This is a genomic window from Bacillus sp. NEAU-Y102, assembly GCF_054788175.1.
This window is the reverse complement of the sequence record NZ_JBTWFK010000021.1, coordinates 1-44,218: the sequence shown is the minus strand read 5'-3', so window position 1 is coordinate 44,218 and position 44,218 is coordinate 1. Positions and strand designations below refer to the sequence as shown.

The 44,218-nt window shown below is 35.0% G+C and carries 48 protein-coding genes and 2 pseudogenes; 38 read left to right on the top strand and 12 right to left on the bottom strand.

Annotated features, from left to right (window positions below; translation table 11 throughout):
• Together ACYFX0_RS30285 and ACYFX0_RS30280 are read right to left on the bottom strand one after the other, a co-directional pair.
• Positions 1-278, bottom strand: a 278-nt coding sequence (locus ACYFX0_RS30285) for a phosphatase PAP2 family protein (RefSeq protein ID WP_460272061.1), incomplete at its 3' end; no start/stop codon positions are given.
• Between the two features lie 1,062 nt (positions 279-1,340).
• A complete protein-coding gene (locus ACYFX0_RS30280) occupies positions 1,341-2,675 on the bottom strand; it encodes a BclA C-terminal domain-containing protein (RefSeq protein WP_460272060.1) in 1,335 nt (444 codons plus the stop codon).
• Positions 2,676-4,121: 1,446 nt separating this feature from the next.
• Here ACYFX0_RS30280 and ACYFX0_RS30275 point away from each other — a divergent pair.
• The 3 genes from ACYFX0_RS30275 to ACYFX0_RS30265 all read left to right on the top strand — a co-directional run bounded on the left by ACYFX0_RS30275 (position 4,122) and on the right by ACYFX0_RS30265 (position 6,143).
• On the top strand, positions 4,122-4,778 hold the full coding sequence (locus ACYFX0_RS30275) for a DUF6944 family repetitive protein (RefSeq protein ID WP_088020373.1): 657 nt from the start codon (positions 4,122-4,124) through the stop codon (positions 4,776-4,778).
• A 340-nt stretch (positions 4,779-5,118) separates the two neighbouring features.
• On the top strand, positions 5,119-5,601 hold the full coding sequence (locus ACYFX0_RS30270) for an ArpU family phage packaging/lysis transcriptional regulator (RefSeq protein ID WP_088020371.1): 483 nt from the start codon (positions 5,119-5,121) through the stop codon (positions 5,599-5,601).
• Positions 5,601-6,143, top strand: a complete 543-nt coding sequence (locus ACYFX0_RS30265) for a site-specific integrase (RefSeq protein ID WP_088020341.1) — start codon at positions 5,601-5,603, stop codon at positions 6,141-6,143. The genes ACYFX0_RS30270 and ACYFX0_RS30265 overlap by 1 nt, the downstream gene beginning before the upstream one ends.
• Before the next feature lie 409 nt (positions 6,144-6,552).
• Here ACYFX0_RS30265 and ACYFX0_RS30260 read toward each other — a convergent pair whose 3' ends face one another.
• The 3 genes from ACYFX0_RS30260 to ACYFX0_RS30250 form a co-directional block, all read right to left on the bottom strand.
• The gene (locus ACYFX0_RS30260; RefSeq protein WP_063263902.1) at positions 6,553-6,711 is read right to left on the bottom strand and encodes a gamma-type small acid-soluble spore protein; all 159 of its coding nucleotides are present in this window, start codon (positions 6,709-6,711) and stop codon (positions 6,553-6,555) included.
• Positions 6,712-7,031: 320 nt separating this feature from the next.
• On the bottom strand, positions 7,032-7,232 hold the full coding sequence (locus ACYFX0_RS30255) for a cold-shock protein (RefSeq protein ID WP_000434816.1): 201 nt from the start codon (positions 7,230-7,232) through the stop codon (positions 7,032-7,034).
• Between the two features lie 761 nt (positions 7,233-7,993).
• Complete coding sequence (locus ACYFX0_RS30250) at positions 7,994-8,299, bottom strand: WGxxGxxG family protein (RefSeq protein WP_142399123.1); 306 nt, start codon at positions 8,297-8,299, stop codon at positions 7,994-7,996.
• Positions 8,300-8,644: 345 nt separating this feature from the next.
• On the opposite strand from ACYFX0_RS30250, the gene ACYFX0_RS30245 reads away from it, so the two are divergent.
• From ACYFX0_RS30245 to ACYFX0_RS30135, 23 genes and pseudogenes are all read left to right on the top strand, one after another.
• Entirely contained in the window at positions 8,645-9,160 is a 516-nt protein-coding gene (locus tag ACYFX0_RS30245; protein WP_000512145.1) for a DUF3231 family protein, read from the top strand.
• A gap of 564 nt (positions 9,161-9,724) precedes the next feature.
• The gene (locus tag ACYFX0_RS30240; protein ID WP_086410196.1) at positions 9,725-9,895 is read left to right on the top strand and encodes a hypothetical protein; all 171 of its coding nucleotides are present in this window, start codon (positions 9,725-9,727) and stop codon (positions 9,893-9,895) included.
• 56 nt (positions 9,896-9,951) lie between these two features.
• Complete coding sequence (locus tag ACYFX0_RS30235) at positions 9,952-10,215, top strand: hypothetical protein (protein WP_046946469.1); 264 nt, start codon at positions 9,952-9,954, stop codon at positions 10,213-10,215.
• The gene (locus ACYFX0_RS30230; RefSeq protein ID WP_046946470.1) at positions 10,202-10,537 is read left to right on the top strand and encodes an HNH endonuclease; all 336 of its coding nucleotides are present in this window, start codon (positions 10,202-10,204) and stop codon (positions 10,535-10,537) included. Before ACYFX0_RS30235 ends, ACYFX0_RS30230 begins: the two co-directional genes overlap by 14 nt.
• Positions 10,538-10,659: 122 nt before the next feature.
• Positions 10,660-10,971, top strand: coding sequence for a P27 family phage terminase small subunit (locus ACYFX0_RS30225; protein WP_460272059.1), 312 nt, complete (start codon positions 10,660-10,662; stop codon positions 10,969-10,971).
• Complete coding sequence (locus tag ACYFX0_RS30220; protein ID WP_460272058.1) at positions 10,968-12,635, top strand: terminase TerL endonuclease subunit; 1,668 nt, start codon at positions 10,968-10,970, stop codon at positions 12,633-12,635. The genes ACYFX0_RS30225 and ACYFX0_RS30220 overlap by 4 nt, the downstream gene beginning before the upstream one ends.
• 8 nt (positions 12,636-12,643) lie before the next feature.
• Positions 12,644-13,807: a phage portal protein gene (locus tag ACYFX0_RS30215; RefSeq protein WP_460272057.1), complete on the top strand. Its 1,164-nt coding sequence runs from the start codon at positions 12,644-12,646 to the stop codon at positions 13,805-13,807.
• Entirely contained in the window at positions 13,791-14,573 is a 783-nt protein-coding gene (locus ACYFX0_RS30210) for a head maturation protease, ClpP-related (RefSeq protein WP_460272062.1), read from the top strand. The genes ACYFX0_RS30215 and ACYFX0_RS30210 overlap by 17 nt, the downstream gene beginning before the upstream one ends.
• 3 nt (positions 14,574-14,576) lie before the next feature.
• Positions 14,577-15,728: a phage major capsid protein gene (locus tag ACYFX0_RS30205; RefSeq protein WP_460272056.1), complete on the top strand. Its 1,152-nt coding sequence runs from the start codon at positions 14,577-14,579 to the stop codon at positions 15,726-15,728.
• A 5-nt stretch (positions 15,729-15,733) separates the two neighbouring features.
• Entirely contained in the window at positions 15,734-16,027 is a 294-nt protein-coding gene (locus tag ACYFX0_RS30200; protein WP_326264318.1) for a hypothetical protein, read from the top strand.
• A gap of 1 nt (position 16,028) precedes the next feature.
• Positions 16,029-16,382, top strand: coding sequence for a phage head closure protein (locus ACYFX0_RS30195; protein ID WP_460272055.1), 354 nt, complete (start codon positions 16,029-16,031; stop codon positions 16,380-16,382).
• Position 16,383: 1 nt separating this feature from the next.
• On the top strand, positions 16,384-16,728 hold the full coding sequence (locus ACYFX0_RS30190; RefSeq protein WP_460272054.1) for an HK97 gp10 family phage protein: 345 nt from the start codon (positions 16,384-16,386) through the stop codon (positions 16,726-16,728).
• Positions 16,725-17,060 carry a hypothetical protein gene (locus ACYFX0_RS30185; RefSeq protein WP_000176452.1) on the top strand — a complete coding sequence of 112 codons (336 nt, stop codon included), beginning with the start codon at positions 16,725-16,727 and terminating at the stop codon, positions 17,058-17,060. The genes ACYFX0_RS30190 and ACYFX0_RS30185 overlap by 4 nt, the downstream gene beginning before the upstream one ends.
• Complete coding sequence (locus tag ACYFX0_RS30180; RefSeq protein ID WP_001004907.1) at positions 17,061-17,648, top strand: major tail protein; 588 nt, start codon at positions 17,061-17,063, stop codon at positions 17,646-17,648.
• 4 nt (positions 17,649-17,652) lie between these two features.
• Positions 17,653-18,015 carry a hypothetical protein gene (locus ACYFX0_RS30175; protein ID WP_000415912.1) on the top strand — a complete coding sequence of 121 codons (363 nt, stop codon included), beginning with the start codon at positions 17,653-17,655 and terminating at the stop codon, positions 18,013-18,015.
• A gap of 232 nt (positions 18,016-18,247) precedes the next feature.
• Positions 18,248-19,477: pseudogene (locus ACYFX0_RS30170) on the top strand (replication protein); the annotation flags it as partial.
• 249 nt (positions 19,478-19,726) lie between these two features.
• Complete coding sequence (locus tag ACYFX0_RS30165) at positions 19,727-20,581, top strand: NUMOD3 domain-containing DNA-binding protein (RefSeq protein WP_000375893.1); 855 nt, start codon at positions 19,727-19,729, stop codon at positions 20,579-20,581.
• A gap of 120 nt (positions 20,582-20,701) precedes the next feature.
• Positions 20,702-23,104: pseudogene (locus ACYFX0_RS30160) on the top strand (phage tail tape measure protein); the annotation flags it as partial.
• A gap of 41 nt (positions 23,105-23,145) precedes the next feature.
• Entirely contained in the window at positions 23,146-24,603 is a 1,458-nt protein-coding gene (locus tag ACYFX0_RS30155; protein WP_460272053.1) for a distal tail protein Dit, read from the top strand.
• A complete protein-coding gene (locus ACYFX0_RS30150; RefSeq protein WP_460272052.1) occupies positions 24,600-29,675 on the top strand; it encodes a phage tail spike protein in 5,076 nt (1,691 codons plus the stop codon). Before ACYFX0_RS30155 ends, ACYFX0_RS30150 begins: the two co-directional genes overlap by 4 nt.
• Positions 29,676-29,690: 15 nt before the next feature.
• Positions 29,691-30,062 carry a hypothetical protein gene (locus ACYFX0_RS30145; protein WP_001045978.1) on the top strand — a complete coding sequence of 124 codons (372 nt, stop codon included), beginning with the start codon at positions 29,691-29,693 and terminating at the stop codon, positions 30,060-30,062.
• 39 nt (positions 30,063-30,101) lie between these two features.
• Positions 30,102-30,527, top strand: a complete 426-nt coding sequence (locus ACYFX0_RS30140) for a phage holin family protein (protein WP_460272051.1) — start codon at positions 30,102-30,104, stop codon at positions 30,525-30,527.
• Positions 30,527-31,336, top strand: coding sequence for a GH25 family lysozyme (locus tag ACYFX0_RS30135; protein ID WP_460272050.1), 810 nt, complete (start codon positions 30,527-30,529; stop codon positions 31,334-31,336). Before ACYFX0_RS30140 ends, ACYFX0_RS30135 begins: the two co-directional genes overlap by 1 nt.
• A gap of 463 nt (positions 31,337-31,799) precedes the next feature.
• Here ACYFX0_RS30135 and ACYFX0_RS30130 read toward each other — a convergent pair whose 3' ends face one another.
• Positions 31,800-32,549: an excalibur calcium-binding domain-containing protein gene (locus ACYFX0_RS30130; protein ID WP_460272049.1), complete on the bottom strand. Its 750-nt coding sequence runs from the start codon at positions 32,547-32,549 to the stop codon at positions 31,800-31,802.
• A 239-nt stretch (positions 32,550-32,788) separates the two neighbouring features.
• A complete protein-coding gene (locus ACYFX0_RS30125; protein ID WP_460272048.1) occupies positions 32,789-34,336 on the bottom strand; it encodes a recombinase family protein in 1,548 nt (515 codons plus the stop codon).
• A gap of 173 nt (positions 34,337-34,509) precedes the next feature.
• Here ACYFX0_RS30125 and ACYFX0_RS30120 point away from each other — a divergent pair, with 173 nt between their 5' ends.
• Positions 34,510-34,674 carry a hypothetical protein gene (locus ACYFX0_RS30120; RefSeq protein WP_170956783.1) on the top strand — a complete coding sequence of 55 codons (165 nt, stop codon included), beginning with the start codon at positions 34,510-34,512 and terminating at the stop codon, positions 34,672-34,674.
• Here ACYFX0_RS30120 and ACYFX0_RS30115 read toward each other — a convergent pair.
• From ACYFX0_RS30115 to ACYFX0_RS30100, 4 genes are all read right to left on the bottom strand, one after another.
• Positions 34,658-35,653, bottom strand: coding sequence for a DUF6414 family protein (locus ACYFX0_RS30115; protein WP_000661246.1), 996 nt, complete (start codon positions 35,651-35,653; stop codon positions 34,658-34,660). The genes ACYFX0_RS30120 and ACYFX0_RS30115 overlap by 17 nt on opposite strands.
• 57 nt (positions 35,654-35,710) lie before the next feature.
• Entirely contained in the window at positions 35,711-36,523 is an 813-nt protein-coding gene (locus ACYFX0_RS30110; protein WP_000202384.1) for a hypothetical protein, read from the bottom strand.
• Positions 36,524-36,606: 83 nt separating this feature from the next.
• Positions 36,607-37,035: an ImmA/IrrE family metallo-endopeptidase gene (locus ACYFX0_RS30105; RefSeq protein ID WP_000403118.1), complete on the bottom strand. Its 429-nt coding sequence runs from the start codon at positions 37,033-37,035 to the stop codon at positions 36,607-36,609.
• A gap of 12 nt (positions 37,036-37,047) precedes the next feature.
• On the bottom strand, positions 37,048-37,485 hold the full coding sequence (locus tag ACYFX0_RS30100; protein WP_000900759.1) for a helix-turn-helix domain-containing protein: 438 nt from the start codon (positions 37,483-37,485) through the stop codon (positions 37,048-37,050).
• Positions 37,486-37,656: 171 nt separating this feature from the next.
• Here ACYFX0_RS30100 and ACYFX0_RS30095 point away from each other — a divergent pair, with 171 nt between their 5' ends.
• The 11 genes from ACYFX0_RS30095 (at position 37,657) to ACYFX0_RS30045 (ending at position 43,354) form a co-directional block, all read left to right on the top strand.
• Positions 37,657-37,848 carry a helix-turn-helix transcriptional regulator gene (locus tag ACYFX0_RS30095; RefSeq protein ID WP_001036233.1) on the top strand — a complete coding sequence of 64 codons (192 nt, stop codon included), beginning with the start codon at positions 37,657-37,659 and terminating at the stop codon, positions 37,846-37,848.
• Between the two features lie 32 nt (positions 37,849-37,880).
• The gene (locus ACYFX0_RS30090; protein ID WP_001141264.1) at positions 37,881-38,129 is read left to right on the top strand and encodes a hypothetical protein; all 249 of its coding nucleotides are present in this window, start codon (positions 37,881-37,883) and stop codon (positions 38,127-38,129) included.
• 90 nt (positions 38,130-38,219) lie between these two features.
• Entirely contained in the window at positions 38,220-38,807 is a 588-nt protein-coding gene (locus ACYFX0_RS30085) for a hypothetical protein (protein WP_000537278.1), read from the top strand.
• Positions 38,808-38,820: 13 nt separating this feature from the next.
• The gene (locus ACYFX0_RS30080) at positions 38,821-39,042 is read left to right on the top strand and encodes an RNA polymerase subunit sigma (protein ID WP_088020397.1); all 222 of its coding nucleotides are present in this window, start codon (positions 38,821-38,823) and stop codon (positions 39,040-39,042) included.
• A gap of 180 nt (positions 39,043-39,222) precedes the next feature.
• A complete protein-coding gene (locus ACYFX0_RS30075) occupies positions 39,223-39,507 on the top strand; it encodes a hypothetical protein (protein WP_098279940.1) in 285 nt (94 codons plus the stop codon).
• 279 nt (positions 39,508-39,786) lie between these two features.
• Positions 39,787-40,731 carry a DnaD domain-containing protein gene (locus ACYFX0_RS30070; protein WP_460272047.1) on the top strand — a complete coding sequence of 315 codons (945 nt, stop codon included), beginning with the start codon at positions 39,787-39,789 and terminating at the stop codon, positions 40,729-40,731.
• On the top strand, positions 40,728-42,050 hold the full coding sequence (dnaB, locus tag ACYFX0_RS30065) for a replicative DNA helicase (RefSeq protein WP_460272046.1): 1,323 nt from the start codon (positions 40,728-40,730) through the stop codon (positions 42,048-42,050). The genes ACYFX0_RS30070 and dnaB overlap by 4 nt, the downstream gene beginning before the upstream one ends.
• Before the next feature lie 2 nt (positions 42,051-42,052).
• Positions 42,053-42,241, top strand: a complete 189-nt coding sequence (locus ACYFX0_RS30060; protein WP_088020385.1) for a hypothetical protein — start codon at positions 42,053-42,055, stop codon at positions 42,239-42,241.
• A complete protein-coding gene (locus ACYFX0_RS30055) occupies positions 42,216-42,578 on the top strand; it encodes a cell division protein SepF (protein WP_460272045.1) in 363 nt (120 codons plus the stop codon). The genes ACYFX0_RS30060 and ACYFX0_RS30055 overlap by 26 nt, the downstream gene beginning before the upstream one ends.
• Positions 42,579-42,650: 72 nt before the next feature.
• Complete coding sequence (locus ACYFX0_RS30050) at positions 42,651-42,842, top strand: DUF3954 domain-containing protein (protein ID WP_088020382.1); 192 nt, start codon at positions 42,651-42,653, stop codon at positions 42,840-42,842.
• A 29-nt stretch (positions 42,843-42,871) separates the two neighbouring features.
• The gene (locus tag ACYFX0_RS30045; RefSeq protein WP_235435090.1) at positions 42,872-43,354 is read left to right on the top strand and encodes a hypothetical protein; all 483 of its coding nucleotides are present in this window, start codon (positions 42,872-42,874) and stop codon (positions 43,352-43,354) included.
• Between the two features lie 118 nt (positions 43,355-43,472).
• On the opposite strand, the gene ACYFX0_RS30040 is transcribed toward ACYFX0_RS30045, so the two are convergent.
• Complete coding sequence (locus ACYFX0_RS30040) at positions 43,473-44,072, bottom strand: undecaprenyl-diphosphatase (RefSeq protein WP_088020378.1); 600 nt, start codon at positions 44,070-44,072, stop codon at positions 43,473-43,475.
• Positions 44,073-44,218 lie beyond the last annotated feature (146 nt).

Genomic DNA, 44,218 nt, shown 5'->3' with positions numbered 1-44,218 from the left:
TTATTAACATTAGGTAATACTGCAAATGGTTGATAATTCAAATGCAAATTCCCTGCTAATTTTCCAATTATTTCAGCAGTTACGAAAGCAACCATCGCTTGAATAATCATCATTTTGTTTTTTCTACATTGAGTAAACCAATAAGCCATAATAATTAAACCTAAAAAATACACCATATATTCCGCCACAAATACCATAGTTGAGTTTAGGGATGAATATGACTTCCCTAAATCATTGATTGCTCGAAAAGCATCAATATTTAATTGAGAAAAAGACATTTTTAAGTCGCTCCTTACTGTGTGTTTATAACTTTATAAGGAAAATTATAGTAAAGAGTTTATAGTGAAAAAATTGATTTCAGTGACATTAGTATTACAAAATTGTAAGGATTAGCTCATTAAAGATTTTTAATAAAATAGTTATTGTATGACGAAAAAATAAAAGAACCTGTTATAACTAACAGGTTCTGTGTACAAGGAGTTCAAGAAATACAAGGAAACTGGTCCAGAGAAACCTGTGTATTTCTTAGCTTAATAGTAATGTATTCAAAATAAGCAAAAAAATGAATGAAAGTTAAACAAAAACTTTTTATGACCAAAAATAAAATAACCCGCTATTTAAAACGGGTTATTTCGATGAGGTGTACAAGGAATTCAAGGAAACTGGACCAGAGAAACCTATGAAATTCCTTGTGATAATAATGTATGCAAAGGAATCAATAAGGTTGATGAAATTTAAACAGAATTCTTATTTAATAAAAAAACTGTGTACAAAAATGTACACGATTATATAAAAATTATGTCTTGCGTGCTCATTGCATTCTATGTTTATTGTATGTAAAACGTGATACATTGCAATACATTAAAAGAGCACTCTTAAAAGTGCTCTCTGACCAAAACTAATATTGAAAAAGGATACCCAAGATATTATATGTATGTTTTTTAGATATGTGTAACTTTAAAACAAAATCTTTCTTTTACACAACAAAGCAGCTAGTTAACAAAACTAACTGCTTGTTGTACAAAAGAAACGCTGCGCTTACAGAAATAGTTTGTAACTTTAAGTTACAAAAATAGTATGAACAGGGTTAAAAATGTTATTCAGAAATGAAAGAAAACAAAATAAAAAAGAGCACCATGCATAAGTGCTCTTTAAGATAGGAGGTAACACTTTGAGCTGAATGTTTAGGTTAAAATTATATGGCGCAGAAAAGAAATAAGACCTAAAATTTATTTTCAACTCAATACAAAAGAGTAGCTAGCAAAAGCTAACTGCTCATTGAAAAAAGGAATCTACACCAGGTTATTTACTGTCAGAGTTTCAAGAAACAAATGATTAAATTAATCTAACTTTTCAATTACAATTGAAGCATTTACATTTGTTTGTGTTCCACCTGCCAAAGTTTGCAAAGTGACCGCAGCAGCTGAAGTATGATTGTGAAGGGTAAGAACATCACCTGCGGCTAAAGAGAGGATTGTTTGCCCAGTGTTTTGCTGAGTTCCTGCACCTGATCCATAAACTGCGTTGGTAACTGGAGCACCATTTAAAAAGAGCGTAAATTGATTAGGTTCAACTCCTGATACAGAAAAAGAAATCTTATAATCTCCTGCATTAATAACCATAATCTGAGAAGTTCCAGGAGTATGAGTAATACCAGGTGTCATTAAACCATTCGAACTAAAAAGAATAGGTGCTTCTAAGGCAACAACTTGAGCTGCTGTATTGAAAATATAAGCGTATTGAGATAATCCAGATACTGTAAGACCGGTAGGCCCAGTAGGTCCGGTAGCTCCAGCGGTTCCTGGTAATCCAGTAGGCCCAGGAATGCCTTGGATGCCTTGGATACCTTGAAGCCCAGTTGGGCCAGTCGGGCCGATAGGTCCAATAGGTCCTGGATTACCTTGAATCCCTTGGATACCCTGAATTCCAGTCGCCCCAGTTATTCCAGTGGGTCCAATAGGACCTATCGGCCCCGGATTACCTTGAATCCCCTGAATCCCTTGACTTCCTTGAGGTCCAGTGGGGCCGGGAATCCCTTGGATACCTTGGATACCTTGAAGTCCGGTTGGTCCTGGTGACCCAGTTGGTCCAGTGGGGCCAGTCACTCCGGTTGGTCCTGGTGGTCCCCCGGAAGGTCCAGTCGGGCCCGTTGGTCCTGGTGGTCCCCCGGAAGGGCCGGTCGGTCCAACAGCTCCAGAAGGTCCAGTTGGACCTACAGAACCAGGAATGCCAGGAATCCCTTGAGGGCCGGTCGGGCCAGGAATCCCTTGAATGCCTTGAATTCCCTGAATCCCTTGAATGCCTTGAATCCCTTGAATTCCAGTGCCCCCCGTTATTCCAGTCGGTCCAATAGGACCTTGAATGCCAGGAATGCCTTGGATGCCTTGGATACCTTGAATTCCAGTAGGTCCAGTTGGACCAATAGATCCAGAAATCCCAGGAATCCCTTGAGGTCCAGAAATACCTTGAGGACCAGTAGGTCCCAGGTTACCTTGAATACCTTGGACACCTTGAATTCCAGTAGGTCCGGTAGGTCCCGGAGGTCCACCTGAAGGTCCGGTAGCTCCAGTAGGTCCCGAAGGCCCAGTAGCACCGGTTAATCCAGTAGACCCGATTTGAGGCAACGGAAAGGCACATGGAAATGGGATGTGACATTTCTTTTTAAATTTACTCATTTTTACACCTCCATTATAAACTAACTAGCCGATTTATATTTATACTTTAACAACTTATGAGCAAGCAGACATAAGGGTGTAAGGAAAAAAACTATAAAAATCACATGAAAGGTTTTAAGAGCAAGCCTCTATTTCACATTCTATACAAAAAAGAGCACCATATATAAGTGCTCTTCTGACCAAGACTCTTAATGTAAAAGAGTACATGATATCATATTTGATTTTTTTCATAGGGTGAAGTATTTGAACAAAAACGCTATTTTAGTAGAAAACATTAAAAAGGACCCGATTAGGGGTGCGGGTCCTTTTAATGGAACAATAGAACTTTATGGGATTACCAATACATTACCATAAAAGGTAATTCATTTCCGGGAGATGAGTGTTGAGAAAACTTTTTATAAAAATTTCATTTTATAGAAATAAGGAAACCGAAAAAGAGCACCATGCATAAGTGCTCTTTAAGATAGGAGGTAACACTTTGAGCTGGATGGTTAGGTTAAAAGTATATGATGTAGAAAAGGAATAAGACCTAAATTTTATTATTAAATCAATATAAAAGAGCAGCTAGCAAAAGCTAACTGCTCAGCCCTCAGAGAAAGGGAAAAAGAAAATTACAGAGGTCACTGTGAATTCAAGCTGTATCAGCTCATGTATAGTATTGGACAAAATTTAGAGTTTTATTCGGACAAACTAAAAAAGAGCAGTTATCATAGCTAACTGCTCTGTGAATAAGAAGAACGCAATGGTCATTCGTATTCAACCTTGGTGTACCTATATTGTTAACATGTTTTAGAAATTTATTCAATATAAGAGCAGTTAACAAAAGTTAACTGCTCAAGTAGATACAACTTGGGTAAGAAGCAAGTTGTATTGCTATTAATATTGTTAGAATATCGAATTTTATTCGTTTTAATAAAAAAGCAGCTAGCAAAAGCTAGCTACTGAGCCCCAGGGAAGGGAGAGGAGCGATATATTAGGTCTAAGTTTGGAATAAGGGTTTTAAATTTTAAGACCTAACCTAAATATAGTATGGATTTTGTTTGAGTTATTATGCATATAACTTGTTCCTCTTAAAAGAATATTAACAAACAAAGCAGCTAGCAAAAGCTAACTGCTCAGTCTTAAGTAAGATCTAACTGGTTACAGCACATTAAAGATGGGTTATCTATAGTATGGATGGAATATTGAGTTTTATTCAGTGGGTAGATGCATTTAATGAAAGAATGTAGACCACCATATTCCGAATAATGCAATCCAATCAATGCTAAGTAATATGTATAAAATCAATATAGAAGTACGTTTAACAAATGCGTATACTTCCTAAAAAATATTTTTATAAGACATTATTATAAAGAAGGATGGCAAAGAGACATTTAAAATTATTAACAGTGAGATGAGTAATTGAATAGGATTATATTAATTACTTAATGCTGGGATATGTTTTAAATGGAGAACCAATTTAAAGAGATATTTGGTGCATGGGTTGCAGCAATAGGAACAATTACTTCCGCTATTGGAAGTACGCCTTTTGATTTTATAAGCAGTAATGTAAGAAAGGATTTAAATGTTTATGGAAACGTATTACAGGCTGTTGGAAATGCTTTAGAGGCTGATGGTCAAGGAGAAGTGTCTCTTGAAAAAATCGGTAATGAAATCCAATCAATTGGTAATGTCACTGTAATATCTGGATTGATTATTGATTTTAAAGAAGAAACACAAATTAAATTAGTGATTGCCGGGAATTGGACACAGGCTTTGGGTGGACTTACAGCATTAGCAGATGAATTTGAGGATGCATCCGATAAAGATGAATCCTTAAATATTATAGGAAACTTATTACAATCAATTGGGAATTCATTACAGGCAATAGGAGGTATTGACGAATTAAAAAGTATCAGAAATGAGGACCAGTCTAATAAAAAAGGTAATGTAAATAATGTGGAGAAAGATACAGACACTCAGGTAAACAACGAAACTAATGAAAATGAAGAAGGAAAGCTAATAGATATTATAGGAAGTTGGGTTCAAGCAGTTGGTTCTGTAATTTCATTAATTGGACAAATACGTGAAGAGAGTGAGGAATTGGAAGGGAACGATGAATAGAGTAATTTAATAGAACAGTTAAAACAATAATTCTTTTAAAGTGAAAGCAAACAGAATATAGTCCGGCTAGAAAACTAGAGGACACCAATTCATTAAAGCAGCAATGAAAGCTGTTTTAGGGATAGGTGTCCTTTTTATTTTGAGAAGGGGGATGGGAAAACGAAGATACTAAGAGATCAATTGCGCGAATGGAAAAAGCAATCAAAACAAGAAAAAACGAAAAGAAAAACTAAGCACTCGTGACATTGAAGATTTAATGGGAATTCGTGGTCCACGTTATGAACGTAGACGTGGAGCTTTAAGACAAAAGTAATTTGAAAATAAAAAGGAGTGGTCTTACATGACTAAACAATTATCTTTCTTACCAAAAATTGATAGAACAGCAACACAAGAGGAATTAGAAGGTGTGTTGGAAAGCGTACGTATATATAGACAGTTTGGGATGATGCGTAAAGAAATGAAAGTCACTCCTTCTTATGAAATACGTGAGCATGGTTCTACACATGCAGTCGGAAAGCCGTTAGAAGATGTTGCTATAGCGAATATTCAACAAAGTAAACGAGAAGAGTGGCTTGAGAGAATGTCATTACGTATTGATCAGTTTCTAACTCGATTAGGAAACGGTCGTGCTGGAAGTATTCAAAGGGATATTATTTATAAACGTTATTTAGAAGAAGAGGACGTATGTGATTACATGGTTTATAACGAAATAGGAATGTCAGAGCGTACTTACCGACGTTGGAAGTCTAAAGCGTTTTATAAACTTGCTTTTGCGCTTGGATTAGAAGTTTACGAGGCAGAAGAAACAGGAGGTAATGAATAATGAATTTTGTTCAACCGATACGTGATCCAGAGCAAATACAACAGCTAAAAGAGTACTTTAAGGAAAAAAGCTTACGTAATTACATTCTCTTCATTATGGGTATTAATACAGGTCTTAGAATCTCAGATATTTTGAAACTGAAGGTAGAAGATGTCAAAGGTAGTCATATATCCATGAGGGAAAAGAAAACAGGGAAGCAGAAAAGAATACAAATTACTGCAGTGCTGAAAAGAGAACTTAAATGGTTTATTGAAGAAAGAGAAGACAATGAGTATCTATTGCAAAGTAGACAAGGAAAGAATCGTCCTATTGGTCGTAGCATGGCATATAAGATACTCAGTGGAGCAGCAGCAGAGTTTGGATTAGATGAGATAGGAACACATACGTTAAGAAAGACGTACGGGTATCATATGTACATGCAAACGAAAAACATAGCATTACTCATGGAGATATTCAATCATTCGTCAGAGAAGGTCACATTACGTTATATAGGTGTTAACCAAGATGCAATGGATAAAGCAATGAGTAGGTTTAAAATCTAATCACCGCTTATTTCTTTTTAAATCTAGGGGGATTGTAGCATTTTGGAAAAAAACACGCTAAGAGTATGCAAGATTTTATACAGTTCCAGTAACAAACAAGAACCCTAAAACCGCGCTAGGATAGGGATGTATAAAAAAATGCATAGATCCATAGAACAAAAAAAGAAGGTTCCTTGGTGAGCGTACGGTTTCCTCTTTTCATTGCTACCGATAATGAGACGTTATGTTAACTGAAATTGTATACAATATACATTTTGAAAACAGAAAAAGGCTACCTTTTCCCAGTTAGAAGAAGTAGTCTTTTTCTATTACGTAATTGGGTTCCACGAATGATGCCTTATCGCATCTTGGATAGTTTACTCAAAGTGTATTTTCCACGATTATCGAAAATATCCTTTGTATATTAACTTTATTGTTGGCTAGATTGTTGGTTCTTTTTAGCTTCTGCTTGAGCGTTTTGTTGTTTTACTGCTTGTACATCCGTTTCACTAGCAAATTCCGTTCCAAATTTGTTAGATGCAGCGTTTGTTCCTGCAGAAGTTTTGTTTGGTTGTTTGTTATTATTCATTACAATCACCTCCATAAAAATTAATGTTCCCAATAGGATCGTAATTATCCAAAAAAGCTTTTAACAAAAATAGATGCACAATCAAAAGTCCACCAACAAATAAGATTGGAAATCCTACGACTATATATAATCCATTTTTTGGTATTATTAATGTAATTGCAAGATAACTAAAAAAAGCCCATAATTCTAAAACTATGATTTCTAACATCTTCTTTTTTATTAAAAGTTAAGCACCCCAAATCCCCTTGAAAAAGTTGTATTCGGAATATTGTAACAAAATAAAAAAAAGACCCTACAAGAGGGTCTTTCATCAGCTAATATTAAGCTTTTTGAACATTAGTAGCTTGTAGGCCACGTTGTCCTTTTTCTACTTCAAACGTTACACTTTGTCCTTCGTCTAAAGATTTGAAACCGTCGATTTGGATAGCTGAGAAATGTACGAATACGTCTTCTCCACCTTCACGCTCGATGAATCCAAAACCTTTGTCTGCATTAAACCATTTTACTTTACCTTGTTCCATAATTGTTGCCTCCTAGTGTGGATACCCACACATATGTTACTACCCTTGCTCAAATACCTTAGACGAAAAACAAAATTTATTCTTAATCTCAAGCCAAACAAAAATAGGTCTTTCTTAAATTAACACACTTTCTAAAAAATAGCAAATTTCAAAAATAAGTCCTTATGGTAATTAGCTACTAATAGTTGTTGCTGGAGAAAAAGTCACTATGATAGTCATCACAGCAAGAAATTGCCAAAGGATCTCAACAATATCATTGGTTTGATTTTTTTTCAGACATTCCACAACTGATAAAATTAGCTATTTTCGAGTTAAATTTTACTTCTGGTAACGATAATTATGTAAATAAGCTGTCCATATGGGCAGCTTATTTTATTTTTCCGCATAGCGTAGGTTATTTTGCAAAATGCTGGTGGTATCCCTATACAGTTACTCATAATTTTCGTACTGTGTAACTCAAAAGAGAAAATTAAATGAAATCAATGATACCAAGGGATTCAGCGAAGGGGTCAGTTACACACAATATAAGATATGGGTAAGTGAAGAAATGGCATAATACAAAAGCATGGTTTATCAAATGGACGTAACGCTTCATTATCATCAAGTTAAGAAATTCATTGTTTCCGATTAATAGTATCCGTTTTTATGTAATTGTTATTGATTTTGAAAAAATAAAAAATCGCCTCATTAAAGGCGATTCATAGTTTATTCATTTTGCATTCTTTTGATAAGTAAGTATCTTTTAAATACAATGTTCTATATTAACGTCTTTCTGGTTCTTTTTCTTTTCTTCTAAGACCAAATAAACCTGCTAGTCCTAATAAGCCAAGCCACGCCCAATTATTATTATTATCATCACGATCATTGTTCAAATCATTTGTTGTATTCACATTTCGAGTTCTAGTATCATTATTAACTCTATTCATGTTATTGTCATTAACTCGAGTTGTAATATTATTATTAACTCTATCCATATTATTTCCATCGTATTCAGCATGAACATTGGTACCAAAAACCATAATAGTTAGTAATAGAGCACTTAAAATAGATGAGAATTTTTTCTTCATAGTTTTCCCTCCTTTCATATTCAGTAATGTCTCCAGTTTTTTTAGACAATATTCGTTTGAAAATATATAAAACCATTTGAATTGAAATTATGATAAACATCTTTAATTTTTATTATTAAAAGTACTTATAATAATGGATTAAGTTAATTGAAATGTATTTATTATTTATAAGAATAAATTTTTAGTAACGGTACATTCTATGAGGGAAAATTACTATATTTGGGTAAGGTGTTCCGTATGAGTTATAAGAACTTATTTTCTTTAATCCAGAACATGGTTAGGAAAATTTTTTCTATAGTAAGTATTGTTGCTAAAAGTTTAATTTCTTTAAGGAGGAATATTTTTATGGGTATTTTAAGTGGAAATCCACAAAATGAACCAATGCACTACGGGGAAGTCTTTGGGATTTGGAGTTATCTTGCAGGAGCACAAGGCACAATTGCTGGATATCAAGTTCTTATTAACCACACAGGAGATGAGGACTTAAAGAAATTTTTAGAAAACCTTGTAGAGAATGATATCCAATCAGAGGTTGAAGAATTAAAAAACTTATTAAAATTAAATGGAGTTGCATTACCACCAGCACCTCCAGAAAGACCAGTTGCATCTATTGAAACGATTCCTCCTGGTGCTCGTATTAATGATGCGGAAATTGCAGCTAAAGTTTCTATGGATCTTGCTGCTGGGCTAGTAGCATGTAGTCAAGCTATGGGACAATCTCTTCGAGAAGATGTTGGAATGATGTTTGGTCAATTTCATATGAAAAAAGCACAAGCTGGAGCTATATTGCTTCGTCTGAATAAGAAAAAAGGTTGGATTATTCCACCTCCATTACATGTTCTACAATCAGATCAAGCATAATAACAAAAATAAAATTTAATCTATTCTTTATGGCTGTTGCAGTGAGGTAGTCTAAGGAAATAAAGGTTATTAGCGAATTAAAATAAGTGGCAGAGTCATGACCGCTTTTTGGCAGTAAATGTGCCGATTGTTTTGGAATTAGCATGTTATATTTGTATTGTGAGTAGTGGCGGAAAATAACGCTCACAAGATGCCTGATAATTGAAAATGGATCGTCATGACCGGTGGCGGTGGTTGTAGATTGGATGAACAATTGTTTCTTGTTTTTACATTCAATTGCAATTCACATTGTGTAGATGGAGAAGGGCTTTTGCTCTTCTTCCAGTTACTTAATATTGTGGGAGTGAATGAATGTAACGGTATTAAGTGATTGAAACAAGAATAAATACCGTATTTATATAGTAATAACAAAAGATTTTGACGAAAGAGCAACTGGTGCACGGTTGCTCTTTCATTATGCAAAAATTGCATGAGTAATGTGAGGATTAAAAGAATAGTATATTATCTTTCTCGATGTACATATTAAGTAAAGTATTTAATATCATACATAAAAGGCGGGGGAATATGAGTGAAAATAAGAAAAGTAAAGAATTGAATAAGGTGAAGAAGTATTATTTTAATGAGGATAATCAGCCAGTAGCTGGCATAGAGTTAACTTTGCCGCCTGATATAGAAAGTATGTTAGACCCGAAATCAGAAGATGATGATGAAAGTAGAGAAAGTAATAATGAATAAGTTTAATCTAAGCATCCATTCGGGTGCTTTTTATTTTGGTTAAGGAGTGAGGGGAATTGGATAGCTTTTTAAATGGTAGAATCGCTGCACTTGGTCTTATACCCATCGATAAGAAAGCATACATCAAATACCTTAAGCCTAATGAGAAGGCGTATAAGAAGGTTGGGATTGATGTTAATCGATTTAAGTATTATAAGCTGTATGAACAGAAGCCGATGTTTTACTCTGTAGAATATCTCACGCAAACACCAATAAAAGATTTATTGGAAAGAGATAGAGGAAATCAAACACGCTGGGTAAAGACAGATGAAAGAATATAAAACCAAACAAGAGAAGCGTAAGTTCTATGACAGTGGTGAGTGGAAGAGTATACGCGAGCAAGTAAAGAAGCGTGACAACTATGAATGTCAGGAATGTAAACGGAATGGTCGTGTTCAAACAGACAATAATGAATACAGTGAGAGTGCCAAGCGTAAAAAGATACAACTCGTTGTCCATCATATAAAAGAACTAGAACATCATCCAGAACTTGCGTTAGAAATAAACAATTTAGAAACAGTATGTGTGGATTGCCACAATAAAGAACACGGTAGAACATTCAAAAAGAAACAGAATAAATGGGAACACGATGAAAAGTGGTAAAAATGATTCGAAAACAGTCCCCCCCTTAAAATATTTCATCAAAAAATGCTCTAAGGGGCACCGGAGGAGGGGGTTAACTGTCAGGTTTTTTCGATTTTACGCACGTAAGGGGGGGTGGGTAGATGGCTGTTAGTATCGTAAAGCTAAAAGAACAGCTTATGAATAGTATTGATATTGCAGATTTAGTTGAAGTTGAAAAGGTAGAAAGATACATCGATCTTGTAAAAGCATTTAGAAAAATAAATAAAACTATTAACAAAGAAGGCGAGTCTGTAACAATAAAAAATGGTTCTCAAATTTTTGTTAAAGCCCACCCTCTTATCAGTGAGAGAAATAAAATTAACAGTTCTATAATTGCGTTAGGAAGAGATATAAAGTTTGTTGTTAAAGGTAATGGTACTAAAGCAGGTTATAGTGAAAGTGATTTAACATGATAAGACAAAAGTACGTTGATGAATACATTGAGCTTTATCGAAGTGGAAAAGTAAAGTTCAACAAAGAAAGAAAACTGTTAATTGAATATCTAGAAAAATATATTTTGAATAGAGACGATTTGTATTTTGATGATGAAATGATTGAGAAGTGTATTCGCTTTGGTGAGAAATGGTACTTCCCGTTACAATCATTTCAGAAATTCTTAATAGCATTCGTCTTTTTATTTTATAAGAAAAACAGCCGTGTATTTTATCGTAAATTCTTATGGATGCTTGGCCGTGGTGGCGGTAAAAACGGATTAATATCAGTCATCATTCATTTTTTAATTAGTGAAATGCACGGTATTACGGAGTATAACATTTCCGTTGTTGCAAACAGTGAAGAACAAGCAAAAACAAGCCCTGATGAGGTTCATAAATGCATTAAACGAAATGAAATATTGCAACGAGCATTTAAAACTACATTAACTCAAACTGTTTCTAGAGCTACAGGGAGTGAATTGAAGTTTAGGACTTCAAATGGAGATACAAAAGATGGTTTGCGTGATGGTGCAGTTGTATTTGATGAAATACACCAGTATGAAAGTAATAAAGATGTTCGAGTCCATATCAGTGGCTTAGGGAAAAAGAAAAATCCAAGAGAATTTTACATTGGTACAGATGGATATGTAAGAGATGGATTTTTAGATAAGTTAAAAGAAAAAGCAATGAAGGTTTTAAACGGTGAAGCTCGTCCTAATGCAGTTTTTCCGTTCATCTGTAAACTTGATGATGAAAGTCAAGTAGATGATATTGATAATTGGGAAATGGCAAATCCAATGTTATCCCAGCCATTAAGTGAGTATGCAGAAGGGTTACTTGAAACAATAAAGGAAGAATACGAAGATTTAGAAGATGATCCAAGTAATCGTGAAGAGTTTATGACAAAGCGTATGAACTTACCTGTAACAAACTTAGAAAGATCTGTAGCAAAATGGGAAGAGATTGTTGCTACAAATCGTCCATTTCCTGATCTATACGGCCGAGAGTGTATTGGAGCTTTAGACTTTGCGAGTATTAGAGACTTCGCAGCTTGTGGTCTTTTATTTAGGGTAGACGGTGAATACATTTTCAAAACACATTCTTTTGTGCGCAAAGAGTTTGTTGATATTTATTATGGTTACTCTAAAAAAGCAAATGAGTATAAGAAGGAGAAATTTGCACCAATAAAAGATTGGGAAGACCAAGGGCTTTTAACAGTTGTGGATGAGCCGACCATTAATCCAACTCATATTGTACATTGGTTTATAGAAATGCGCGAAACCTACGGATTAAAAAAGATTATAGGTGATAATTATCGATTAGAAGCTATAAAGCCATTATTAATAGATGAAGGCTTTGAAGTAGAGATTATTAGAAATCCTAAAGCAATACATGGCTTATTAGCACCAAGGATTGAAATGGCATTTGCCAATCGTCAAATTATATTTGATGATAATCCTCTAATGCGTTGGTATACACAAAACGTATTGGTTGTTATTAAGAGCGATGGCAATAAGGTTTATGAAAAGAAAGAGCCGGTTCGTAGAAAAACTGATGGATTCCAGTGTTTTGTACATGCTCTTTATAGAGCGGATGAGATACGAGAATCAACTGAATTTCTAATAGGAGATATTAAATTCTAATAAAGGGGGTGACAATTATTGGATGGTTAGGTTCAGTATTTAAAAGAAATAAAGAGTTAGAATTTATGCTAGATTTGGATTTGATTGCTGATACAGCAAACAGGCTTCATATGAAACGATTAGCACTTGATACATGTGTATCTTTTCTAGGAAGAACGATTAGTCAATCTGAATTCAGGGTAAGAAACGGTAAAACATTTGAGAAAAATGAACTTTATTATCGACTAAACGTTAGGCCGAATAAGAATATGACTGCCAGTACCTTCTGGGAAAAGTTTATACGTAAACTAATTTATGATAATGAGTGTTTAGTTATACAAGCGGATGATGGTGATTTGCTTATTGCTGATGGGTTTCAGCATAACGAATATGCTGTATTTGAAGATACTTTTACAGATGTAATAGTAAAAGATTACAAGTTTAAGAGGAGTTTTAAGCAAAGTGAAGTAATCCATTTAAAGTATCGAAATGACAAATTATCTCCACTTATTGATGGTTTATTTTCAGATTATGGTGATTTATTTGGTAGGATATTAAACTCACAGAAACGTAAAAACCAAGTTCGTGGCACAGTTGATATGGATATGATTGCTGCTAAAACAGAAGAACAAATAGCTAAGTTACAAGAGTTTATAGACAACATGTATAAGTCGATTGGCTCAAAGGATATAGCTATTGTTCCACAACAAAAGGGTATTAATTATAACGAAATATACAATGGTGTTGCGAATGGTCCAAGTGTGGAAGAAATTAATAAAGTAACAAATGGTTTTTTAAATCAAGTGGCTATGGCATTTGGTATTCCAACAGCTTTGATATATGGCGAAATGGCTGATGTAGAGAAGCAAACGAAAAACTACATGCTTTTCACAGTACGGCCATTATTAAAAAAAATATCTGATGAAGCAAATGTGAAATTCTTTGAAATGAATGAGTATCTTCTAGGGAAAAAGATTGAAGTTAAGGCTGTTTCTTATCAAAGTATATTTGATCTTGCGACAAGTATCGATAAACTCATTTCTTCAAGTGCATTTACAGGAAATGAGATTAGATCAGAAGTAGATTATGAAGATTCGGATGATCCGAACTTAAATATTCATCATATTACGAAAAATTATACAAAATTAGATGAATCTGGGGGAGGTGAGAATGAAAATGACGGTGAAAATTGACATTAAAGGGCCAATTATTTCTAATGATGAAGCTTGGATTTATGATTGGTTTGAAATGGATGCTACAAGCCCGGGAACGATTACGAATGAACTTCTCAATGCGAATGGTGACGATTTAATTGTTTCAATTAATAGTCCTGGTGGTTATGTACATGAAGGGTCAGAAATTTATACAGCATTAAAAAATTATCCTGGTCATGTGGAAGTTCAAGTTGTTGGTTTAGCAGCGAGTGCAGCATCTGTAATAGCGATGGCAGGTGATAAGGTTCGTATTTCACCAACAGCACAAATCATGATTCACAATGCTTCCATGTGGAATGGTGGAGATCATCGTGATATGTCAAAAGCGGCTGAGATGTTGAAAACGACTGATCGAGCAATTGTAAACGCCTATGTCATTAAAAGTGGTAAATCAGAAGAGGAATTGCTTAATATGATGGCTGAAGAAACTTGGATGGGTCCACAACAAGCATTAGAAAATAATTTTGTTGATGAAATCATGTTTATGGAGAATCCAGTTAAAATGACAGCTTCAAGTGCTATTTCTGCTATGCTTCCACAGAAAGTAATCGATGGTTTTAGAAATGGAACAATGAGCAAAGGCCAAGGGGTTACAAAAGAAGATTTAAATGTTGCATTATCAGAGTTAAAAAACGAAATCCTGAATGATTTACAAACAAATAGAAATCCAAAAGAGCTTATTCAAGAGCCTGTTAATACAAAACAGAATCTGAGTACGCTCTTTTTAACCTTAGGAGGAAAATAAAATATGGTTATCAAGTTTAATAATTTTGAAGAAAAGAAACTAGCATTTGCAAAAGCTACACAGGAAGGTACAGCAGAAGAACAATCAGTAGCATTGAACTCCATGATTGAAGCACTTGCTACAGATGTAAGAGCAGATATTTTAAATCAAGTGAATGAATCAATGGTAGATCGTTCTATTATGCAATCTCGCGGTGCTAATGTATTAACAAGTGAAGAAATGAAGTTCTTTAATGCAGTTGTGGAAGAAGGAGGCTTTAAGTCTACTGAAACTTTACCTAAGACAACTCAAGAACGTATTTTTGATGATTTAGTTGAAGATCATCCTTTCCTACAACATATCGGTCTTGAAAATCTGGGTGCAGTAACAGAATTTATTTACGGGGATCCAGAAGGCGCAGCTGTATGGGGACCATTATTTGATGGTATTAAAGGGCAATTAAATGCTACATTCCGTAAAGATAGCATTTCCCAACTTAAATTAACGGCATTTATTCCATTAGCAAATGACATGTTGAAACTTGGGCCTGTATGGGTAGAACGTTATGTTCGTACAATGATTACAGAAGCGATGAAAGTAGGTTTAGAACGTGGATTTGTAGCTGGTACAGGTAAAAATGAACCTATTGGGTTATTAAAAGATCCAAGTGGAAGTGTTGTGAATGGAGAATATCCAGATAAAAAGCCAGTAGGCACTTTAACATTCGAACCAGGCCGCAAAACAATCAATGAATTAAAAGGTGTTGTTAAACTACTAGCTAAAAAATTAAATGCCGATGGTTCAGACGCAGATCGCCCAAAAAATATTGCTGGTAAAGTAGTTATGGTAACTAATCCGTTTGATACTTTTGATATTCAAGCAAACGCGACAATTCAAAATGCGGCTGGAGTATATGTAACTAGTTTGCCATTTAATCCAATCCTTACGGAGTCAGTGTTTGTACCTCAAGGAAAAGTATTATTCTTTGTTAAAGGTCAATATGTTGCAGCAATGGGTGGAACAGAGCCAATCAAGAAGTATGAAGAAACATTAGCTTTAGAAGATGCAACTGTTTATATTGCTAAACAATATGCTACAGGTAAACCGAAGGATAAATACACTTCACAAGTTTACACATTAAAGCTTGAAGAAGTAACATCACCGACTGAAGGGTGATGTAAATGGAAACAGTAATTTCAGACGAAATAATACAGCAGTTCAAAGATAGGATGCACTTGGGTGATGATGAAGACGATAACCTAAAGCGCATCCTTTTTGCATCCAATGAAGCTTTATTAAAAGTATGTGGATTGTATGACATAAACAAAGATGAGACATTCAAAGAATTAGTTTTTGAACGTTCTCGTTATGCTTATAATGATGCACTTGAGTATTTTACTAAAAACTTTTTAACCGAAATTAATAGTTTTGGTATTACAAAAGCATTAGAAGAAATCAAATTGGACGGTGAGTAATATGCGTCCTTTTCAGTATAAAAAACCACTGAATACAGGTGACTTTAGAAATCGAATTAGCATTGAACAACCTAAAGTAATAAAAGATGAATTGAATCAAGAAATTGAAACAGGTAATTGGCAAGAAGTTAAAAGAGCATGGGCAATGATAAAAACGGTGAAAGGGTCTGAGTATATTGAAGCTTCAGCTTCACAGTCTACACGAATTTATCGGTTTGTAATTCCTTATACAACAGGTATTACAGAATTAATGCGAATTAATATGAAGAATCGTATCTTTGACATTATCGAACCGCCAATGAATGATGATGAAATGTATCAAACATTGACTATTATCGCAAAGGAGCATGTTTAATATGAATAATTTTGCGAGTGATCTTGTTAGAGAATTGCAAAGGTATGCAAATGTTGTGGAAGAAGAATTAACAAATGCACAAGAAGATGTAGCGGATATTGCTGTAAGTAAGTTAAGACAAAATAGTCCTAAAAAAACAGGTGGTTATCGTAAAGGTTGGCGTAAGAAAAAAGTAGGTAAAGCCGTTGTTATCCATAATACAAAAGGGCAATTAACGCATCTTTTAGAAAATGGCCATGCGAAAGCTAGTGGTGGCCGAGTACCGGAGAAAGTGCATATTCGTCCCGTTGAAGAGTATGTAATTGAAGAATTGCCAAAACGTATTGAAAGGGCAATTGAATCATGACATTAACATTAGGAGAATTTATAAAAATTCTTGAAGCTACAGGCTATCCTGTGGCTTATTCGCATTTCATAGCAACACCAGGTAATCCAGTTCCAGCGCCACCGTATATCTGTTTTCTTGTGGATGGGTCAGCAAATTTAATGGCTGATAACAAGGTGTATCACAAGATAAACGATGTAAATATAGAGCTTTATACAACTAAGAAAGATGTAGTTGCGGAAGCCAAGCTAGAACAAGTCCTAGATGATCACGAGATTCCTTATGACTCGTATGGGACTTTTATTGAATCTGAAAATATGTATCAAAAATTTTATGAAACGAGGTTGATATAAATGAATGAAAATAAAGTAGCATTTGGTTTAAAGAATGTCCATTATGCGCTTTTCGATATTAAAGATGGTGTAGTTACATTTAATACACCAATTCCATTACCTGGTGCGGTTGAATTAACGTTTGATCCACGAGGGGATTTAATTGAATTCTACGCTGATGACATGCTTTATTACGCTGCAAGTAATAACCAAGGGTATGATGGAACGCTTTCTATTGCGACTATTCCGGAACAATTTGCAATCGATGCACTAGGAGAGGAATTAGACGAAGAAGATGGTGTGTTAAATGAGTTAGCGGATGCGAAAGGAAAATCATTTGCATTGTTATTTGAATTTGATGGCGATGTACGAGCAACTCGACACGTTATGTTTAACTGTTCTGCAAGTCGTCCAACACTTGCATCTAAAACAAAAACAAATTCAGCGGAGCCAAATACAAATGAACTTAAATTTGTATCCAGCCCTATTGATATTAATGGAAAACGTATGGTTAAAACGAAAACTACTACTAAATCAAAAACAGATATTTATAATAATTGGTACAAAAAAGTGTATACAAAAGTACCTGCATTACCAAAAGGAGCGTAAGTAAATGGAAAAGACAATTACAATAGACGGAAAACAGGTCAAATTAAAAGCTAATGCAGCATCAGCCAAGCGATATAAGGCGCAATTTAGACGGGATTTATTTGCCGATATGTTTAAATTAGGCGCTATAGGTACATTCGCTTCGCAAGATGCAACAGAAGGTACTATTGATTTTTCTAACTTAGATTTCGACAAGGTAGATTTTGAAGTTTGTTACGATTTAGTTTGGTTATACGCTAAAACAGCTGATCCTGAAATTCCAGACCCGATGACTTGGTTAGAAGGATTTGATGAGTTTCCTATTTACGATATAATGCCGGAAATTAATGAGATGGTTCAAAAAACAATGGGAGCAAAAAAAAAGTAAAGAAAATTAATGGAGAGCAAGGGACTTTCAGTGATGAAGAATTAGGCACTGAATTGTTCCTTGCTCTTTGTTATGAAGCAAAGCTCACATATTGGGACTTAGAAGTGATGACGATTGGTGATTGCTTTGATTATATAGCTGAGTATGCTGAAATGAAAAATCCAGGACAAGAAAAAGTTCGAAAAGCAACTCAAGAAGACTTTAATGCTTTCTAAGAAAAAGGGGTGAGATAATGGCAGGAGGAAAAATTAAAGGAATTACGATTGAAATTGGAGGGAATACGCAACCGTTACAAAATGCCTTAAAAGACGTGAATAAGCAAAGTGATTCTTTGACTAAAGAGTTAAAAGATGTTGAACGTTTATTAAAGTTTAATCCTGGTAACGTTGAGGCACTTGCTCAAAAGCAACAGTTGCTTACACAACAAATTGAAAAAACTACACAAAAGCTCGATAAATTAAAAGAAGCGGAGCAACAGGTTCAAGAGCAATTTCAAAATGGGAAAATTTCAGAAGAGCAGTACCGCGCATTTAGGCGTGAAATTGAATTTACACAAGGGTCACTTGATGGTCTGAAAAACAAGCTCGGTAATATGAAAGCCGAACAAGAAAATGTAGCAAGTTCAACACGACAATTAGAAACTTTATTTAGTGCTACAGGAAAAAGTGTTGATGATTTTGCGAGCGCATTAGGTAATCGTCTTGTAAATGCAATTAAAAGTGGATCGGCTACAAGTCGACAGTTAGAACAAGCAATTGGTCTTATTGGTCGTGAAGCTTTAGGAACTGAAGCTGATATTGAAAAATTACAACGTGCCCTCCGATCTGTGGATGCCGGAAATTCTATTCAACAAGTACAAAATGAGTTAAGAGACTTACAACAAGAAGCTGGCAGAACCGAGAAGAAGTTTGAAGGTCTAAAAGTGGGATTAGAGAATGTTATCGGTGGATTAGCAGCTGGTGGTGGAATTGCAACAGCTATTGAAAAAGCACTTGATATATCAAAATTGAAAACCAAAATTGATATATCTTTTGATGTCCCTGAATCCTCGAAAAAATCAGTAGAAGAAGCAATAAGAGGCGTAACAGCTTATGGAGTGGATGCTGAAGAATCACTTGCTGGTGTACGTAGGCAATGGGCTTTAAATAAAGATATTAGTGATGAAGCGAATGCATCTATCGTTAAAGGTGCAGCAACAATCGCGCAATCCTATGACGGTATAGATTTTACAGAGTTGATTCAAGAAACCTATGAAATAGGAAATGAATTAGGAATAACGCAAGATAGTGCTCTTGGTATGGTTGATGCTTTGTTAAAAATGGGATTTCCGCCAGAACAGTTAGACATCATTGCTGAATATGGTAGTCAGTTAACCCGTGCAGGCTTTAAAGCTGAGGAAGTCCAAGCAATTATGGAAGCTGGTGTTGAAACTGGTAGTTGGAATATCGATAATTTATTGGATAAAGTATTGTCCCTATGAATGGTGACATTCATAGAAAACTCCTTTAAAACGGTGGAACTCTCTTTTGTAGAGACAATACCGTGCCAAGCATTTAATAAATCAAAGATGTTATTTACTTTATAAATTCAGATGTATTTTCCTTATGGATGATTTAACTTTTACATTGATAAGCCGTTTTATTGTTAATAATTTTAAAATTATTCAATAATCCTCTCTGTTACTGTAAGATATTGTATTAGGAGTGAGGTTATGGATAGAAGATTTTACATTTATGAATGGATAAGACTTGATACTAACGAACCTTTTTATGTAGGAAAGGGTAGTGGTAATCGAGCATATCAAATTGACAAAAGTAGAAATAGGTATTTTAAAAATATTTTAAACAAAACTGAGGTAGCTGTTGCTATCATATCTAATAATTTAACCGAAAAAGAAGCTTATGATGCTGAAGTTTGGTTCATTTATGAATATAAGCATATTTTAAACTACAAACTTGTTAATTTAGATGATGGAGGACTTGGTGCAGTAGAAGGAAAGTTTAACCACATGTATGGTCGGAAAGGGTCATTACATCCGAATTACGGCGTGGTTGTGTCAGAGGAAACCCGCAGAAAACAAAGTCTAGCTCGTTCGGGGAAAAGAAATGGGATGTACGGAAAACGTGGGGATTTAAGCCCTATATACGGACGTAAGAGAAATGAACAAGAGCGTGTAAATATAAGCCAGGCATTAAAAGGAAAAAAGAAATCAGAAGAACATAAACGAAACTTAAAAATAGCTAGAGAGAAAATGGAGATAAGCGGAAGTAATAACCCGAACTATGGAAACGGTCAAGCTATTGCAGGAGGTAAAAATCCTGCTGCTGTAAAAGTTAAAGTTACTGACAATCTGGGAAATGTTACAATCTATGAAACGAAAGAAATAACAAGTAAACAATTTAAAATAAGTTTATATTTATTAACTAAGTTATTAGGTAAGAAAATTTCTGTAGAAGATGATTTTAATAGGCAAAAAAGTAAATATCGTCATTTAGAGGGATATAAATTTGATTTGTTAGATGAAGGTGTAACGACTAGTCGAAAGACGTACACTATAAGCGAATGATAGTGGAAATGGGGAGCATCTAGGCACTACTCTTTGCTTAGATGATGATATAGTCTGGTCTTACTGGTGACAGTAAGCGGTCCTTAGGGGACGGGTGAAGTATTGCGAATTTTACTGAACATATCGGGTTTAAAAGAGGGACGAATTCAATTAACTGAATTCGCACAAGGAGCTGATAAGGCCTTAAAAGAGGCGCTTGACGGTTCTGGTATTGCAACTGAACAAATAGAAAAATGGGGAGTATCTGTCGCTAAAGGCGGAAGAGATGGCGCAGCAGCGATGGTAGAAGTAGCTAAAGCTATTGACGGAATAGAAGACCCAGTTAAGAAAAATCAGGTTGGGGTTAAAGTTCTAGCCACTATGTTTGAAGATCAAGGTCAAAATTTAACAAACACTTTAATTGAAGCTTCTAAGAAAACAAAAGATCTTCAACAAAACCAAGACAACTTAAATGAATCTGTTAAAAAATTAGATGCAAATCCAGCTGTAAAGTTCCAAAAAGCGATGGGCGATTTACAAATGGCTCTTGAACCTATACTAGGAGTAATTGCTGATGTTGTTGCTAGTATTGCTGATTGGATTTCTAATAATCCAGAATTAGCAGCGACATTAGCGGCAGTTGCAACGGCTATTGGAGTAATTTCAGGGGCACTTATGGCTATTGCGCCAATTGTTGTATCGGTCATGGGGGTATTTGAAATTGGGGCCGCCGCGGCACTAGGTATAGTTGCTATTGTTCCTATTATCATAGCCGCTATAGTTGCTCTTGGAGTGGCTATTTATAAAAACTGGGATGATATTAAAAATTGGACAATAGAAGCATGGGATTCTATTAAAGAGTACTTAGTAGAGCTTTGGGACGGGATATCCCAGTCCTGTAGTGAAGCATGGTCTTCATTTTTAGAAGCAATGCATGAATTTTTTGATCCGATAGGTCAATTTTTTAGTGATTTATGGGAGGGTGTGAAGCAGGCGTGTAGCGATGCATGGAATTCTACTGTTGAATTCTTTTCTGAAGCATGGTCTTCTTTCATAGAAATGATGCATAGTTTCTTTGATCCGATAGGTGAATTCTTTAGTAGTTTATGGTCTGGGATTGTTGAAACTGCTTCCTCTTGGTGGTCCTCTTTAGTTGAAACAGCATCTGAATTGTGGGGAACATTAACGCAAGCATGGCAAGAAACATGGGATACAATTCTTACTGTTTTAGATCCAATTATTTCGGCAGTTTCTACCGTTTTAGAAGCTGGTTGGTTGTTAATACAGGCAGGTGCACAAATTGCATGGGCGGCAATCTGTCAATATATTATTCAACCGATTCAGGAAGCTTACGACTGGGTAAGTACACAAATCGGTGAAATGGTCACTTGGCTTGGTACACAATGGGAAATTGCAAAAGCAATGGCGCAAATTGCTTGGGGACTATTTAAGCAATATATTATTCAACCGGTTCTAGATACATGGAACTTAGTAAAAGAAAAGTTCAGTGATTTAGTTTCTTGGCTAAATTCACAATGGGAGACAGTTAAATCATATACATCAGCAGCATGGGGTTTATTTAAACAATATATTATAAAACCTGTACAAGATACTTGGAATTTAGTAAAAGAAAAGTTTAGTGATTTATCCAATTGGATGTTAGGAATTTGGGCGAAAATAAAAGGGTATACACTTGAAGCATGGAAGATGGTTTACACATACATCGTTGAACCAGTTATTTCAGCTTATAATTCTTCAAAAGAGAAATTCAATGATATGTACAACACAGCACGGGAAAAATTTGATTCTGTTAAGAATGCAGCTCAAGAAAAATTTGAAGCGGCAAAACATTTCATTATAGATCCAATTAAAGATGCAGTTGACAGTATAGAAAAATTCATTGGAAAGATTAAAGGATTCTTTAGTGACTTGAAGTTGAAAATTCCAAAACCAGAAATGCCGCCTCTTCCACACTTCAGCTTACAAACTAGTACGAAAAACATTTTAGGAAAAGATATTACATTTCCGTCCGGCCTCAATATAGATTGGCGTGCAAAAGGTGGTATCTTCACTAAACCGACTATCTTTGGAATGAATGGCGGAAACTTGCAAGGTGCAGGAGAAGCCGGAAAAGAAGCGGTTTTACCATTGAATAAAAAGACACTTGGAGATATTGGTGCAGGAATTGTAGCAGCCATGCCACGACAACAGTTTGTTATGCCGGGAGAAATAAATCAACTAATGGATGAAATGAGCCGTATGATGGCTAGTTCTGTGAGTCAATTATCAGGATTAAAGAGTGTCATGAGTGGTGTATATGGAAGCATGTCAAATAGTAGACAAGCTATGGCAAGCAGTGTATCGAATCAAGTGATTAATTACGGATCTGGTTCATCTTCTAGTGGTGGAGTAATTCCAATGCTTGGTGGAGATTTAGTTGTTGAAGTTCCAGTTATTTTAGAGGGAAGAGATGTGGCACGTGGTACTTATCGATATACAACCGAGTATCAAGATAGAGAAGAAAAAAGAAACTCAGCCTTTTAGGTTTGGGTTTCTTTTATTTTAGAGAGAAGTGGGGTGACGGTATGAGTTCTTTTACATTTAACAATATACGTAAGGATTTTATTCAAATCGAAAAAGGATGGAAAAGACCAGCTTGGGCGCCATTAAAACGAAAATTTCTAAGTGTTCCAGGTTATCCAGGTGCAAGATTATTAACGACAGAAACTGAAATGCGAGTTTTACCTGTTCCGGTCGGAATTATTGTTCCTGATGGATCTGACCTAGAAACATTAAAAGAAGAAATAGCAGAGTGGTTAATTACAGAAAAACCTGTTGAATTAGTCTTTGATGTAACACCTGATAGGACATACCTGGCGGTTATTGATGAAGATTTTGATCCTGAGGATTTTATTACTTTAGGTAAAGGTACTTTGAATTTTGTTTGTCCAATGCCATATAAGTTAGGGCCTACTAAAACATTAGAATTTGAAATGGATGGGCGTAGGTTAATAGCAAATGTGCAAAACAAAGGAAGCGTCGAATCTAACCCAATTATAGAAGTTGAAGTAACGAAGCCTTCCACATTTCTTGATGTATGGAATGGAACGGATTATTTTCGCATTGGATATCCATTGAAAGCAGACCAGGTTCCAGTGGAAAGAAATCAACGTGTGTTATGGGACGAAATGGGGACAACCATAGGATGGATAGATGTTCCTAAAACAGAAGATATGACTGGTGGAGGAAAGTTTAAATCAGATGGATATCGTTTTATGGCTGAATATCTAGGTGAACCTACAGTAAAAGGATGGCATGGTTGCATAGCCAAAAAGAATATTCCACAAGGACCTTTACAGGATTTCATCATGCAAGCCTATGTACGTATTAATAGTCATCATTGGGATCAAATGGGACGTGTGGAAATAGGTCTTCTTGATGAAAATAGCGATTATATAGCTCGTATATCGATGAGCGATGTTCAATGGGAAGCCGAGCAAAACAGCGGATTCGCTTCTGTTGGTAATAGTAAAAAACCAGGTGGACAGGTATTCATTAATGAACATGGAGATCACCCAGACACTTGGACAAATTTTAGAGGTCGTTTATGGCTTGCTAGAACTGGAAACAGATGGGAAGCATATATTTCTAAATTTATTTTAGGTACGGAGATTGATGATGCTGAAAGGTTTGTTGTATGGTTCGATGAAAATAACGTCAATATGAATAAAGTTACTCAAGTACAAATCAGTATTTCTCAATTCTCTAACAACATGTTTTGTTCGGAAATGTCTATTGACGATTTGAAAATTTGGAAGGTTAACATGAATACACAAAATAATCCGCCTTATATCTTTGATGTTGGTGACAAAGTAGTTATTGATACTGAGCGAAGTCTTGTAACGATAAATGGTAAAAGTGCTATTAATCTAAAAGATATATTTAATGACTATCCTGTTATTCATAAGAGTTCTAATAAACTAGAAATCATGCCTTCCACTGTCGGAACAGCCAAAGTAACGTATAGGGAGCGATTTAGATGAGGACACCAAGCGGAATTTTACATGTTGTTGATTTTAAAACGAGTCAAATCGTTTCCAATATACAACCAAAAGATTATTGGGACGATAAGCGACATTGGGAGATAAAAAATAGCATTGATACTTTAGAGTTTAAAGTATTTGATAATACAGATCATGCAGCGACACTCATGCAGCAAAATTTAGTTTTAAAAGAAGTACGTGATGGTCGCATTGTTCCATATATAATTACTGAAGCTGAAAAAGATTCAGATGATAGATCAGTCATTGCTTATGCATCTGGTGAATGGATTCAACTCGCGAAAGCTAGCATTATCAATCCACAGAAGATTGTAGGTAAAACAGTCAATGAGTTTATCGATATAGCTCTTGTGGGTACGAAGTGGAAAAGAGGAAAAACAGAGTACGCTGGCTTCCACACTATGACGATTGATGAATTCATAGATCCACTGAAATTTTTAAAAGACATTGCTTCCTTATTCGATTTAGAAATTCAATATCGCGCGGAAGTTGTAGGGTCTCAAATTGTTGGTCGTTATGTAGATATGGTGAAAAAGCGAGGACGTGATACAGGCAAGGAAGTAACTCTTGGTAAAGATTTGATGGGTATCAAACGAATTGAGAATTCCCAAAACATCTGTACAGCCCTATTAGGGTTCGTAAAAAAAGAAGGTGGAGACTTTATAACCATCTCTAGTATTAATAATGGAGTTCCTTATCTTGTAGACAATGATGCATTTCAGCGATGGAATGAACGAGGACAACATAAATTCGGATTTTATACACCGGAGACAGAGCAAGATATAACACCACAACGTTTAATGACTCTTATGAAAACAGAGATAAAGAAACGCGTTAATACATCTGTTTCTTATGAAGTAAATGCACAAAGTATTGGTCGTGTATTTGGACTAGCTCATGAGCTGATTAATGAGGGGGATACAATCCGAATAAAAGATACAGGATTTACACCGAAACTTTATTTAGAAGCACGTGCAATCGCTGGTGATGAATCATTTACAGACCCTTCACAAGATAAATATATATTTGGTGATTATCGTGAAATTACCGATCCGAATGAAGAAATGCGAAAATTATACAATAGAGTACTTGCTTCTTTAGGTAATAAAGCTAATAAAGAACTATTAGAACAACTAGAAAAGTTAGCAGAAGAAGCGAAGGGTACAGCCGAACAAGCTCAAAGAGAATCTCAAGCAGCCAAGAAACTTGCTGAAAAGGTCCAGGAAAATCTAAAAAATAATACGGTAAATATTATTGAAGCTAAAAATCCACCGACCGATAATCTTATAGTAGGTAAAACATTATGGAGAGATATTAGCAACGGTAAACCTGGTATTTTAAAAGTGTGGAACGGTAAAGATTGGGAGCTCCTTATTCCAGATGTGGAAACAATTAAGAAAGATACGTGGGAACAGGTGACAAAAGAGATTAATGCTAGTGCGGAAAAGCTAGATGCTAGGGTTAAAGAAGCTGAAACGAAAGCGGACAATTTACAAAAAGACTTCAATGCTGTTAAAGGAGAACAAGAAAGAGTCAGCCAGGTAACTAAAACGCTTGAAGAAAGTGACGAGGCAACTAAAGAAACTATCACACGTATACAAGGTACTCAAAAAGATATGATCAAAACGATCGTTGAGACTACAAAAGGCGTTGAAGGGCTACAAAGTACTGTATCCGATATCAAAAAAGATCAAAACGGAATTACAGATCGTGTAGTAAAAACAGAACAAAACATTAACGGTATTTCCAATTCCATAGAACAAATCAACAAAACGTCATCACAAACAGTTCAAAAATTAAACAAAGTTGAAGAAGATGCAAATGGAACAAAGCAAACCATCGAAAGAATCGAAAAGAATGTAAATAACCTTGATGGTGATGTTATCAACCTTGTAAGAGGAACTAAGATGTTAACAACTAACGAAGAGTTATCTTTAAAAGGTGGGCGCCTATCTGTCATCAAGGATACGTACAATGGAAATGCAATCGCGCAAACAGATACAGAATGGCAAGGTATCGCCGTTAAACCCAGTGAATTAATTAAGCGAGGGAAAATAAAAATTGGTGACACAGTAACATTTTCTGTAACAGCTAGAATGATAGGTGGGGAATCTACACAAGTATTCTTTCCTAACGGTGCTGGTAGAACAACAGTTAATGGAGAATGGAAAAGGGTTTCGGTAACAATTCCAGTCGGCTCTGATGCCACTGATCCAAATGTTGTATATAGATTCGAAGCTGAATCAATACCTAAAGGTGCTTTATATCAACAAACTTCACCTATGCTATCTATAAGTAAGAAGGTTTATCCGTGGAGGCCAGCTCCAGAGGATCAAGCCGATTCTGGGGAATTTATAAAAATCACAACTGAAATCATTCAAGAAGCTGGACGAACAAAAGAAACGATGACTCAAGTGAAAAGTCGCGTGGATAATTTGGATGTTGGAGTTAGCAACCTTGTTATTAATTCATCTTGTGATAACGAAAAACCTCGAATGTTTGACCAGCCAGGCGAAAGTCAAGTTGGTGGTGTTGATGATATTCGATACTACGAAAAACATCTTGCTATTAAATGTAACAGACACACAGATGCATTTTACCAAATTGGCGGTTACGAGAAATCATTACACGGTTTAGAACCTGGTAAAGAAGTAACAATCTCTGCTGATATTAATTGTGAGTCAGCCGATTATCACTTTGAAATGTTCTACGCAACGAATGCCGAGGGTAACAACTGGCGAGCATTTGTTGGTGAAATTTACAAAGAATTGAAGACTTGGAAGAGAAGAAGTTTCACATTCAAAATCCCTAATGACACAACTTCTATTATGTTTCGTATTTATTTCGGACGCGTAGTAACGTCAAATGGCACATGGCTTAACTTCAAAAATGTACAGATAGAAAGAGGTAATATCGCGACAGGATACAAACGAGCTTACCAAGATCAAGTTACATCCGATGAATTCACTAAGAAAACAACCGAGATTGAAAAAAGTGTGGATGGTATTAATGAAAGTATTAAAACTGTAGAAAAAACACAAACCTCTTTTAATGAACGTGTTAACACTGTAGAAAAGAATGCAGAAGGAACAACTGCAAGTGTTAAGAAATTACAGGAAACACAAATTGCGCAAGGAAAGACGATTAGTGAGGCTACTACAACAATAGGTCAACATTCTGAAGCATTGAAGTTAACAATGAAAAAGAAAGATGTTGAGGATTATGTAGGCGGTTTAGGTACCGTCAACGAGTTGCGTGATGCTGATTTTAAGTTAGGCCAGAAATATTGGTTTTGGAATAGTGGTAATGGGGCTACTGGTTCTGTGGATACGAATTTAAAATACAAAGGTATGAATACATTTTCAATTACCGTTACTGGCCAGACTCAAGATCGTTGGTGGGGACTTACAAGTCAATTCATTGAGTGTCAGGTTAACGAAGATTTTGTTGCATCAGGTTATTTCAATACTGATGGGAAAACACCTATTGATAGTGGCGGTGCATTTATTGAAATTGAATGGTGGACTGCGGACAAAAAAACTCGTATTAAAACAGCTAGAACGAATATCAAGGTTGTAAATCATACATGGATTCGTGCTGTATGTACAGATAAAGCACCAGCCAATGCAGCGTTTGTGAGATGGCGTTATTACGTTACAAGAAATGGGGGTTTATGGTGTGCTGCACCTATGTTACAACGTGGCACTATAGCTACAGAATTTTGGTTACATCCGAGAGATCAAACGGATGTTGATAAAATGGTGGAAGATATTGCTGATAAAGTAGCTACAGAAAAATACAATCAGAAAGTTACAGAGTTAGAAAGAAGTATTAGTGCTAATGAAAAAGGCGTTTCAATTATCTCTGGAAAACAAGAAACGTTTATAAATGAGACTTATAATGCTTATGTAAAGAAAACGGAATCTAGGTTAGAAGTGTTAGATGAAGGGATCTTAGCACAGATTTTAAAGGACGGCATTGTCACTGCCATCAATATGTCCCCTGGGAAAATTACAATTAATGCTGCAAAGTTGGATATTAATGCTGATACAATGGTCAAATGGCTAACAGCAAAGGGCATTGATACGAATCTTATTAGAATTAATGGTGATAAAATAACCATTGATAAAAACGGTGTAACTGTAAAAATGTTAGATTTCCTCTACGAAGACGAAAGAGGAATGAAAACAACAGTTATGTCTAAACGCAATCTAATTAGCGACCATGATTTTTCAAGTGCTATAAAGAAAGACATCGGGAACTCTGATTATTGGGGTTTTGATGGTGGATATGGTCTTCCGTGGAAAGTGAATGGCAACGTAGTTATAGAAAAAAATACAGCCTTGTTTAATTACGAACAAATGGTGAATGCGGCACGAGTAGATATGTATAACTATCCTGAAACAACCGTTAAAAACGGAATACATCCAGGTAATATTTATACACTATCAGCACATTTTCGATGCGCTATGATTAATGGAAAGAGAGTAACTGCTAAACCACAGCTGCACATTTGCTATGTAACGTATAGAGATAATGTTCATTACGATATATGGTACGAATCAAAACTTTCATTTGATGCACCTAGCACATACTATGGTGACATTCAGCGTAGGTCGTTCACTTTTACAATCCCAGCTAGTTACAAACCGCAGGAACACGCTGTTGTTATAAAAGTAGAGTCTGCGGATGCAAATATTGGACAAGGAACAGCAGTTTGTGTGTCAGGTGTTACTTTAGTGAGTGGCAAATATGCATCTATGTATGACTGGGATCGAGCAGCAGCAGAAAGGGCAGACGGTCTTCAACCATTTAATAAGATCGCAATAGGAGATGCGAATACCAACATAGGTATAGCACCTGATGGATACACGTTGGATATAAGCACGAACAAAGAGGTTAAGTTTTTCACGAACATCCGAGCATTGCAAGGTGTAAGTCTTGGTGGGAATGCATTTCAACAGTGGGGGCATATTCGTTTTGCAGACGGTAATCTCGGCCCAGGCTTTTACGTGAACAGCCCGAATGGTTGGAAATTTAATGCCCTTGGATAAAAAGGAGAGATATAGATGAATAAGTATGACAATCAAATGATGCCACTCCAAGCAGGTGAAAGCTTTCCCTTTATGGGGAGGCTGGTAGATGCAACGAGAACTGATACAGGGATTTCCGTGCAAGTACCTGCCGATATGCTAAAGAATGCTGGCATTCCTGACGGAACTAGTAAAGTTGAAGTATGGAGGGAGATGTCAGACGGTACAATCTGTTTCAGAATCGCAACAAGATGTGAACTATGTGGACGAGGTTCGAGGTTATATGAATTAGATTTGGGATTTGTTAAAAAAGGCCTTTGTGCAGAAGATTATTTTAAGCTTACAGGAAAAAATCCTCCACAAGAACCAGTAACAATTGAAAATACAACGCAAATAGAGCAGCTATAAGCTGGTCTGTTTTTATTATCTAAAAAAGGAGAGGAAAAGATGGATCGTATTGATTTATTATTAAAAACCTTTATTGCCACTTTCGGTGGCTTCTGTGGGTATTTCTTGGGAGGATGGGATGCAACATTGAAAATCGTAGTGACGATGGCAGTTATTGATTATCTAACTGGCATGATTGCAGCAGGGTATAACGGAGAATTAAAAAGTAAAGTTGGTTTCAAAGGCATCGCCAAAAAGGTGGTGCTTTTTCTTTTGGTCGGAGCGGCAGCTCAATTAGATGCAGCGTTAGGAAGTAATAGTGCTATTCGTGAAGCAACAATTTTCTTCTTCATGGGTAATGAATTACTTTCACTTTTAGAAAATGCCGGACGAATGGGTATTCCGCTTCCGCAAGCTTTAACAAATGCAGTTGAGATTTTAGGCGGTAAACAAAAACAAGAAGATAAAAAAGGAGATGTTAAGTAATGGGACAAATTATTGATATTTCAAAATGGAATGGTGACATTAACTGGCCTATAGCAAAGCAATACATTGATTTCATCATCGCTCGTGTACAAGATGGTTCAAATTATGTAGATCCATTGTATAAAGGATATGTACAAGCCATGAAGCAACATGGTATTCCTTTTGGTAACTATGCATTCTGTCGTTTCGTTTCTGAAAATGATGCAAGAATAGAAGCTCGTGACTTCTGGAACCGTGGAGACAAGAGCGCGACAGTATGGGTTGCAGATGTTGAAGTAAAAACAATGAATGATATGAGAGCGGGCACACAAGCATTTATTGATGAACTACGCCGATTAGGTGCTCAGAAAGTTGGTTTATACGTTGGTCATCATATGTATGCTCCGTTTGGTATGGAAAATGTAAAAGCTGACTTTGTTTGGATTCCTCGTTATGGCGGTAATAAGCCAGCTTATCCATGCGATATTTGGCAATACACAGAGACAGGCAATGTACCCGGTATCGGTAAGTGTGATTTGAACAAATTAATTGGTAGTAAATCATTATCTTGGTTTACAGGAGAGAAACAACCAGAACAAGCTATTGCCAATGGCGGCTATCAATATGTTAAATCTGGTGGTTTTGGTATTTCATTGGTTCAGGAAGTCGTAAACGCTATGAATGAGCGTGGAACAAAAGGAAAGGTTGTCTCTGATCCATTAACTGGTTTAGCTTACTTACAAACTGAAGTACTACCTAATGGCGATCTTGATAAGATTACAGCTTGGATGGATGAAAGAAACTGGTGGTACGAGTACATTAAAAAATAAAACAAAAGAATAGTTTCATGAACAAAAATTATTATCTGGTTCTATATGTAGATAATTATATATTGATTTTCATCTTTATAAATGTTAGTGTAAATATACACCGTTTCTTATTTATCTATGAGTACTGTCTGTAGAACGAATAGAATAATTTGAAAAAAATCCCCTTTTGCACCTATATGCAGAAGGGGATTTTAATATTTATGAGATTTAAAATTTACTTTTAGATAATGCTTTTAATATTGGATTTATTATTCTACTCAACAAACGAAATGCGTTAAATATTGAACGAGTGACTTTCATAGAGGTAGAATTTCTTTTTATTTTAAACACCTACTTTTTATGTACTAGTTATATTTTTTCTGTAGAATTTAGTACCTGTTCCTTTTAGGATCAATTTGTTTCCGGAATCAGCTTCAGCTTGCCTGAATTGCTCTATCTGTTGTAACGATGCAATTGTATTAGATTATTTTTTTTCGCAAGCAAATCCGTCTTTATCACGATCTAACTTAGCGCTGTATGCCGGATGAGAAGATGGTACTCCATTCGGGTATTTTTTTCGTAATTCTGTACAATTTGAGAAACTTTCACTAGCATCGCTGTTATTAATGGTAGATTTACTAGTAGATTCCTGTTGTTTTTGAGCTTCCTCAAGTTTACGTTGTTCCTCTTGTTTTTGAGCTTCCTCAAGTTTGCGTTGTTCCTCTTGTTTTTGAGCTTCCTCAAGTTTACGTTGTTCCTCTTGTTTTTGAGCTTCCTCAAGTTTGCGTTGTTCCTCTTGTTTTTGAGCTTCCTCAAGTTTGCGTTGTTCCTCTTGTTTTTGAGCTTCCTCGAGTTTGCGCTGTTCCTCTTGTTTTTGAGCTTCTTCTTGTTTACGTTTTTCTTCAGCAGCCTTTTTCTCTTCTTTAGCTTTTATTTCCTGCTCTTCTTTTTCCTTTTCACTCTTCTCTTGCTCTTGTTTTTCTTTTAATACTTTTTCTTCAGTTCTTTTTTTATCAATTGCAGCTCTTTCTTCTGGATTTATTGACTTATTAGCAAATACACCTGTTAAAATAAACGAAATGAATAATATCGGTAAGAAAATTAATATAACTAGACCTCTTGTTTTTTTGTTGCCAAAACGAATTACTTTCCCTGGTTTAATTAGACCTATAATCAATGCAATTATTGCTAGCACTGATAATAGTAAAAATAAAAATGTTAATGCACTAAACAAATAAAAAACCTCCTAGATGAAATAATAACGATATTATTATATCAAACTTTAGAGATATTAGGGTTGTTTATGAAATAATAAAATATATACTTTGGAATTTTTGCTTCCATATAAAGTTATAACAATTTACCTAATCATGATTTATATATAATAGAAGAAATAAAAAATTCCTTCTTTTGTTATCACCCTGTTGGAGTCAAACTAATTACACCAATAAGGTGACGACAAAGCGTAAACGCTTATATGTCGCCATCTTGAGGGAGCTTAGGGTAAAGCACAAGTTCGAAATCATCGAGCCTTTGCCACTTTTCCTTTTTATAAACAGCCTTTTCTAAAACCGACTTTAAGAGGCTGTTTTTCTTTTTGGGATCATCTGTTTTAAAGTACAGATCAAGAACATGCTCTACTTGAGGTATTGTGTCTTTCTTGACTTTTTCTTTTTTAATTTCGGTTTTAATTTCTTTCTTTAAGTTTTCCATAGTGGAAGTAATTTCAGTTATACGGTCAGAAACTACATTTGAGCGTTCTAAAAACATATCGACTGTGTAAACGCCACGTTCTAATAAATCATGTAAATTATTTTTTTGTTTTTGGACATCCACTAATTCTTTTTCAAGCTTGCGTAATGCAGCTTCATTCATTTGAACAACTTGTGTTTCTTTTAATTTGTCATCTTGCTTATGTTTTTCAAAATCAGCTTTATAATTGATGTACCATTCTTTTAATGCCTCGAGTAAACGCTTCTCAATTAATTCGGTATAACTTGATTTGTTTTCACAGCCACGATGCTTACAATCCATTGTTTCTTTTCGGTTCTTCGGATAACGTTGGACCATACTATAACCACATTTACTACATTTAATAATACCAGCTAGAGGGTTTTTAATGCCATTCGTATTGTAAGGAACGTGATATCTTGAATTTAATTTTTCTTGTACTTGTTCAAACAAGCATTCGGGTATGATAGGCTCATGTTTTCCATCAGCAATAATCCAATCTGATTTATCTTGTCTTGCACAGCTACGTTTTACAGCATCAGGCCGTTTTACTTCTTTTCGCTTTTGCCATGTTACTTTTCCGATGTACACATTGTTCTTTAATATATCTAAGATGCTATAAGGATTCCATTCATTACCTAGCTTACTCTTGTAGCCAAGATCATTTAACTTGCTTCGGATTGCGTTAGCCCCCATATCCTCATTTGCATACCAATCAAATATCATTCTTACAACAGAAGCTTCTTCGGAATTAATCGTTAAAGTACGTTCTCGCTTATTTAAACGATGGATATCATATCCGAATGGTGCATGTGTACCAAGGTAATTCCCAGCCTCTACACTGGCGACACGACCTCGTTGCATACGTCGTGTAATAATCTTTAACTCCTTACGAGCCATAAACGCTTCAAATTCGCTGTATTCTTCGTCCCACTCATCATTAAGGTCATAAGTCTTCCTAGGTGTCATAATCTTCGTATTCGAGCGTTTAAACGTCTCTAAAATGATTCCTTGCTCTTTCATACCACCACGACCTAAACGGTCCATATCCATACAAAGAACAACATCATATTTATTATCTTCAATTTCTTCAAGTAGTGCTAACATCTCAGGGCGTTTCACTAAACTCTCACCAGAAATGATTTCCTCACGGACAGCTAACACATTTAAGTTCATTTCCTTCGCTATTTTCAGCAGGGTAGTGCGGTGCTTTGCTAACGTTTCGCCCTCGCCACGTGCTTCAGCTTCGAGATCGGCACGGGATTTTCTTAGGTAGATTGCGGTTTTCATAATTTTGCCTCCTCTTTAATATTCATTATATAAAATGAATTGATGATAAAGTAATAATTAAAAGAAAAGCCCGCATAAAGAGGGCTTTTCGGATAGTACTAAGTGTAATAAGAAAACTGTTTACATTTAATTTGTTTGTTAATACTATGGTATAAAAGGAGTGTGATTTTATGTTGTCTAAAAATCTCCAAAAAATATTTGCCAAAGAAGCGAATCATTTATTGGACGGTATGAATGAATTTCGAAAGAACCATGAGCGTATCTCCAATAGTATTGCTGAATCAAAGAAAAGAATGGATGAAAAAGCTAAGAAGCGTAGACTTATTCAAAATAAATAGCAACAGGTGATACTACTATATCATCAGCTGTAAGTATATTAAATGTACCTAATACACCGAGAGGTAACCCTAAAATTGAATTAAAGACACTATGAGGGTTGTGTGACATTACATTTGAGAAATCAGGTAGTTTGGCTTCATTATGAGAAATTTTTCTAGTAATCTTTCCAATTAAAGTTGCTTTAATTGATGGGTTATTTTGTCCATATTTAAAGGTTAACTCATCAATGCTTTCACGTAGAAAATCTTGTTTTAACGGGATAAAAATTTTGCCCATTTTCAAAAATGCGTTAGCTGGCACAGTTTGATTAATATACTCTAGCATGATTTTGATTTGTTTAATTGGCGATGATTGTGCTTCTTGAATTTTTTCAAATTGTTCATTTATTGCTTTAATTGCGGCTTTCTTTTGAGCAGGTTTAATATTATTTTCATTTTCTATTTCCTGTATACTTTTATCTTTTTGTTCTTTAAAGCCTAATTGTGAAATTTCAAGAAACTTTTCTCCTACTATCTTTTCAATAACTTCAAAATTCATTGCTGTAAAGCTTGAAGTTGTTTTGATGTATGTACCAGGTGGTAAAGTAGGAGTAGAAAAAGAATTTTCTATTACTTTAATCAAGCCCTTTTCTTCAAAATGTTTTTCAAAATCATTTAGTGCATTATCATGTAATTGTGTAGAAATGATTTCTTTCCCAGCTTCTAAATCAGCGATTGTAAAAGATTCAGAATGATTTTCACCTGGAGCTAGACGTAATGTGGCTTTTGCGGATGGTGATTTTATAACAAATGGAATGTCAAATTTTCCAGTATCCCCTTGAACTTCAAAGTATCCTCTTGCTTGTGCACCTTTACTTTCTTGATGTGTTTCTGTTCTTTGTTCTTGAAACTCGCTATTTTTCGATGTAATCAGCCCATCATTTGTCTGTGCAATAAATGAATGTAAAAAATTTTTGTCTAAATAAATTAATTCTTTCATGTGATTATATCCCCTTTGCTATTTGTTAATATAAAATCAAGATTTGATAAGCAGTAATCAATCAGTTTCATCAATCTTTTTATAAAAGTACCACTTATCTTTATCTGGATTGTATAAATAAACCTCTTTTAAAGTAACACGATGTTTAGGTTCTACTAGAATCCATTGGTTATCCTTTCTTGTGTAAAGATGGATAAGCTCTTCTTTGTTGTTTTTTTGAAGTGTGTCATAGTCTATTAGACTCATAGTATAAAAACATTTAGGGCGTTTGTTAAAACGATAAATAAAAACAGCAGACCCTGTAAATAGAACGAAAAAGAGAGGGTCTCCTATAAATGTCCCTAAATTACTTTCAATAGTTTTGCTAACGTTTTTGTCTTTTAAAAGTAAGGTGTTTATATTTAAAGCATGAAAATAACTACAAGTGAAAAATACTATACATACGGATATAAATAATGGCCGTTTTTCAATAGTATCAATAATCCATTTTGAAAATTTATATCTTTTCTTTTTGGTGGTTTCTCTGTTTTTCTCAACTTGTGTAAAGGGCCAAGCATATATATACAGGAGATAGACCAAGACGGCTAAAATAATTAATATTATAGCTATTAATTTTATAATAGAGTGAGACAAAAAAGGAACAGCAAGGATAAGTGAATATAGGGCAAATGCTGTTATTTGTAATAGAAAATAAAAAGTCAAAAAAGCAACTATAAAGTTTGCGAAATTTTTGAAAAAACGTCCTTGTTTTTGTTCGAAAATAATGTCTAAGTCATTTTTATAAATGTATCCAAATATAAATGGAAACACTATTGCTAATGGTCCAAAGGTTTTTAAGACATTTCCAATAAATTCAATTAATGAGGTCATAAATTCCTAAGATCCTTTCCAGTTTAAATTTTGATGAGTAATAATGCGTTTGCTTTAAAATAAAAATGATATTTTGATTCAATTTAATAAGTTTTTAAACGAGCAAATCCACTCGGAACTCCATGAATTTCGGCAACTTCTTGAATAGATAAATGAGTATTTTCATAAGCAAATATCATTTCATCAGTAAGTAATAATTCCACAGCAAATGTATTTGCTTCAATTTCTAAGCGATCCACTGAAAAGAAGGTTTGGTTACGTAAGAAGGGAGTATTTGCTTTAGGATGAAGTACAGCATGGCCTAATTCATGTGCACAAACAAATCGTTGAGTGAATTCGTCAATTTTATTATTAATATGAATGAATTTAAATCGTTTGTAAGTGTTGTAAAAACCAAGAGTATTCCCAAGGTCTTCAAACAACACTATAATATTTTTTCGTTTAGCAATTTCAAAGGGGTTTGTTGTTCCATGTTTTTTTACGATTTTGAGTATGTATTCTTTAATTTCCATTTCTCGCTCCGTTCAATCTTTTTTATACTTGTTTGGAGTGAATTTTTGTTTTGCTAATTGCTTTGCCATACGCATTGAGTTCTCTAGAGAAATACGAATCATTTCTTTTGTATGTTCGTCTATTGGTTCTCCGTCAAACATTAACGCTTCATCGCTGTTTTCTAGCTCTTCTAAGGTTTTTTCTAAATCACGTGCGATATCACGTTCTTCCTTAATCGATAATTTAGTTGGATTATTAGATACCATTTCTTTCGTTTGTGTCCTATCTAACAGATAATCTGTTGATACCTCAAAAAAGTCAGCGATTTTCTTTAAAGTATCATAATCTGGTTCGCGCTGACCCTGCTCATAATTAGCTAATTTTCCTCTTGAAAAGCCCAAACGATCAGCAAGTTCATATTGACTTAGTTTTTGTTTTTTTCTAAGTTCCGAAATCTTTTTTCCGAGCATAAATTCTTCCTTCTTTCTAAATAAGAATGGGCACTTTTTATTAATTATAGAAACGTTTAGTTTCTAAATCTACAAAGGAAACAAAAAGTTTCTAATAAATATTGACAGAAACGAATCGTTTCTTTATATTAGAGGTATAAGGAAACGAAATGTTTCTTTGGAGGTGACATATTGAATAAAAAAAGAAATAAAATGATTGAATTTAGAAATAATCAATCAAGATTAGTTGTAGCAAGGAATTTGAAAATTACTCCTCAAATGCTAGGGGCAATTGAACGTGGTGATAGAACGCCTTCATTAGAATTAGCTAAAAGAATAGCTGATTTTTATAAAACTACAATTGACGATCTTTTTTTTAGTTAAAAAGGAAACAAAATGTTTCTGGAGGTGAGAAAATGCCATCAACTAACATGGCAGTACCAACAGACCCGTCGCATAAACATATAAAAAGCACTTCAAGAGGTGACACCATGAGCCAACAAGAAGAATATGCGGCGACTTATGAATTTGGAAAAACGAAAGTCCATGTTGTGGCTCCTGAGCCAAAATCACAAAAGGATATTGATAAAATCCGTCAAGCATATTACAAGGCTGGTTGGGCCATCATCAAAGAAATACAAGTAAAAGAAAATGTTGAGGAATAGTTCCTCTTTTTTTATACGAAAAGTAGACAAGTTACATATGTACTAAGTTCATTGTAACCATTTGAAAACTAAATATGGAGGCGAACAGATATGGGAACAAGCATATACTGCAATTCAGCAATAGGGGAATTATTACAGAATGCCAGAGAATGTTGTGACAATGTTCAGCTGAAAACGAAGAAAGGGCTATCTAAGTACCTTGGTATTACACATGAAAGATTAACCCGTATTGAATCTGGACTTTCTAAACCAGAATTTGAACTTGCGATGGATTGGTGCCATGCAACAGGAGCGAAGTTGAATCAACAAGCGATCAAACATATTTATGGTGTTGGGTTACCGCCTACAGATCCACGCTTAACTCAAGATGTTAATTTACAACTGATGAACTACATTAAACAGGCTGAAGAGGGGATTGCGGCGGCAAAGGAAATCATGAACTTACAAGTTACAACAAGGTCATGGAAGCATGATGAAAAAAAGAAACATGAATACGCAGTTCATGCAAAAGAAATATTCGATACAATCCAAGCTACACAATGTGTAGTACAAGCTCTTGAACAAGTTCATTTTGGCATTATGGAACAAATACAAAGAAGTTGGTTGCAAAAGGCTATGGCGGAGAACGTTATTATTCAATCGGTGGATAGTTTAATGACTTTAACGAAGATGCTGTAAAGGAGGAAGAAAAATGACAGTAGATTATAAGAAACCTAGTTTAAAAGAATATAAGGAATTAATTCGTTATGATGCAAAACTAACTGGTGAAATTAAAATAGCAGAATTACTTAATGAGGATTTAAAAACAGTTGAGTTAAAGCAAGAGAAGAAATTGTTGGGGATTCGAATCAAGATTATCGAAGCGTCATTCATTTTGAAACATAAATGGGCAAATAAAAAAGCTACCGCCTAGACAACAGTAGCTCTGAAAAATATCGTAAAGCAATTATAACATTATATAAATCATTTGGACAAGCCACTGTGCTTGTCGTTATGACCAGAAAGGGATTTTTCCTCCCATACCTCTACAATGTTCCTTTCTGGTTGTAACGATGCGTACAGCATCAATTTAATTAGAAAGGAGATGTAATTCATGAACGATAAAAATAATCGTCTTCATGATCTAGTTCTTCCTGGGGATTTTTCATTTGCGAATAAACTCCGTAACTGTATGAGTGAATGTATTTATAACATGTTTAATGCAGAATCAACCGAAGTATCAAATCACTGGGAAGAAGAGCTGGAGCGATGTATAAGGGAATTTAAAATGCTTCGTGATACAAAAGAGGAACATGAGGCATCGATGAGTTATCGTGTAGTGATTAAAGATTTAAGAGCAAGAGGAGTTAACGCCTCATTAGTAACACGTAGAAAATAAAAAGATCTATCACTTGGCAGAGTGATAGACAAACGGTCTTGCAAAAGATCTTGGGATTAATTATATCAAATTAGCATTCGTATAACAACGGAGTGTGCTACATGCTTTTAGACAAATCGTTACATAGAGTGTTGCTGAACCCTAAAGTGTTTCAACAAGCAACATCAGAGCAACACCTAATTTACTTAATAAAACAATATCTCAAAATAGGATATAAGAATTATCGCTTATTACGTGTAGAGGACGGATTCGCGATATGTAAACGGGAGGATGAATAATATGGCAGTTTATAGACCAGTACATGTTTCATTTTGGCAGGATTCATTTGTTTTAGATCTTACACCGGAGGAGAAGTATTTCTACTTATATTTGATGACAAACAGTAAGACGTCTCAATCAGGAATTTATGAGCTTCCACTTCGTATCATTGAAACTGATACAGGATATAATCGTGAAACTGTTATGAAGCTATTAGAACGTTTTGCTGAGTATGGAAAAATTAATTACAACCAAAAAACAAAAGAGTTGTTCTTAATCAACTGGCTGAAATTCAATCCGATTAAAAATGTAAACATTGAAAAGTGTGTTTTAAAAGAGATTCAATCTGTGAAGGACCAGGATTTTTTAGTTGATTTCTATGAAACTTGTTTGCAATTAGAAAAAGAGCAAGATTTTAAAATCCCTCGTATTAAGGAGTATTTATCAGTCCGTTTGGAGGGGCTTATAAGGGGCTTCCAAGACCCTAGCAAGGAAGAAGAAAAAGAAGAAGAAAAAGAACAACAACAAGAAGAACGCGCAGGCGCGGAAGAAGTTGTTGAGGTTAATCCAATTTCTTTTTACGAACAAAACTTCGGACTGATTACACCTTTTATCGCAGATGGTATTTATGCTTGGATAGATGATTTAAATGCAGAGCTAGTTATTAAGGCTATGGAGATTGCTTTAGAGAAGAATACGAGAAACATGTCTTACGTAAATACGATTTTAAGAGATTGGCATCTTAAAGGCTTTAAAACAGTAACTGATGTTGAGGCAGCTGATAAAGCATTTCGTGCTCAGCGATTAACAAAATCTCAGCAACAGACACAAGCACCTTATCAACAAAAGGGCTTATCGGAAACTACTAAAAACGTAATACAACAGCAACAAGCATGGGAGCAGAACATTCCAACAGAAGAAGAACTTGCAGTACTTAACCAACGGAATGCGTGGTTGGCCCAATGAGTAACGATATGATTCGTAACGTAGAAGCTGAACAAAGTGTTTTAGGTAGCATTATCCAAGAAGGCGATTTAATTAAAGATTGTCAGCTAAAGGTAAAACAGTTCTCTTCACCAACGCATCAAGTGATTTTCAAGGCGATGAGAGAATTAGAGGATGCTGAGGTTCCGATAGATCTTGTTGCTCTCATTGGAAAATTCGATGAAAGCTTTATGCATCAAATTGGGGGAATTGAATTCTTTGTAAACCTGACAGAAGTTGTAACAACAACTAAGAACTTCTCGTATCACGAAGGTTTAGTGATTGAAGCTTGGAAGATGAGACATGCTCAGGAGGTTGCTGGTAGCTTATATAATCGCCTTCAGAAAGACAGAGATATGAGTGCTATTAGTACATCAATTGATGAATTAAGCGCCATTGAAGAAACAGGTTACTCAGATGAGTTTAATTTGAAAGACACACTAGTTGATTTGTATAAGAACATGCAAATTGATGTAGGAGATTTAACCGGTATACCAACTGGTTATGACGACTTGAACAGAATGACAGCAGGGTTACAAGAAGGTGATTTAATTATTGTTGGGGCCCGACCTTCAATGGGGAAAACAGCATTTGTATTAAACGTTGCTTTTCATGCAGCAAGTGCTCATACAGCAACAGGAATCTTCTCGCTCGAGATGGGGGAGGAGCAGCTACTTAAAAGGATGATTTCAAGTACTGGAAATATTGATGCTTCCAAATTAAAGAATCCTAAGAAGTTATGTAATTTAAAGGATTGGGAAAAAATTAGTCAAGCGATGGGATTAATTAATGATTTGCCATTAGAAATTTACGATAAAGCAAATGTAACGATGCAAGAGATTTACGCTAAGGCTAGGAAACTGAAGCGTAAGTATCCTGATAAAAAGGTCTTGATCGCAATTGATTATTTGCAGCTTATCGTAGGGGACCCAAAGCATAGAGGGAACCGCATGCAAGAAATAGGTGAGATTAGTCGTAAGTTAAAACTGATGGCAAGAGAATTAAATGTATGTGTAGTTGCATTATCACAGTTAAGTCGTGCTGTTGAGAGTAGGCAAGATAAGAGACCATTGCTATCAGATTTACGTGAAAATGGTCAAATTGAGCAAGATGCGGATTTAATAGCATTCTTATATCGTGAGGATTACTATGACCGCGAGACAGAAAATAAAAACATAACGGAAATTATTCTAGCGAAACAGAGGAACGGTCCAGTTGGTGTTGTTGAACTAGCATTCATTAAAGAATTTAGTAAGTTTGTGGGATTAGAGCGAAAGTTTGATAACCAACAGGGGGCTTAGTAATGCTGTTACGTCAGGAAGTAGAACGTAGAAAACTAGTAATTATTCGTAAACTATTAGGTCTGGGATTATCGGAAATTAACGGACAAACATTAGATCAACTAACGTTAACGCAACTTGAAGGAATCTTAGTTGCAAGCTTGCAGGTATTGGAGGGGAAAAGCAATGCCAAAGCAATTAACAATTTTTGATGTGGAACCAGTTGTATCATTTGATCCTAAGAAAGCTCATATTCACCGTTTGAATTCAAAATTACGGTATGCAGATGTGGTTGTGCAAATACCACGCCAAGCCAAAGCAATTGATGAATTAAAACCAACGACAGCGCCTGATGAACGTTATGAGTTGTTTGAAGAATACACAATTGGAATTTGGCGTTACAAACGAGCGGAGGATAAACAATTTGCATGGGAAGAAGCTGAAGAAATGTGTAAGCGAGCAAGAAATGAAAAAAAGCCGATTCCAATTCGGCTTCATCTATCACTGGAACAATCATTTGTTCCGGAAAATGTTATGCAATATTTGTAGACAAATAAAAAAAGCTGAGATCACTCTCAACTTACTTCGACAAAGTAATTATAACATATGGGAGTGATCTTGGTGGGAATTAGAAAAGAAAATCTTGTTGAAATGACAGCTGAAATAGATTTGAAAACAAACGGAATATATATTGTTAAAAATGGTCAGGTTCAGTTAATAGAACCGCCTCAAGGTGGCTATGGTGAACAATCATTTGTATATCAAAGCGGAAAAGTAATTCGTATGGAAGAACGAAAAACACAGTTACTTTAATCAAATTTGAATTTTATTAGAAAAGGAGAATGAGAGATATGCCAAATTGGTGTGAAGGTACTTTTAAAGTTAGAGGAACAAAAGAGGATATTAGAAAGTTTTTATTGGAAGCACTAACTCCTATCCCAAATGGATTTTTTGAACAAACGCCTGCTGAAAAAATTGTAGAGGAAGATGAGTATGAGATATTCATCAAGTCAGAAAACGCTTTTCATATTAAAGGAACACGTCGGAATTTTATAGAGAGTAACATTCAACATTATTTTGAAGATGATGAAGACAAATTAGAAATATGCGTACTGGAAGGTTATAAAGCGGCTTGGGGAATAGATGCAGCACCATTAGCACTCTTATCTAAAGAATATAACGTGGATATAAAAATTTATGCGTTTGAGAAAGGGATGGAATTCAACCAAGATGTTGAGATCCATAAAGGCGAGATTATTAAGAACGTAGAGATTACATTTAATAATTATATGTGGGAATGTATCAATCCTAATATGGGCGGATGAAAACCAAACAAAAGCGTTATTTTAAAATTAAAGAGCACCCAGGGGAGCGCTCTTCGATCAAGACAATATTGAAAAATACTCGGTAATATATGTAATCTTTTTAGCTTTGTGAGATTAATCAAAAGTTTTTTGACTTGTTTTTGGATGGTATTACATTTTGTTCTATTTTTTCGTAAAGATTAAGTAATTTTTTGATGAATGTAATTTTCGGTGTTAACCAATATGAAAATAGCGCTGAAATAATTCCTATTAAAGCTCCTGTTATGACATCGAAAGGATAATGAACTCCTACCCAAATACGAGAAATAGCTACGCAGAATGCAAGTACAAGCCATAACCATCTAGCCTTTTTACGAATAAGCCAGAATGAAAAACAAATTGAAAAAAATAGAATCGTATGGTCGCTAGGAAATGAATTATCTACTGCATGATCGACAAGTTTATTAACATTAGGTAATACTGCAAATGGTTGATAATTCAAATGCAAATTCCCTGCTAATTTTCCAATTATTTCAGCAGTTACGAAAGCAACCATCGCTTGAATAATCATCATTTTGTTTTTTCTACATTGAGTAAACCAATAAGCCATAATAATTAAACCTAAAAAATACACCATATATTCCGCCACAAATACCATAGTTGAGTTTAGGGATGAATATGACTTCCCTAAATCATTGATTGCTCGAAAAGCATCAATATTTAATTGAGAAAAAGACATTTTTAAGTCGCTCCTTACTGTGTGTTTATAACTTTATAAGGAAAATTATAGTAAAGAGTTTATAGTGAAAAAATTGATTTCAGTGACATTAGTATTACAAAATTGTAAGGATTAGCTCATTAAAGATTTTTAATAAAATAGTTATT

Coding starts and splice junctions, on each gene's coding strand:
- ACYFX0_RS30220 (WP_460272058.1), top strand. CDS start 10,968: ATGATAAGACAAAAGTACGTTGATGAATACATTGAGCTTTATCGAAGT.
- ACYFX0_RS30175 (WP_000415912.1), top strand. CDS start 17,653: ATGGAAAAGACAATTACAATAGACGGAAAACAGGTCAAATTAAAAGCT.
- ACYFX0_RS30100 (WP_000900759.1), bottom strand. CDS start 37,485: ATGCTCGGAAAAAAGATTTCGGAACTTAGAAAAAAACAAAAACTAAGT.
- ACYFX0_RS30060 (WP_088020385.1), top strand. CDS start 42,053: ATGCTGTTACGTCAGGAAGTAGAACGTAGAAAACTAGTAATTATTCGT.
- ACYFX0_RS30045 (WP_235435090.1), top strand. CDS start 42,872: ATGAGAGATATGCCAAATTGGTGTGAAGGTACTTTTAAAGTTAGAGGA.
- ACYFX0_RS30190 (WP_460272054.1), top strand. CDS start 16,384: ATGAATAATTTTGCGAGTGATCTTGTTAGAGAATTGCAAAGGTATGCA.
- ACYFX0_RS30260 (WP_063263902.1), bottom strand. CDS start 6,711: ATGAATAATAACAAACAACCAAACAAAACTTCTGCAGGAACAAACGCT.
- ACYFX0_RS30210 (WP_460272062.1), top strand. CDS start 13,791: ATGACGGTGAAAATTGACATTAAAGGGCCAATTATTTCTAATGATGAA.
- ACYFX0_RS30245 (WP_000512145.1), top strand. CDS start 8,645: ATGGGTATTTTAAGTGGAAATCCACAAAATGAACCAATGCACTACGGG.
- ACYFX0_RS30110 (WP_000202384.1), bottom strand. CDS start 36,523: ATGACCTCATTAATTGAATTTATTGGAAATGTCTTAAAAACCTTTGGA.
- ACYFX0_RS30180 (WP_001004907.1), top strand. CDS start 17,061: ATGAATGAAAATAAAGTAGCATTTGGTTTAAAGAATGTCCATTATGCG.
- ACYFX0_RS30115 (WP_000661246.1), bottom strand. CDS start 35,653: ATGAAAGAATTAATTTATTTAGACAAAAATTTTTTACATTCATTTATT.
- ACYFX0_RS30265 (WP_088020341.1), top strand. CDS start 5,601: ATGAATTTTGTTCAACCGATACGTGATCCAGAGCAAATACAACAGCTA.
- ACYFX0_RS30135 (WP_460272050.1), top strand. CDS start 30,527: ATGGGACAAATTATTGATATTTCAAAATGGAATGGTGACATTAACTGG.
- ACYFX0_RS30145 (WP_001045978.1), top strand. CDS start 29,691: ATGAATAAGTATGACAATCAAATGATGCCACTCCAAGCAGGTGAAAGC.
- ACYFX0_RS30185 (WP_000176452.1), top strand. CDS start 16,725: ATGACATTAACATTAGGAGAATTTATAAAAATTCTTGAAGCTACAGGC.
- ACYFX0_RS30200 (WP_326264318.1), top strand. CDS start 15,734: ATGGAAACAGTAATTTCAGACGAAATAATACAGCAGTTCAAAGATAGG.
- ACYFX0_RS30250 (WP_142399123.1), bottom strand. CDS start 8,299: ATGAAGAAAAAATTCTCATCTATTTTAAGTGCTCTATTACTAACTATT.
- dnaB (WP_460272046.1), top strand. CDS start 40,728: ATGAGTAACGATATGATTCGTAACGTAGAAGCTGAACAAAGTGTTTTA.
- ACYFX0_RS30070 (WP_460272047.1), top strand. CDS start 39,787: ATGGCAGTTTATAGACCAGTACATGTTTCATTTTGGCAGGATTCATTT.
- ACYFX0_RS30280 (WP_460272060.1), bottom strand. CDS start 2,675: ATGAGTAAATTTAAAAAGAAATGTCACATCCCATTTCCATGTGCCTTT.
- ACYFX0_RS30155 (WP_460272053.1), top strand. CDS start 23,146: ATGAGTTCTTTTACATTTAACAATATACGTAAGGATTTTATTCAAATC.
- ACYFX0_RS30270 (WP_088020371.1), top strand. CDS start 5,119: ATGACTAAACAATTATCTTTCTTACCAAAAATTGATAGAACAGCAACA.
- ACYFX0_RS30165 (WP_000375893.1), top strand. CDS start 19,727: ATGGATAGAAGATTTTACATTTATGAATGGATAAGACTTGATACTAAC.
- ACYFX0_RS30075 (WP_098279940.1), top strand. CDS start 39,223: ATGAACGATAAAAATAATCGTCTTCATGATCTAGTTCTTCCTGGGGAT.
- ACYFX0_RS30140 (WP_460272051.1), top strand. CDS start 30,102: ATGGATCGTATTGATTTATTATTAAAAACCTTTATTGCCACTTTCGGT.
- ACYFX0_RS30090 (WP_001141264.1), top strand. CDS start 37,881: ATGCCATCAACTAACATGGCAGTACCAACAGACCCGTCGCATAAACAT.
- ACYFX0_RS30150 (WP_460272052.1), top strand. CDS start 24,600: ATGAGGACACCAAGCGGAATTTTACATGTTGTTGATTTTAAAACGAGT.
- ACYFX0_RS30205 (WP_460272056.1), top strand. CDS start 14,577: ATGGTTATCAAGTTTAATAATTTTGAAGAAAAGAAACTAGCATTTGCA.
- ACYFX0_RS30080 (WP_088020397.1), top strand. CDS start 38,821: ATGACAGTAGATTATAAGAAACCTAGTTTAAAAGAATATAAGGAATTA.
- ACYFX0_RS30195 (WP_460272055.1), top strand. CDS start 16,029: ATGCGTCCTTTTCAGTATAAAAAACCACTGAATACAGGTGACTTTAGA.
- ACYFX0_RS30055 (WP_460272045.1), top strand. CDS start 42,216: ATGCCAAAGCAATTAACAATTTTTGATGTGGAACCAGTTGTATCATTT.
- ACYFX0_RS30230 (WP_046946470.1), top strand. CDS start 10,202: ATGAAAGAATATAAAACCAAACAAGAGAAGCGTAAGTTCTATGACAGT.
- ACYFX0_RS30275 (WP_088020373.1), top strand. CDS start 4,122: ATGGAGAACCAATTTAAAGAGATATTTGGTGCATGGGTTGCAGCAATA.
- ACYFX0_RS30105 (WP_000403118.1), bottom strand. CDS start 37,035: ATGGAAATTAAAGAATACATACTCAAAATCGTAAAAAAACATGGAACA.
- ACYFX0_RS30125 (WP_460272048.1), bottom strand. CDS start 34,336: ATGAAAACCGCAATCTACCTAAGAAAATCCCGTGCCGATCTCGAAGCT.
- ACYFX0_RS30040 (WP_088020378.1), bottom strand. CDS start 44,072: ATGTCTTTTTCTCAATTAAATATTGATGCTTTTCGAGCAATCAATGAT.
- ACYFX0_RS30085 (WP_000537278.1), top strand. CDS start 38,220: ATGGGAACAAGCATATACTGCAATTCAGCAATAGGGGAATTATTACAG.
- ACYFX0_RS30225 (WP_460272059.1), top strand. CDS start 10,660: ATGGCTGTTAGTATCGTAAAGCTAAAAGAACAGCTTATGAATAGTATT.
- ACYFX0_RS30255 (WP_000434816.1), bottom strand. CDS start 7,232: ATGGAACAAGGTAAAGTAAAATGGTTTAATGCAGACAAAGGTTTTGGA.
- ACYFX0_RS30240 (WP_086410196.1), top strand. CDS start 9,725: ATGAGTGAAAATAAGAAAAGTAAAGAATTGAATAAGGTGAAGAAGTAT.